Below are 54771 nucleotides of genomic sequence, written 5' to 3' on the forward strand. Positions count from 1 at the left end.
GCTTTATCTGCGGTGCGGTGGCTGGCATGGCCGGTCTTGCCAGCCACTCGATGGCGGCGCCGGGGCTGTTCACCAGCGTGCAGTTCTTCGACCCGGCCAACCCGATGACCATCGTCTGGGTGTTTGGCGTGATGGGGCTGGCGGTGGTGCTGTCGTTTGTACTGACCCTGCTGTTAGGGTTTGAGGATATCCCGGTAGAAGACGAAGCCGAAAAAGCGCGCGCCCTGCAAACCGCACCGGTACAGAACAAAGCAGCAGAAGCATAAACTGAAAGCGAGGTAAGAATGTCTGTTTTTCCACAAGGATTTTTATGGGGCGGCGCGCTTGCCGCCAACCAGAGTGAAGGTGCTTACCGTGAAGGCGGCAAAGGACTGACGACGGTCGACATGATCCCCCACGGCGCGAATCGTCTGGCGGTAAAGGTCGGCAAGGAAAAACGGTTTTCGTTGCGGGACGACGAATTCTACCCGAGCCACGAGGCGATTGATTTTTACCATCGCTACAAAGAAGACATTGCCCTGATGGCGGAGATGGGCTTTACGGTGTTCCGCACCTCGATTGCCTGGAGCCGCCTCTACCCGAACGGCGACGAACCGCTGCCGAATCAGGAAGGCATTGCCTTCTACCGCGCGGTGTTCGAGGAGTGCAAAAAGTACAACATCGAGCCGCTGGTCACGCTCTGCCATTTCGACGTGCCGATGCACCTGGTGACGGAGTACGGCTCCTGGCGCAACCGTAAGATGGTCGATTTCTTTGCCCGCTACGCCCGCACCTGCTTTGAAGAATTTAACGGGCTGGTGAAATACTGGCTGACCTTCAATGAAATCAACATCATGCTGCACAGCCCGTTCTCCGGCGCGGGGCTGGTGTTTGAGGAAGGGGAAAACGAGGATCAGGTGAAATACCAGGCCGCGCATCACGAGCTGGTGGCGAGCGCGCTGGCGACCAAAATCGCCCACGAGGTGAACCCGGAAAACCAGGTCGGCTGTATGCTGGCGGGCGGCAATTTTTACCCTTACTCCTGCAAGCCGGAAGACGTGTGGATGGCGCTGGAGAAAGACCGCGAGAACCTGTTCTTTATCGACGTGCAGGCGCGCGGCAGCTATCCGGCCTACTCCGCCCGCGTGTTCCGCGAAAAAGGCGTGGTGATTGTGAAAGATCCCGGCGACGACGAACTGCTAAAAAACACCGTCGACTTTGTCTCGTTCAGCTATTACGCCTCGCGCTGCGCGTCGGCGGACATGAACGCGGGCAACACCAGCGCGGCGAACATCGTGAAGTCCCTGCGTAACCCGCACATTCAGGTGAGCGAATGGGGCTGGGGCATTGATCCGCTCGGCCTGCGCATCACCATGAACATGATGTACGACCGCTACCAGAAGCCGCTGTTCCTGGTGGAAAACGGCCTCGGGGCGAAGGACGTTATTGATGAAAACGGCGAGATCAACGACGACTACCGCATCAGCTACCTGCGCGAGCATATCCGCGCGATGGGCGACGCGATTGAGGACGGCGTACCGCTGATGGGCTACACCACCTGGGGCTGTATCGACCTGGTGTCGGCCTCAACGGGGGAGATGAGCAAGCGCTACGGGTTTGTGTACGTCGACCGGGACGACGCCGGGAACGGCACGCTGGACCGCAAGCGCAAGAAGTCGTTCTGGTGGTATAAGAAGGTGATTGCGAGTAACGGAAAGGATCTGGAGTAGCCTGTTTTGCCGGGTGGCGGCTTCGCCTTACCCGGCCTACAAACTACTCGGTGCGGTTTTCACCCTCTCCCCTATGGGGAGAGGGCCGGGGTGAGGGGTTCAAACCCACCATTTCCAATCCACCCGTCAAGCCGGGAATACACCACCTCCACCGCCGCTTTCACTGGCGGCGTCATCGGATAATAAAACCCGACAATGTCCGGCTGGATCCCAAGAAACAGCACCTCGCCCACGTCGTCTTTAATCTGATCCACCAGATAGTTCAGCGGCATATTGTGGGTGGTCATCATAAACATCTCGGCGATGTCGTCGGGATCAATCAGGCGGATCTCACCGGGGTTCAGCCCCATATCAGTGGCATCGACGATTAACAGCCTGTCCGGATGCAGTTCTCGAATGGCGACCACGTCATTTTCCGGGGCGCTGCCGCCGTCAATCACCACCCAGTTGCCCGGTGGGTTTGCGTCACACATCTCTGCCAGCAGCGGGCCCGCGCCGTCGTCGCCCATCATGCTGTTGCCGACACACAGTAAAACGTCAGTCACGTAATCTCCTCACCATCAGGTAGATGGCGCTCTCCTGATGAATATCGTGCAGCATGCCGAGCAGCGTTTTGCTCCACGCCTGCTGCGCCGGGGTTTGCCTGCTCAGCGCCGCGTCAAAGGCGTTGGCGAGCATCGTGATGTGGTTGGCGTCGATAACGATCTCGCCGTACTTCGGCACGCCCTCCATTTTGCGCCGCGCCGTGCTGCCCTCTTCCAGCGTGGCGATCCACGCCAGATACTCGGGCCACGGGCAGCTTAGCGCCGTTTCAAGGCAGTCGATCACCCCGAGGTGGTGCCCAATCGCCAGGCTGTAATAGACCACCTGCTGCGCCGCATCCGGCGTGGCGTCGTTCTCATCAATAAACTTACGGCTCAGCTGGCTGAACACCACCGTTTCACTCATCGAATACGCGCCTCATCCACAATGCTGTTCAGGTTCGCCACGATCTCATTGAGACGCGGATCGTTTTCCGCCTCCAGCCAGCGCGCCACCTGATGGTCGCCCTGGCTCAGCAGGCGCAGGTAATCGTCGGCAATCTGGCGACCATAGCGATAGCCCGCCAGTTTCCGCGCCGTGCGGTCCACCTTCACCCGCAGGGGCTGCACCATGTCCGGGTGCAGAATGGCCGCAGGCTGTTTGTCGATCTCGCCCGGCTCGCGGGCGTGGATCTTCTGCTCCAGCAGGCCGAGCGCCATCGCAAAGCCGTACAGCGTCGCGGCGGGCGTCGGCGGGCAGCCCGGGATATAGACGTCCACCGGCACGATTTTGTCGGTGCCGCCCCAGACGCAGTAAAGATCGTGGAAGATGCCGCCGCTGTTGCCGCAGGCGCCGTAGGAGATGCAGATTTTCGGGTCCGGCGCCGACTGCCAGGCGCGCAGCGCGGGCGATCGCATGGCGCGGGTGACCGCCCCGGTAAACAGCAGGATGTCCGCATGGCGCGGGGACGGCACCACTTTGATGCCGAAGCGCTCGGCGTCAAACAGCGGCGACAGGGTAGCGAAGATCTCAATTTCGCAGCCGTTGCAGCCACCGCAGTCCACGCGGTAGACGTAGGCCGAGCGTTTGATTTTTTTCAGCAGCGATGCCTTCATGCTGGCGATGGACTCCTCCACCGTTAGCGGCACCGGAATGCCGTTAGCGTCGCGCGGGCCGAGTAAGTTTTCCATCAGCTGGCCTCTCTCATATGACGGGTTAAATCGATGCGGTCAGACGGCAGCAGGCACTTCTGACGCTTGCACTCCGGGCAGGTTTCGAAGCTTTCACGATGATGCTCCGCGCGCACGTCGCCGTTGTGCTTCAGCAGCGCAATGGCGTAGTCGATCTCTTTTTGCACGGCGAATGGACGCTTGCAGACGCGGCAGCTGCACAACGCAAAGCGCGACTGCTGGAGAAAATCCTCTTTCTTCCACACCGCCAGCTCGTACTCTGGCGAAAGACGAATGGCGACCGTCGGGCAGACCTCCTCGCAGCGGCCGCAGAAGATGCAGCGCCCGAGGTTAAACTGCCAGGCCAGCTCGCCGGTTTTGAGGTCCGTTTCCACCGTTAAGGCATTCGACGGGCAGGCGTTGACGCAGGCCGCGCAGCCGATGCACTGCTGCGGGTTGTGCTCCGGCTTGCCGCGAAAGTTTTTATCCACCGGGATCGGCTCCAGCGGATAGCTGCTGGTCTGCGCGCCGGTTTTGATCACTTTTTTGATAAAGGTAAACATGGCGAGTCCTTATTTCAGCGGCGAGTTCTTACGCTCGATGCTGTAGCGCTCAAGCTCTTTGTATGGCACCACCTGGCTTTTCTTCTTGCGCACGTCCACCACGGTCATGCGGTCGGTGCAGGAGTAGCACGGGTCAAGGCTGCCGATGATCAGCGGCGCGTCAGAGACGGTATTACCGCGCAGCATATAGCGCAGGGTTGGCCAGTTGGCGTAGGTCGCCGCGCGGCAGCGCCAGCGGTAGAGCTTCTGGTTGTCGCCGGTCATGCTCCAGTGGATGTCATCCCCGCGCGGCGCTTCGGCAAAGCCGAGGGCAAAGCGGTTTGGAATGTAGGTGAAGCCCTCCACCATCAGTGGGCCGCCGGGTAGGTTATCGAGACCGAAGTCAATCATGTTCAGGGCGGTGAACACCTCGTTGATGCGCACCTTGAGGCGGGAGATGACGTCGCAGCCCTGCTCGCTGTGCACGGTCATCGGCAGCAGGCCGTAGCCGACGAACGGATGATCGGCGCGGGTATCGCGGGCGTGACCGCTGGCGCGTACCATCGGGCCGACGTTGCTGAAGTCGCGGGCGATTTCAGGATCAAGACGACCGATGCCGACGGTGCGCTGCTCGATGTTTGGCGTGCTGAGCAGCATGTCCACCAGCTCCTGCACGTCCCGGCGCATCTGCTGCGCCAGCTGGCGGGTCTGGATCATGTCGCCCTTCAGCAGGTCGCGGCGGATCCCGCCGATCAGGTTCAGGCCGTAGGTTTTACGCGCCCCGGTGAGAATTTCCGCCATTTTCATCGACGCTTCACGCACGCGGAAGAACTGCATAAACCCGGAGTCAAAGCCGACGAAGTGACACGCCAGGCCGAGGTTGAGCAGGTGCGAGTGCAGGCGCTCCACCTCCAGCAGGATGGCGCGGATCATCTGCGCGCGCTCCGGCACCACGATCCCCATGCCGTTTTCCACCGAGGTGGTGTAGGCGGTGCTGTGGGCGAAGCCGCAGATGCCGCACACGCGATCAGAGAGGAACGTGACTTCGTTGTAGCCCATGCGGGTCTCCGCCAGCTTTTCCATGCCGCGGTGGACGTAGAACAGGCGGTAGTCGGCATCGATGATGTTCTCGCCGTCGACAAACAGGCGGAAGTGGCCCGGTTCGTCGGAGGTCACGTGCAGCGGGCCGATCGGCACCACGTTGTTCTTCTTGCTGCCGAGTTCGTTGATGAACTCGTAGGTTTCGCTGTCGGTGGTCGGCGCCGGACGCTGGCGGTAGTCCATACTGTCTTTGCGCAGCGGATAGAGTTCATCCGGCCAGTCATCCGGCAGCACCAGACGACGCTCGTCCGGCAGGCCAACCGGCACCAGGCCGTACATGTCGCGCACTTCGCGCTCGCCCCAGACGGCGGCAGGCACGCGCGGCGTGACGGACGGGTACTCCGGCTTGTTCGGGTCGACTTCGACGCGCACGGTGATCCAGCACTTCTCGCCCTGCTCCATCGACATCACGTAGTACACCGCATAGTTGCCGCACAGCTGGCGCTCGTCGTTGCCGAACAGTACTGACAGCCAGCCGCCCTGCTGGTAGTAGAGAAACTCCACCACCTCCGGCAGGTAGTTCACCTTAATGGTGACGGTTACCTGGTCTTTGGTTTGCCAGGACTCCTCCAGCACCACGCCCGGGAAAGCCTGATGCAATGCGGCGAGATACTGCTGACCTTTCTTTTCTTCAGACATAAACACTCTCTTTAATCACGCCACCAGCAAGGAGACGAACGCTAAAAATGCAAAACCAAAACCGGCCCAGGTGATGCGTGACGTTTCGACAAAACGCAGGCGCGCCATGCTGTTTTCAAACAGGGCGATGACCAGCACGCCGATAAGCAGCTTGAGGGCGGCAACCACCATGGCCAGCAGCAGGCCGCCCGCAGAGAAGTGCGTCATCTGCCCCCACGGGAAGAAAACGCCGACGAACATCTGCAACACCACCAGCTGCTTGAGGCTGATGCCCCACTTCAGCACCGCAAAGCCGTAGCCGCTGTATTCGGTGAGCGGCCCCTCCTGTAATTCCTGCTCCGCTTCCGCGAGATCGAACGGCAGCTTGCCCATCTCGATAAAGGTGGCGAACGCGCAGGCGCAGAGCGCCAGGACCAGCGGGAGAGAACGTGAAACCGGCCAGTGGTAAACGGTGTCGGTGATAAAACTGATGTGGGTCGAACCTGCAACCTGCGCCGCCACCCACAGCCCCAGCAGCAGAATTGGCTCCACCAGCACGCCGAGCATCGCCTCGCGGCTGGCGCCGATCCCCGTAAACGGGCTGCCGGTGTCCAGGCCCGCAATCGCAAAGAAGAAACGCGCGATGGCGAAGAGGTAGATCAGCGTAATCAGATCGCCCAGCACGGGCAGCGGCGAACCCACCGTCACCACCGGCAGCGCGGTGGCGATGGTCAGCATCACGCCCACCATCACGAACGGCGTCAGGCGGAACACCCAGCCTGCGGCATCCGGCGCGACGCTCTGACGGGAGAGCAGTTTGAAGAGATCGCGGTACTCCTGAAGCACGCCAGGCCCGCGACGGTTGTGCAGCCGGGCGCGCGCCACGCGCGTGATGCCCGACAGCAGCGGCGCGGCGGCAAACAGCACCAGCGCCTGAAGAATTGCCAGTAACAGACTCATGTCAGGCTCCTCGTGAAATGACAATCACCACCAGCACCGCCAGCTCGATCAGCGCCAGACGGCGGAACAGCACGGGCACGGCGGCACCCTGCCAGCCGGGCACCCAGCCCACCGGGTTCAGCCAGTGGCGCAGCTTCAGCACGGCGGCAAAGTTCTCCTTCACCGGCATGGCGAAACCGTGGGCGGTGATAACCATCGACTGCTCGTGTTCGTAGCCGCAGGCCCACGCCGCGCCGCGCGAGCGGGAGGCGAGACGGTCGCGTCTGAAGAACAGCATCAGCACGAACGGCAGCAGCGGCGCGGCAATCAGCAGCAGCGCCATCATCGGCTGGGAGACGACGGTATGTGCCGTCGCCAGCGGCAGCGGAATGGCGTGGCCCAGCAGCGGCAGCAGCCACGGCGCGGCTACCCCGCCCGCGATGCAGCACAGCGCCAGCGCGACCACGCTGGCACACATCAGTACCGGGGCACAGCAGGCGTTTTCCGCTTCGCGGGTGCGCGGTGCGCCGAGGAAGGTGACGCCATAGACTTTCGCCATGCACATCACCGCCAGCGCGCCGGTGATTGCCAGGCCCACCGCCAGCAGCGGGCCGAGTAAACGTCCGATAAACGCCTCACTCTGGCCGAGCGCAAAGAAAGACTGGTAAATCACCCACTCTCCGGCAAAGCCGTTCAGCGGCGGCAGCGCGGCCATCGCCATCAGCCCGACCAGCATCGCCAGCGAAATGACGGGCATTTTTTTGCCGATGCCGCCGAGCTTTTCGATATCCCGATGACCGGTGCGGAACCAGACGCTGCCCGCCCCGAGGAACAGGGTGCTTTTAAACAGGCTGTGGTTGATGAGGTGATACAGACCGCCGATAAACCCGGCAGCAATCAGCGCCGGTTGATTGAGCGCCAGCCCGGTGACGCCCGCGCCCATACCGAGCAGGATGATCCCGATGTTTTCCAGGGTGTGGTAGGCCAGCAGGCGCTGAATATTGTGCTCCATCAGGGCGTACAGACCGCCGACAAATGCGGTGATCATCCCCGCAATCAGCAGCGCCACGCCCCACCACAGCGGTGGCTGGCCGCCCGTCAGGGTTATCGTCAGAATGCCGAACAGACCGACCTTCATCACCACCGTAGAAAACAGCGCAGCGGCGGGTGCAGAGGCATTCGCATGCGCCTGCGGCACCCAGCCGTGCAGCGGGATAATTCCGGCCAGCAGGCCAAAACCGACTACGCCCAACAGCCAGACGTCATTGCCCAGCATTTGTCCGTTCAGCGCGGCAAAATCCAGCGTGCCGAAACGCTGCCACACCAGCCAGCAGGCCAGCGCCAGCAGCAGCGTGCCGAGGCGTCCAAGCGCAAACCACAGCTTGCCGGAAGCGCTGCATCCGGTCAGGAACACGCCGCACAGGGCCATGATTTCAGCCATCACCACCAGCGCGCCAAGGTTACTGGCGATAACCGTACAGACTGCGGCGGCCATCAGCAGATTGACCAGCAGGCCGTTGGCTCTGGTGTGCGGATGGCGGTGCCAGTCGATATTAAACAGGCTGATAAACAGCCCGCAGAGGCCAAAGGTGACCAGCCAGATGGCGTTCAGCGGCGTAAGCTCAACGGCGTGGTGAATCAGCGGGATAATGGTGTCGACGGACTGGCCGTCGATCAGGACAACGCCGCCCGCTGCCAGCGTCATCAGGCTGCCGACCGCCCCGCCGATACCGGCGATCCAGCCGCTCAGCGTTTTATTAAAGGAGACCATCGGCGCCAGGACAGCGGCGGCGGCAAACCAGGCCACGCCGCTGGTCATCATAGCAATCGCGTTCATTTCGCCCCCTCGTTAAGCGCCCGCAGCAGCGAAAGATCGCCGACGTCGGTATTAATGGTCAGCTCGCGCTTGCGTTTGCTGGTGCGGGCAATGTCGCGGATGTTGACCAGGACCAGCGCCCGGGTCGGACAGGTCCGCACGCAGGCCGGACCCTGTTCATCGAAGCTGCACAGGTCGCACTTCACCGCGATAGCGCGGATGCCGGGCACCCAGTCCAGCAGCGTGCTCACGCGTGCCGGAGCGGGCGGCGCAGGCGGCGCTTTCGGGGTATTGGCATTCGCCGGAATATGCAGCGGACGGCTACCGGAAAACTCAATGGCACCGAACGGACAGGCGATGCCGCACAGCTTGCAGCTCACGCACAGGCTTTCATTCAGCTGTACCGCGCCGTCAACGCGGGTGATGGCATTGACAGGACAGACGCCCGCGCACGGGGCATCTTCACAGTGGTGGCAGAGCTGCGGAGCAGACTCTTTCTCATTACGCATGACGCGCAGGCGCGGCATGGACTGTAGCCCGTGCAGACGATGCGTTTCCGAGCACGCCGCCTCACAGGTTCGACAGCCAATACAGACCGTCGAGTCAGCAATTACAAAACGGTTCACCGGGTCATCCTCTGGTGATGGTCATTTTTGACGAAAAAAACTGTCTTATCGACACTTCTCGACACTCGCTTTTCAGGCCACGTTCGCGGAGGATTTTCCGTCGATCAGCTGTTTCAGGTTGACTGGCCGATCGTGCTCAACGGCGGCGTAGAGGCCGTGGTAAACCGGCGCGATTTTCTCCAAATAGTGCTCCAGCACCTGCTGGCGATCGCGGTTGCTGACGTGACCGTCCACCATGCCGTCCGCCATCAGCTGCGCCCGGGCGATACAGTGTCTGTCGCCCTCTTTCGTCTCGACGTAGTACTCAATCGTGTGGCTGTTGAAGGTCTCCGCCAGGGTGACGTAAATCGTAAAGTGACCAAACAGAACAAAACGCATATCCCCCTGTGCCGCACAGCTCATGGCGTGGTGCAGATGGGCCTTCGACAGCGTGATCCCCTGGATCAGTGAGTTGCAGTACAGGTGCCATTGCTCCTGAAGCTGCTGATGACGTTGCGCGATGTAATCCGCTTTTTCGCTAATTTCCCAAATAGTCATAAAAGGTATCCGGTTAATGGAGTTAGCGGCTGTTAAGCAGATTTCGTGCCAGTTTTTAATACGTTGATTTCAATGACTTTTATCGAGATTCGCACTGTCACCACCGCGGTGTCGACGTGTCATTTCGACAGCATTGACATCGTCACGCCGTAACACAAATCAATCTGGCACCGTTATTGCATTTACTGGCGCAAATCATTGAGGAGGCGTCATGCACGAAATCACCCTCTGCCAGCGGGCACTGGAACTTATCGAACAGCAGGCGGTGCAAAACCACGCGAAGCGCGTGACCGGCGTCTGGCTGAAGGTCGGAGCGTTTTCCTGTGTTGAAACCAGCGCCCTGCATTTCTGTTTTGAGCTGGTGTGCCGCGGCACGCTGGCGGAAGGCTGCGCGCTGCATATCGAGGAGCAGCAGGCGGAGTGCTGGTGCGGGCAGTGTCAGGAGTACGTCACGCTGCTGTCATCGAAGGTGCAGCGCTGTCCACAGTGCCAGAGCGCAGGGCTGCGCATCGTGGCAGATGACGGTATGCAGATCCAACGCCTCGAAATCGAGAAGGAGTAAAGTATGTGTAGTACCTGCGGTTGCGCCGAAGGCAACCTGTATATAGAAGGGGATGAACACCGTCCCCACTCCGCGTTTCGTTCCGCGCCCTTTTCCCCTGCCCCGCGTCCCGCGGCGGCCCTGACCGGCATCACCTTTGCGCCGCAGCGTTCCGACGCGGGCGACCTGCATTACGGTCACGGCGAAGCGGGTACCCACGCGCCGGGCATCAGCCAGCGCCAGATGCTGGAGGTGGAGATCAACGTGCTGGACAAAAATAACCAGCTCGCCGCCCGCAACCGCGCCCGCTTTGCCGCGCGCAAACAGCTGGTGCTGAACCTGGTTTCCAGCCCCGGCTCCGGCAAAACCACCCTGCTGACCGAAACGCTCAAACGGCTGAATAAACGCGTCTCCTGCGCCGTTATCGAAGGGGACCAGCAAACCGTTAACGACGCGGCGCGCATCCGCGAAACCGGTACGCCCGCGATTCAGGTCAATACCGGAAAAGGCTGCCACCTGGACGCGCAGATGATCGCCGACGCCGCTCCGCGTCTGCCGCTGGCGGATAACGGTATCCTGTTTATTGAAAACGTCGGCAACCTGGTGTGCCCGGCAAGCTTCGACCTCGGCGAACGGCATAAAGTGGCGGTGCTCTCCGTCACCGAAGGGGAAGACAAGCCGCTGAAGTACCCGCATATGTTTGCCGCCGCCTCCCTCATGCTGCTGAACAAGGTCGACCTGCTGCCGTACCTGAATTTCGACGTGGATAAGTGCCTGGCTTACGCCCGGGAAGTGAACCCGGACATTGAGATCCTGCTGGTGTCCGCCACGCGCGGCGACGGGATGGACGGCTGGCTGAACTGGCTGGAGAGCGAACGATGTGCATAGGCGTCCCCGGACAAATTCATTCCCTCGACGGTAATCAGGCCAAAGTGGAGGTCTGTGGCATCCTGCGAGATGTCGATCTGACGCTGGTGGGCAGCCAGGATGAGACCGGCGCATCACGCCTCGGCCAGTGGGTGCTGGTCCACGTGGGGTTTGCCATGAGCGTAATTAATGAGGAGGAAGCCCGCGACACGCTGGACGCGCTACAGAATATGTTTGACGTCGAGCCGGACGTGGGTGCGCTCCTGTACGGCGAGGAGCGATAACCCATGCGTTACGTTGATGAATTTCGCGCACCTGAGCAGGTGTTACAGCTTATCGATTGCCTGAAAACCCGCGCGTCGCTGCTGGACTACACGCCAGAAAAACCGCTGCGGATCATGGAGGTGTGCGGCGGACACACCCACGCCATCTTTAAATTTGGCCTCGACCAGCTGCTGCCGGAGAACATCGAGTTTATCCACGGCCCCGGCTGCCCGGTGTGCGTGCTGCCGATGGGGCGTATCGACAGCTGTCTCGACATCGCCAGCCGCCCCGGTGTGATTTTTTGCACCTTTGGCGACGCCATGCGCGTGCCGGGGAAAAATGGCTCGCTGCTCCAGGCGAAGGCGCGCGGCGCGGACGTGCGGATCGTCTACTCGCCGATGGATGCCCTGACGCTGGCGATGGATAACCCTGAGCGCAAGGTCGTCTTTTTCGGGCTGGGTTTTGAGACCACCATGCCCGCCACCGCCATCACGCTCCAGCAGGCGAAAGCCCGCAACGTCACTAACTTTTACTTTTTCTGCCAGCACATCACCCTTATTCCCACGCTGCGCAGCCTGCTTGAAGCGCCGGATAACGGTATCGATGCGTTTCTGGCGCCAGGCCACGTCAGCATGGTGATTGGCACAGAAGCCTACGGTTTTATCGCTGAACAGTACAATCGTCCGTTAGTGGTGGCTGGTTTCGAGCCACTTGATCTACTGCAAGGCGTGGTCATGCTGGTTGAGCAGAAAATAGCGGCCCTGAGTACGGTGGAAAATCAGTATCGCCGCGTGGTGCCCGATGCAGGAAACAGACGGGCACAGCAGGCAATCGCCGACGTGTTTAGCGTCGAAGGCGACAGCGAGTGGCGCGGACTGGGGCTGATTACCGGATCCGGCGTACACCTGACGCCCGCGTATCGCGCGTTCGACGCCGAAGCGCATTTCCGCCCGCAGCCGCAACAGGTGTGCGACGATCCCCGCGCCCGCTGTGGCGACGTACTCACCGGCAAATGTAAACCTCATCACTGCCCGTTATTTGGCAACGCCTGTAACCCGCAAACCGCGTTTGGCGCGCTGATGGTCTCTTCCGAAGGGGCATGCGCCGCGTGGTATCAATATCGCAACCAGGAGTGTGAAGCATGAACACGGTGGAAATGGCGCACGGAAGCGGTGGACAGGCGATGCAGCAGCTGATTAACCGGCTGTTCATGGACGCCTTTGATAACCCCTGGCTCGCCGAGCAGGAGGATCAGGCGCGCATCGCGCTCTCAACGCTCACCGCACACGGCGACAGGCTGGCCTTCTCCACCGACAGCTATGTGATTGACCCGCTGTTCTTCCCGGGCGGCGATATCGGCAAGCTCGCCGTCTGCGGCACGGCAAACGACGTGGCCGTCAGCGGTGCCCTTCCGCGCTACCTCTCCTGCGGGTTTATCCTTGAAGAAGGTCTACCGATGGAGACCCTCACGGCGGTGGTCAACAGCATGGCGCACACCGCCCGCGAGGCGGGGATCGCCATCGTGACCGGGGATACCAAGGTGGTACAGCGCGGCGCGGCGGATAAGCTTTTCATCAACACCGCTGGCATGGGGGCGATCCCCGCCGACATTCACTGGGGGGCGCAGCAGCTTTGCGCAGGCGACGTGCTGATTGTCAGCGGCATGCTGGGCTGCCACGGCGCGACTATTCTTAACCTGCGCGAAGGCTTAGGGCTGGATGGCGAGCTTCGCAGCGACTGCGCGGTACTCACGCCGCTGATCCAGACGCTGCGCGACATGCCGGGCGTAAAAGCCCTGCGCGATGCCACGCGAGGCGGCGTGAATGCCGTGGTACACGAATTTGCCGCAAGCAGCGGCTGCGGGATTGAGCTGACCGAGCGCGGCCTGCCCGTTAAGCCTGCCGTACGCGGGCTGTGCGAACTCTTAGGGCTGGACCCGCTTAACTTTGCCAACGAGGGCAAGCTGGTGATCGGCGTGGAACGGTCGGCGGCGGAAGCCGTACTTGCACAGTTAAGAGCGCATCCCTTAGGGAAAGACGCGGCCATCATCGGCGACGTGGTTGAGCGCAAAGGGGTGCGCCTGACCGGGCTTTACGGCGTGAAGCGCACGCTGGATCTGCCGCACGCTGAACCGTTACCCCGAATTTGCTAGGCCGCGCCAAAAGCGGTCAGCGCTGAATTTCTCTTTTTGCCAGTTTCTATTGGAAAGCAATAATGCCGTATACACCGATGAGCGATCTTGGACAGCAGGGCCTGTTTGACATCACGCGCACACTTTTACAACAGCCCGACCTGGGTGCGCTAAGCGATACCCTGACGCGGCTGGTCAGGCAATCAGCGCTGGCGGACAGCGCCGCCATTGTGCTCTGGCATAGCGCAACCCACCGCGCGAGCTATTTCTCAACGCGTGATAACGGCAAAATCTTCGAATATGAGGATGAAACGTTTCTGGCCCACGGGCCGGTGCGGCGTATTCTCTCCCGCCCGGAAGCGCTGCACTGCAATTATGACCAGTTTCGCCAGGCCTGGCCGAAGCTGGCAGAGAGCAACCTTTACCGCCCGTTCGGCCACTACAGCATGCTGCCGCTGGCGGTGGAAGGGCAAATTTTTGGCGGCTGCGAGTTTATCCGCGATACCGACCAGCCCTGGAGCGAGGCGGAGTACGAACGCCTGCACACCTTTACCCAGATTGTGGCCGTTGTCGCGGAGCAGATCCAAAGCCGCGTCACCAATAACGTGGATTACGACCTGCTGAGCCGCGAGCGCGATAACTTCCGCATTCTGGTCGCCATCACCAACGCCGTGCTCTCCCGCCTCGATATGGATGAGCTGGTCAGCGAAGTGTCAAAAGAGATCCACCACTATTTTAAAATCGACGCCATCAGCATTGCGTTACGCGGCAACCGGAGAGGCAAGCTGAACATCTACTCTACCCACTACCTCGATGAAGCTAACCCGGCGCACGAGCAGAGTGAAGTGGACGAGGCCGGAACGCTGTCCGAGCGGGTATTCAAAAGCAAAGAGATCCTGCTGCTGAATCTCAGCGAACAGGATCCGGTAGCCCCCTACGAACGCATGCTGTTCAACACCTGGGGCAACAAGATCCAGACCCTGTGCCTGCTGCCGCTGATGTCCGGCAACACCATGCTCGGCGTGCTTAAACTGGCGCAGTGCGATGAAGCCGTATTTACCACCGCCAACCTGAAGCTGCTGCGCCAGATCGCCGAGCGTATCTCCATTGCGCTGGATAACGCCCTCGCCTATCAGGAGATCCATCGCCTGAAGGAGCGGCTGGTGGACGAAAACCTGGCGCTGACCGAACAGCTCAACAACGTGGACAGCGAGTTTGGCGAAATCATCGGACGCAGCGATGCCATGTACAGCGTCCTCAAGCAGGTGGAAATGGTGGCGCAGAGCGACAGCACGGTGCTGATCCTCGGTGAAACCGGCACCGGAAAAGAGCTGATTGCCCGCGCCATTCACAACCTGAGCAACCGCAACAGCCGCCGGATGGTGAAGATGAACTGCGCGGCGATGCCTGCGGGCTTGCTGGAAAGCGACCTGTTCGGCCACGAGCGCGGCGCCTTTACCGGCGCCAGCAGCCAGCGGCTGGGCCGTTTTGAACTGGCGGATAAAAGCTCGTTGTTCCTCGACGAAGTGGGCGATATGCCGCTGGAGCTACAGCCTAAACTGCTGCGCGTTTTGCAGGAGCAGGAATTTGAGCGCCTCGGCAGCAACAAGCTAATCCAGACTGACGTGCGTCTGATTGCCGCCACCAACCGCGATCTGAAAAAAATGGTCGCCGACCGCGAGTTTCGCAGCGATCTTTACTATCGCCTGAACGTCTTCCCGATCTGCCTGCCGCCGCTGCGCGAGCGCCCGGAAGATATTCCGCTGCTGGTGAAAGCTTTTACCGCGAAGATTGCCCGCCGGATGGGGCGGAATATCGACAGTATTCCTGCCGAAACGCTACGCACCCTCTCGGCGATGGAGTGGCCGGGGAACGTACGCGAGCTGGAAAACGTCATTGAGCGCGCGGTCCTGCTGACGCGCGGGAACGTGCTCCAGCTCTCCCTGCCAGAGGTTGCTCTCCCTGAAACACCCGTGGCCGCAACCGCGCTTGCGAAAGAGGGAGAAGATGAATATCAGCGCATTATGCGCGTGCTGAAGGAGACCAACGGCGTGGTCGCCGGGCCTAAGGGCGCAGCCCAGCGGCTGGGGCTGAAACGCACCACCCTGCTCTCACGCATGAAGCGTCTGGGAATCGATAAAGAGAGCCTGCTTTAACCCGTCATTCCGGCGCCTTTCATGGCGCCGCTTTTCATTACTCTGCGTAATTGTCCCACATTGACACAATATATTTTCCTCTGTATAAAATTCCGCCTTAATAATGCGTTTCATTTGCATCAAAATAATTTTAATGAAGGGTAGCGTTTAATGAAAAAGGTTCTCTGCGCGTTAGGCCTGGCGGTGGCATCAATGAGTACAGCTCTGGCTACCACGTATCCGCTCACGATAGAAAATTGCGGATATAAAGAGACGTTCACCAAAGCGCCGGAACGCGTCGTGGCCCTGGGTCAGAATACCGTCGAGATCCTGCTTCTGCTGGGTCTGGAAGATAAGGTGAAAGCCAGCGCCTTCTGGCCGACCAAAGTATTGCCGCAGCTGGCTGAGCAGAATGCAAAAATCAAAACCCTGACCGTCGAAATTCCGACGCTTGAATCCATCCTTGCGCAAAACCCTGATTTTGTTCCTGCACAGCTGCCGCTGCTGCTCGGACCGGAAAGTAAGGTCGCAAAACGCGAAGACCTGGCCACCGTTGGCGTAAACAGCTATTTATCCCCGGGCATGTGCGCCACCAAAAAAGCCGCAGGGGACATGTACGGCAGCCGCCAGGCGCTGTGGGACATGATCTACCTTTATAAAGAGATTGAAGATTTCGCGAAGATTTTCAACGTGGAAGCGCGCGGTCAGGCCGTTATCGCCGGTTTCAAAAAACGTGAAGCCGACCTGCGCCAGGAATTTGGCAAAAACAAAAAAGACCTCTCCTTTGTGTTCTGGTTCTCAAGCTCCTCGCCGTCGGCTGATGCCTATGTCGGCGGCAAAAACAGCGCCTCCGGCTTTATTGCTAACGTGCTGGGTGGTCATAACGCCATTACCTCAGAATCCGAATGGCCGACCGTGGGCTGGGAAAGCATTATTGCCGCAAATCCGGACGTGATTGTGGTCTCCAGCCTGGATCGTAACCGCTGGGCGCTGGATAACGCGGAAGAAAAAATCAAATTTATCAAAAGCGACCCTGCCGTCAGCCAGCTTGATGCTGTCAAAAAAGGCCATATCGTCGTGATGGACGGCCAGGCCATGAACCCGACCATCCGTACGCTTTACGGTGCTGAGCAGGTCGGTGAACAGCTCAGAAAACTGGGACTGAACTGATGACGGCAGCCGTACTTCAGGCCCGACAGGGCCTGTTTCTGACCACCTCTGCTCTGCTTGCCGTCGTCCTGCTGTTTCTTGTGATAGCCCTCGGCGTGAGCGTCGGTGAGCTGTCGATTCCGCTCTCCAACGTCTTTTACGCCATTGGTAATAAGCTGGGGCTGACCGACGTTCCGCTCAACCGTATCTATGAAAGCGTTATCTGGGACTTTCGTCTCAGCCGCGCGCTGGTGGCGGCCTGCTGCGGGGCCGGGTTAGCCATCTGCGGCGCCGTGCTGCAAAGCCTTTTGAAGAACGCGCTGGCGGAACCTTACGTGCTCGGCGTATCGGCGGGTGCCTCAACCGGGGCGGTGTCGGTCGTCGTCCTGGGCATCGGCACCGGCGCGGTGTCGCTCTCTGCGGGCGCGTTTGCCGGCGCTTTTGCGGCGTTTGCCTTCGTCGCCTTCCTGACCAACGGCGCACGCGGCGGCAATGAACGCACGATCCTGGCGGGCGTGGCGGCCTCTCAGCTGTTTAACGCCATTACCGCCTATACCATCAGCACCTCTGCCAGCGCACAACAGGCGCGTGACGTGATGTTCTGGCTGCTGGGCAGCTTTAGCGGCGTGCGCTGGCCAGAATTCCAGCTGGCGCTGGTTGTGGTGCTGGCGGGCCTTGCCGTCTGTCTTTACTATTCCCGGGCGCTGGACGCCTTTACCTTTGGTGATGACGCCGCCGCCTCGTTGGGCATTGCCGTACCCTGGGTGCGTCTTGCCTTGTTCACCACCACCGCGCTGATCACCGCGACCATCGTCAGTATGGCGGGGTCTATTGGTTTTGTCGGACTGGTGGTGCCGCACGTCATGCGTTTCCTGTTCGGGCCGCTACACCGTACGCTGCTGATAGCCAGCGCGCTGGCGGGGGCGATCCTGATGGTGCTGGCCGACATCGCCTCGCGGATGCTGATTGCCCCGCAAAGCCTGCCGGTTGGCGTCGTTACCGCACTGGTGGGCGTGCCGTTCTTCGCCGTGATTATCTACCGCTCAAGGAATAAGTGATGAGCATCTGCGCCGACAATATCACCTGGAAGGTAGGCAAAAAAGTCATCGTCAATAACGTGTCGCTCAAGGTGGCGCGGGGTGAAACGGTGGGTCTGCTCGGCCCTAACGGCTGCGGTAAATCTTCGCTGTTGCGCATTCTGGCGGGTCTGCGCCGCCCGGATGCCGGGTGCGTAACGCTGGACGGAAAGGACATTGCCCGTATTGCCAAAAAGCAGCTGGCGCGCCGCGTGGCGTTTGTGGAACAGCACGGGATGACCGACGCCAATATGCGGGTGCGCGACGTCGTGAAACTGGGGCGTATTCCGCACCATTCTCCCTTCTCGAACTGGAGCGCGCAGGATGACGAAACCGTCACCGCCGCCCTGCAACGCGTGGATATGCTGGATCGCAGCGAACAAGGCTGGCAGAGCTTATCCGGCGGCGAACGTCAGCGGGTACATATCGCCCGCGCGCTGGCGCAAACGCCCACCGAGATCCTGCTGGATGAACCGACCAACCATCTGGACATTCATCATCAAATGCAGCTGATGCAGCTTATCAGTGAGCTGCCAGTGACCAGCATCGTCGCCATCCACGATCTTAACCACGCGTCCATGTTCTGCGATTCGCTGATTGTGATGCAGCAAGGGCAGATTGTGGCGACCGGAACGCCGCAGGAAATCTTATCCGAGGCGTTACTCTGGGATGTGTTCAGAGTGAAAACCAGAATCGAGATCTCGCCGTACCACGGCAAAAAGCACATCCATTTCATCGTGTAAGGGTGAGTTAAAACGATGCCTCTTCGCCCTGCCGCCACCCTCTGGCCGCCCGTTCTGCTGGGCAGCCAGTTTGTGTTTAATATCGGCTTTTACGCAGTCGTCCCCTTCCTGGCGATCTTCTTACGTGACGATATGCTGCTCTCCGGCGGGCTGATTGGGCTGGTGCTGGGGCTGCGCACTTTTTCCCAGCAGGGGATGTTTATTGTCGGCGGCGCGCTTTCAGACCGGTTTGGCGCGAAGAGCGTGATCCTTAGCGGCTGTATTGTCCGTGTGGCGGGTTATCTGCTGCTGGCCTTTGGGCAATCTCTGTGGCCCATTATTCTGGGGGCCTGTCTGACGGGCGTCGGCGGTGCGCTGTTCTCACCATCGATAGAAGCCCTGCTGGCCAAAGCGGGAACGCAAAGCGAGGCGAAAGGTAAACGCAGCCGCGCGGAGTGGTTTGCGCTGTTCGCGGTGTGCGGTGAACTCGGCGCCGTACTCGGCCCGGTGATGGGCGCCCTGCTGACGGGGCTGGGTTTTCGTCAGGTTGCGCTCGCTGGTGCCGGGATATTTATCGTTGCGCTCATCGTGCTCTTTTTCTGCCTGCCTGCGGCGCATCACAGCACGAAGCCGCTGAAAATTCTGCCCTGGTGGACGACGTTTCGTCAGCCGCGTTTCGTCGCCTTTATCATTGCCTACAGTTCATGGCTGTTAAGCTATAACCAGCTTTATCTGGCGCTGCCGGTGGAGATCCAGCGTGCCGGGGGTAACGAAAAAGACCTGGGGCCGCTGTTTATGCTGGCCTCGGTGCTGATTATTGTTCTGCAATTGCCTCTCGCCCGTTTCGCCCGAAAGGTTGGCGCGGTGAGGATCTTACCAGTGGGCTTTTTGCTGCTCTCCGCCGCGTTTGCCAGCGTGGCGCTCTTTGCCGCGACAGCGCCGCCGGAGGGCTGGCTGCGCCTGCTGCCCTCTGCAAGCCTTGTTACGCTTTTAACGCTCGGACAGATGCTGCTGGTGCCGTCAGCAAAAGATTTGATCCCACTTTTTGCCGAGGAGTCAACGCTTGGGGCACACTATGGCGCGCTCTCAACCGCTGGCGGCGTCGCGGTACTGGCGGGGAATTTAGCGTTAGGGAGCCTGCTGGACAAGGCGCTGGTGCCCTCAACGCAAGCCATTTACCCCTGGCTGTTGCTGGCGGTATTTCCGCTGTGCAGCGCCGTCGCCCTGAGCGTGATTTGTCGCCCACTGCGGCGTTGAGTCGATTATTTTTTGGGCCGATACTTTTCCGGTAATTCCGGAACCGGACGGCGATCGTCGATCAGATGACGGATGGTCAGAATCGGATGACGCCATAACATACGTGGCCCTGCCCAGCGCATCACCTGCTTCATCTCTTCCCGTCTGGCGGGCTGATAGCAGTGCACCGGGCACTGTTTGCAGGCGGGTTTTTCCTCACCAAACACGCATTTATCCAGCCGCTTATCGGCATACGCATTAAGCGCCGGATAGTGCCCCTCTTCTTTTATGGCTTGCGGACACCTGTTTTCGTACAGGGCGATCATTCTGGCGATCGTCTTTTTTTCTCGTGAAATACGTTTACCGGACATAACGTCGTCCCCAACAATAAAGTGCATTTATAATACCTTTTTATCTGCACATTTTCAGTCATTGCATTCCGTTTTCTGAAGCGTCCTTCCAGAATTACCCCTCCTCCCCCTGCGTTTTACTGGTATTTTATACAGGCATAAATAACCACCTTTGACCGCATTCACCGGAGCGCTTATGCAAGAGATCGCAATCGCCAAACCCTATCGTCACTTGAAAGTGGGTTACTTCAGAAAACGTCATGAAGACCGTAAAACGAAGATCCCAAAACGGTACAGCGTACACGCTGCGCTGAGCCTGAAAGGTGACTGGCTTGAAAAAGCGGGATTTACCACCAACTCGCAGGTTCGGGTGGGCGTCGAGCACGGGAAAATCATCATTGAATTAATGGCGGAAGATGCCTCGTAAAGTCGTGACTTTTTTCTGCGCCGCACCTTTTTTTCATGCGACAATAGTAGGAACAATCGGCCATTGAGCCGCTCAAAGCGTAATATTTTCAAAGAAATGGATATCATAACTCCATGAGCACAATCGACAATTTCGACGCACATACGCCGATGATGCAGCAGTATCTGAAGCTGAAGGCACAGCATCCGGAAATTCTGCTGTTTTACCGTATGGGCGATTTTTACGAGCTTTTTTATGACGATGCGAAACGTGCATCTCAGCTGCTCGACATTTCCCTGACGAAACGTGGCGCGTCGGCAGGTGAGCCAATCCCGATGGCGGGCATCCCGCATCACGCGGTTGAAAACTATCTGGCGAAGCTGGTGAACCAGGGCGAGTCTGTCGCCATCTGCGAACAAATTGGCGACCCGGCAACGTCAAAAGGCCCCGTTGAGCGCAAGGTCGTGCGTATCGTCACTCCGGGCACCATCAGCGATGAAGCCCTGCTTCAGGAGCGTCAGGATAACCTGCTGGCGGCAATCTGGCAGGACGGTAAAGGGTTTGGCTACGCCACGCTGGATATCAGCTCCGGTCGTTTTCGCCTGAGCGAACCGGCTGACCGTGAAACCATGGCGGCTGAACTACAGCGCACCAATCCGGCAGAACTGCTTTATGCAGAGGATTTCGCCGAGATGGCGTTGATCGAAGGTCGCCGCGGCCTGCGTCGTCGCCCACTGTGGGAGTTCGAAATTGATACCGCGCGCCAGCAGCTCAACCTGCAATTTGGCACGCGCGATTTGATTGGCTTTGGTGTGGAAAATGCCCCGCGTGGGCTGTGTGCCGCAGGCTGTCTCTTGCAGTACGTTAAGGATACGCAGCGAACCGCCCTGCCCCATATCCGTTCCATTACCATGGAGCGTCAGCAGGACAGCATCATCATGGATGCCGCCACGCGCCGCAACCTGGAGATCACTCAGAACCTCGCGGGCGGCATTGAAAACACGCTGGCGTCGGTTCTCGACAGTACGGTTACCCCTATGGGCAGCCGTATGCTCAAACGCTGGCTGCATATGCCGATCCGCAACACCGACACGCTGATCGGCCGCCAGCAAACCATTGCCGCATTGCAGGATCGTTACACCGAATTGCAGCCGGTGCTGCGTCAGGTGGGCGATCTTGAGCGTATTCTTGCGCGCCTGGCATTGCGCACCGCGCGTCCACGCGATCTCGCCCGTATGCGTCACGCTTTCCAGCAGTTGCCGGAACTGCGCGCACAGCTGGGAGAGATCGACAGCGCGCCGGTGCAAAAGCTGCGCGAAACCATGGGCGAGTTTACCGAGCTTCGCGAACTGCTGGAACGCGCCATCATTGATGCGCCGCCTGTTCTGGTGCGCGATGGCGGGGTTATTGCTCCGGGTTACAACGAAGAGCTGGACGAATGGCGTGCGCTGGCCGATGGCGCGACGGATTATCTTGATAAGCTGGAAATCCGCGAGCGTGAACGTCTGGGGCTAGACACCCTGAAAGTCGGCTACAACGCGGTACACGGTTACTATATTCAGATCAGCCGTGGGCAGAGCCATCTGGCCCCGATTCACTACGTTCGCCGCCAGACGCTGAAAAATGCCGAGCGCTACATTATTCCCGAACTGAAAGAGTACGAGGACAAAGTGCTCACGTCGAAGGGTAAAGCGCTGGCGCTGGAGAAGCAGCTGTATGACGAGCTGTTCGACATCCTGATGCCGCACCTGGCTGACCTGCAACTGAGCGCCGCTGCGCTGGCCGAACTGGATGTCCTGGTTAACCTGGCCGAGCGTGCCGATACGCTGAACTACACCTGTCCAGCCTTTACTGACAAACCCGGCATTCGCATTACCGAAGGCCGCCACCCGGTGGTTGAGCAGGTGCTGAACGAGCCGTTTATTGCCAACCCGCTGAACCTGTCACCGCAGCGAAGAATGCTGATCATTACCGGCCCCAATATGGGCGGTAAAAGTACCTATATGCGCCAGACAGCCCTTATCGCGCTGCTCGCTTATATCGGTAGCTACGTTCCGGCGCAGAAGGTTGAGATTGGTCCTGTCGATCGTATCTTTACCCGTGTGGGTGCGGCGGACGATCTGGCAAGCGGTCGCTCTACCTTTATGGTCGAGATGACCGAAACCGCCAACATTCTGCATAACGCGACAGAAAACAGCCTGGTGTTGATGGACGAAGTAGGACGCGGCACCTCCACCTATGACGGCCTGTCTCTGGCCTGGGCGTGTGCGGAAAGCCTGGCGAATAAAATCAAGGCGCTGACGCTGTTCGCGACGCACTATTTCGAACTGACACAGCTGCCAGAAAAAATGGAAGGTGTGGCTAACGTCCACCTTGATGCGCTTGAGCACGGCGACACCATCGCCTTTATGCACACGGTGCAGGACGGCGCGGCAAGCAAGAGTTATGGTCTGGCCGTCGCCGCGCTGGCGGGCGTGCCGAAAGAGGTGATCAAACGCGCGCGTCAGAAATTGCGTGAGCTGGAAAGCTTGTCACCGAATGCGGCTGCTACGCAGATAGATGGTACGCAGATGTCACTGCTGGCGGCCCCGGAGGAGACCTCTCCAGCCGTGGAAGCGCTGGAAAATCTCGACCCGGATTCACTAACGCCGCGTCAGGCGCTGGAGTGGATTTACCGGTTGAAGAGTCTGGTTTAGTTCTCTGCGGTCTTTTTTGCCGGGTGGCGGCTTCGCCTTACCCGGCCTACAAAACCCGTAGGCCCGGTAAGCGTAGCGCCACCGGGCTTTTTTTACAGCAGCGGCGGGATTGTTGGCACCTGCGGCGCCTCATCAATATCCTTCTGCGTCATGCGGAAGGCTTCCGGGTAATGCTCGCGGCTGGTACGGCGTAGCGGTTCGGTATCGCGCCAGTTATACAGACAGTGCTGGCACTGATATACCGTCCAGACACCTTTCACCGGTGATGTTGCCATTACTTCAATATGTTCATCGGCACAACGTGGACAAATCATTTTTTCCTCCTTATTGACGTGCCGCCAGCATCGCGGTCAGTTTTTCGGCCCAGGCTTTGGTTTCAGGGAGATCCTGTACCGGCTGGCTGTAGTGACCACGGTTGTCCGGGGCAACAGGGGTGGTGGCATCAATGATCAGCTTGTCGGTGATCCCCGCCGGGCTGGAGCCAGGGTCAAGTTCCAGCACAGACATATTCGGTAGCTGCACCAGATCGCCCGCCGGATTAACCTTCGATGAAAGCGCCCACATGACCTGCGGCAGGTTAAACGGATCGACATCTTCATCCACCATAATCACCATCTTCACGTAACCCAGACCGTGCGGCGTAGTCATGGCACGTAGCCCGACCGCACGGGCAAAACCGCCGTAACGCTTTTTAGTGGAGATAATTGCCAGCAGACCGTGGGTGTACATGGCGTTTACCGCCTGCACTTCCGGGAATTCCGCCTTCAGTTGCTGATAGAGCGGCACGCAGGTGGCGGGTCCCATCAGATAATCAATCTCGGTCCACGGCATCCCCAGGTAGAGAGATTCGAAAATGGGTTTGGTGCGGTAAGAGACTTTATCAATGCGCACAACGGTCATGTTGCGCCCGCCGGAGTAGTGTCCGGTAAACTCACCGAATGGCCCTTCAATTTCACGTTTCCGGCCTTCAATCACCCCTTCCAGGATCACTTCCGACCCCCATGGCACATCAAAACCGGTCAGCGGAGCCGTCGCAATCGGATACGGGCTTTCGCGTAGCGCGCCAGCCATCTCATACTCGGATTGATCGTATTTCAGCGGCGTGGCGCCCATCAGGGTGATGATCGGATCGTTACCCAGCGTAATGGCAATGGGCAGGTCTTCGCCACGCTCTTCTGCCTTATGCAGATGCAGCGCAATATCATGCATCGGCACCGGTTGCAGGCCGAGCTTACGCTTGCCCTTCACTTCCATACGGTAAATGCCGACGTTCTGCTTGCCAAAGTGATCCGGATCGAGCGGATCGCGGGAAACAACGCACGCTTTATCGAGATAAAAGCCCCCGTCACCGTCGTTCAGGCGAAACAGCGGCAGAATGTCGAACAGGTTGATATCTTCCCCGTCCACCGCGTTCTGCGCCCAGGCAGGATTGGCACGACGCTCTGGCGTGACGGGGAATTTGTCCCAGCGACGAATAAACTCGTCGATCTGTTTTTTCACCGGAGTATTCGCTGGCAGCCCCATCGAAATGGCGTGGTTTTGCCACGAGCCGATGGTGTTCATCACCACTCGGGCATCGGTGAAGCCGCGAATATTATCGAACCACAGCGCAGGCGCGCCATCGCCAATGCGCCCGGTAGCGTTGGCGGCGGCCGCTAAATCCGGCTCCGCGTTTACCTCTTCCTCAATTTTCAGCAGCTGCCCTTGCTCATCGAGCGCCTGCAAGAAGCTTCTCAAATCATCAAATGCCATCTTTACTCTCCTGTGAAAAATGTTTCGCTGCCTGCAAACCTTCCCAGCGTCGGGCTTTTTTATGTTCCAGACCAAACTGGTCGAGAACGCGGGTCACGATATGCTGGGTAATGTCATCGGCGGTTTGCGGGTGGTTGTAGTACGCAGGCATAGGCGGCACCATCGCCACGCCCATGCGGGAAAGGGCAAGCATGTTCTCAAGATGAATGGTGCTGAGCGGCGTCTCGCGGGGAACCAGCACCAGCTTGCGTCCCTCTTTCAGCACCACGTCTGCCGCACGCCCTACCAGCCCTTCGGCGTAGCCCGCGCGGATCCCCGCCAGCGTTTTCATGCTGCACGGGATGACGATCATGCCGTCGGTGCGAAACGAGCCGGAGGAGATAGTGGCAGCCTGATCGGCCGGACTGTGGACGACATCCGCCAGTGCGGCAACGTCATGCGCAGTGAAGGGCGTTTCCAGCTCAATCGTGGTTTTTGCCCACTTCGACATCACCAGATGCGTTTCCACCTCCGGCATTTCCCGCAGCGCCTGCAACAACGCCACGCCTAATGGCGCACCCGTCGCGCCCGTCATTCCCACAATCAATCTCATTCAGCACCTCAATTAGTTTGTTCGTATACGAACATATTAAATAAACTACGCCTGTATCCTGTTGCTGGCAAGATCGTTCGTATGCGATCACACTATTCGCTAAAAAACTCTCGCGTTAAAATTCAGCCCGAGAGCGGCTATCATAGAGGGAGTATTTATCCGTCGGAGTGTCCATGGAGTTAAGACAAGAAGCTTTCCACCTGCTACGTCAGCTTTTTCAACAGCATACCGCCCAGTGGCAGCACGCACTGCCCGAACTGACCAAGCCACAATATGCGGTGATGCGGTCAATTGCTGAAATTCCTGGCATTGAGCAGGTTGCACTGACTGAAGTCGCGGTGAGCACCAAAGCGACGCTGGCAGAAATGCTGAGCCGTATGGAAGCACGCGGCCTGGTCAGGCGCGAGCACGATCCGGCAGACAAGCGCCGTCGTTTTGTCTTTCTGACGTCCGAAGGTGAGGCCCTGCTTGAGCGCAGTAAACCGATTGGAAATGAGGTGGATGAGGCGTTTTTAGGGCGCCTTAACGGCGCGGAACGAGAGCAATTTTCAGCGCTCATTAAAAAGATGATGCAGGGTTAAGTCACCCTGACGCGCATAAAATCAATAAATGTTCGCACTTTCGCGGGCACATGCCGGGCATCGGGATAAACGGCATAGATGCCCTGCTGAGCAAACGTGTACGCCGGTAACAGCGAGACCAGTTCCCCCGCATCCAGTGCGTTACGTACCAGCCACTCCGGCAGCAGCGCCACCCCACATCCCGCGAGGGCAAAAGCCATCAGCGCCTGGGCGCTGTCTGCATACAGGCGCGGCGCTTTCTTGATCTCAAAGGAAACCGGATGCCGATCAACACCTCTCACCTGCCAGCGCAGCGGCGACGTTAAACGCTCGTGAATGATCCAGTCCGCTTCCGCCAGCTGCTCCAGCGAGTCAACCGGATGGTTTGCCAGCCAGCCTGGCGTTGCCACGGGCAGGATGGTGAAGGAGGTCATCAACGCGGCGTGGTAGCGCGAATCGGCAAGCGTGCCGAGCCGGATAGCGACATCGAAGCGCTCGGCGATAAGATCGGCATGCAAAGAGGACGAGACATGCCGCACGCGGAGGTCCGGGTGCAGCTGGCTAAATTCAGCCAGCAAAGGCACCACCACCTGCGAGCCATATTCGGGTGTGGTGGTGATCCGCAGTTCCCCCGTCAGCCCGGCGTGGTTGGCGCGAACATCATCCTGCAATCGCTCTGCATCCCGTAACAGCATCACGCTTCGTTGATGAAAGAGCTTCCCCGCCTCGGTCAGCGTCAGGCGTCGGGTGGTTCGCAGCAACAGGGTGACGCCCAGCTCCTCTTCAAGCTGACGAATATGAAAGCTGACCACCGCTTTTGTCAGCCCCATAGCCTCCGCCGCGGCGGTGAAACTGCCGGTGTCCGCTACGGCGATAAACATCTCCGTACGCTGTAAATTAAGCATCGCTTGCCTGGTTAACTGTCAAAATAATGTTGACAGTATATCGTGGTTTGTCGCGTTTATCCGTAACGCGCGGGCCGATACGATACGCCACCTCACCGGAGGAACTTCTATGACGTATCGCAGCAAAATCGCCGTCGTCTTTCTGCTCGGCTTTTTCCTTGATTTGATAAACATGTTTATTGCCAGCGTCGCCTTTCCGGCGATGGCTCGCGCTTTCAATACCACACCTTCCGCGCTTGCCTGGGTAAGTAACGGATACATTGCCGGACTGACGTTAGTCATCCCTTTCAGCAGTATCCTGACGCGCCGCATCGGGCCGAAGCGCGTTATCCTGCTGTCACTGCTTCTCTTTAGCGCGGCCTCCGTTGCGGCGGGTCTCTCATCTTCGCTGGAAAGTCTGATTGCCTGGCGAGTCGTGCAGGGTGCTGGAGGGGGTTTATTGATCCCGGTTGGTCAGGCGCTGACCTGGCAACAGTTTAAGCCTCATGAGCGGGCCAGACTCTCCTCGGCGGTGATGCTGGTCGCACTGCTTGCCCCCGCCTGCTCACCGGCGGTGGGCGGCATGCTGGTTCAGGCATTCAGCTGGCGCTGGATATTTTTTGCCACCCTGCCCGTCGCCATTGTCACTTTTGCTTTGGCCTATGCGTGGCTTAAAACAGAACCGTCACCGATAAACACCACCAGGACAGTAAACCTGTCTTTGCTGACGGATCCGCTGTTGCGCTTATCCATGCTTATCTATGTGTGCGTACCCGGTATCTTTATCGGCGTGAACGTAACGGGCATGTATTACCTCCAGAGCGAGGCCAATATGACGCCCGCCGCAACGGGCATGCTTATGCTGCCATGGTCTGTGGCTTCGTTTTTGGCTATCACCGCGACAGGACGCTTTTTCAACCGTATCGGCCCCCGGCCGCTGGTGGTCATCGGTTGCCTTTTGCAGGCGACGGGCATTTTGCTTTTAATTAACGTCGGCCCGGCAATGCTGTTACCTGCCGTTGCGTTTGCGCTGATGGGCGCGGGGGGAAGCCTTTGCAGCAGTACGGCTCAGAGCAGCGCGTTTTTGACGATGCGACCGGAAGATATGCCTGATGCCAGCGCGCTATGGAATCTGAATCGTCAGTTGAGCTTTTTTGCGGGCGCTCTGCTGCTGGCGCAGGCGCTGAGCTTCATGCAGGATTATCTCGCGCCGCTGGCCGCCTGGCACTGGATGTTTGTTTTTGCCGCCGTCATCACCCTACTGCCCGTACTATACGTCTACCGTCTTAACAACACGCAGTTACTTGCGCAACTGCAACAGGAGCAAGCATGACCCATTTCGAACAAGAGATCCTCGACATTCACGTCGCCCTTGAAAACTGGTTAGGTGCAGGCGAAGGCGATCAGGACGCCCTGCTCGCCCGTTTCCGTCCGGATTTTCTGATGATTCCACCGAGTGGCAACCCTTTAGATCATCACGCGCTTGCCCACTTTTTATATGCGCAGCGGGGAACCCGACCCGGGCTAAGGATCGGTATTGATGCGTTAACAACGCTTCAGACATGGGACAACGGCGCGGTGCTCCATTACCGGGAGACGCAAACCCGGCCAGGCCAGCCCGTCAACGTGCGCTGGTCAACCGCGCTGCTTAATCAGGAAGGGGATAACATCACCTGGCGTTTGCTGCACGAAACGGCGCAGCCGTAAGGCATAAAAAAGGCCCGTCTCACGACGGGCCTTTTCTGACGAATGGTTGCTTACTCGCGGAACAGCGCTTCGATATTCAGACCTTGCCCTTGCAGGATTTCACGCAGGCGGCGCAGTCCTTCAACCTGAATCTGACGAACACGTTCACGGGTCAGGCCAATCTCACGGCCGACATCTTCCAGTGTCGCAGCTTCATACCCCAGTAAACCGAAACGACGTGCCAGCACTTCACGCTGTTTGGCGTTCAGTTCGAACAGCCATTTGACGATGCTCTGTTTCATGTCATCGTCCTGCGTGGTGTCTTCCGGGCCGTTGTCTTTTTCATCGGCCAAGATGTCCAGCAGCGCTTTTTCGGAGTCGCCACCCAGCGGGGTGTCAACCGAGGTAATGCGCTCGTTGAGACGCAGCATACGGCTTACGTCATCAACCGGTTTGTCGAGTTGCTCTGCAATCTCTTCCGCACTTGGCTCGTGGTCCAGCTTATGGGACAACTCGCGCGCAGTACGCAGATAAACATTCAACTCTTTGACGATGTGAATCGGCAGTCGAATCGTACGGGTCTGGTTCATAATAGCCCGTTCGATGGTCTGACGAATCCACCAGGTCGCGTAGGTTGAGAAACGGAACCCGCGTTCCGGGTCAAACTTCTCAACTGCGCGGATGAGACCTAAGTTACCCTCTTCAATCAGATCCAGCAGAGCCAGACCACGATTGCCGTAACGGCGGGCAATTTTCACGACCAGTCGCAGGTTACTTTCGATCATGCGACGACGCGAGGCAACATCACCACGCAAAGCACGACGTGCGAAATAGACTTCTTCTTCGGCCGTTAGCAGTGGGGAGTAACCAATCTCCCCAAGGTAAAGCTGAGTCGCGTCCAGCACACGCTGTGTGGCACCCTGCGATAACAGCTCTTCTTCAGCCAAATCGTTATCACTGGGTTCCTCTTCTACTAAGGCTTTTTCGTCAAAAGCCTCTGCTCCGTTCTCATCAAATTCCGCGTCTTCATTTAAATCATGAACTTTCAGCGTATTCTGACTCATAAGGTGGCTCCTACCCGTGATCCCTGGACGAGACACCCTGGCTGGCATGCCCCGTCAATTTATCGCTGCGGTAAATATTGCAGCGGGTTTACGGATTTCCCCTTGTAACGAATTTCAAAATGCAAGCGTGTAGAACTGGTTCCGGTGCTACCCATGGTAGCGATTTTTTGCCCCGCCTTAACTTCTTGTTGTTCCCGGACCAGCATAGTGTCGTTATGGGCGTAGGCACTCAGGTAATCATCATTATGTTTGATGATAATAAGATTACCGTAACCGCGCAGTGCGTTACCGGCATAGACAACGCGTCCGTCTGCGGTCGCGATGATTGCCTGTCCTTTACTGCCTGCGATATCGATCCCTTTGTTACCCCCCTCAGAGGTGGCGAAGTTCTCGATAATCTTGCCGTCAGTTGGCCAGCGCCAGGTGGTGATTGACGAGCTGGCATTCTGACTGCTTGCAGTCGGTACAGTAGAGCTAACCACAGGTGCCGTAGTCGGTGCTGTGACAACAGTCGCAGTACCTTTATTATTCGGCAACATTTTGTTAGCACTCTGATCACCTGAATCCTCAGAATACGTAATTACAGGTTGTGAAGCAACCACCGTGGTGGTTTTTTGTGCAGGGGTAACGCTGTTATTTTGCGCAGTTACGTCGGCAGCCGAAACGGTGTTGCCTGGCGTAAGCGGTGTCCCCGTCGCGTTGCCAACCTGAAGCGTTTGTCCAACTTCCAGAGCATACGGGGCCTGGACGTTGTTTCGCTGTGCCAGATCGCGGAAATCGTTCCCGGTGATCCAGGCAATGTAGAACAGCGTATCGCCGCGCTTCACGGTATAGGTGCTGCCGCCGGTATAGCTACCTTTCGGAATGTTCCCATACTTACGGTTATACACTATGCGGCCATTTTCGGTCTGAACAGGCTGATCCACTGGCTGAATCTGCGTAGGCTGCGTAACTGGACGCTGGACCGGCTGGATCTGCGGAGTTTGCTGCGCCGTTGAGGTGCCCATTTTAGGCGGAGGGGTGATCAACATTCCGCTGGACGTGTTACCCGAGCCGCTGGTTCCATTGACGGAACTGACAGGCGCTGGCGCGTTATTCGAATTTGTACAGCCAGCCAGCCAGAGCGAAACCAGTGATAATGCCGCAACACGGCTGATGGTGAATTTTGGGCTTCCCGCGCTCATTTATCCCCCAGGAATGTGTTAACTACCAGTGACTTAAAAATAACCGTGATGGCACGAACCTATCGCGCCACACCATACGCTGAATTTGCCTTAATAACCCTGGAAAAATCCGAGTCTCAGGCCAGCTCGCCCTTAACCAGGGGCACAAAGCGTACGGCTTCCACGGTATCGATAATAAACTCGCCGCCGCGCCGACGAACGCGCTTTAAAAGCTGCTGCTCATCCCCGACGGGCAAAACAAGAATGCCCCCCTCATCCAGCTGCGAGAGAAGTGCAGCGGGGATTTCAGGAGGCGCTGCCGTGACAATGATGGCGTCAAACGGGGCGCGAGCCTGCCAACCCTGCCATCCATCGCCGTGGCGTGTCGATACATTATGTAAATCAAGCTGTTTCAGGCGACGGCGCGCCTGCCACTGCAAGCCTTTAATCCGTTCCACGGAACAGACATGGTGCACAAGGTGGGCCAGGATCGCGGTTTGATACCCTGAACCGGTGCCAATTTCCAGTACGCGGGAGTCTGGCGTTAACTCCAGAAGCTCCGTCATACGCGCCACCATGTAGGGCTGCGAAATCGTCTGGCCTTGCCCGATGGGCAGCGCCACGTTTTCCCACGCTTTGTGTTCAAACGCCTCGTCTACAAATTTGTCACGCGGGACCTGAGCAAGCGCCTCAAGCACGTGCTCGTCGCGGATCCCCTGTGCGCGAAGTTGTTCCAGAAGAGTTTGTACACGTTTGCTTACCATTGCGCGTTCACTCCGACCCGATCTAACCAGTCCGACACCACATCATGCGCGCTATAAGCGGTTAAATCTACGTGCAACGGCGTAACGGAAACGTATCCTTCATCCACCGCCGCGAAGTCGGTATCTGGCCCGGCATCGCATTTGTCTCCCGGCGGACCGATCCAGTACAGGGTATTGCCGCGCGGATCCTGCTGGGGAATAACCTGATCGGCTGGATGGCGACTGCCGCAGCGCGTCACGCGGATCCCTTTAATCTCGTCCAGCGGGAGATCCGGCACGTTGATGTTGAGGATACGTCCGGTACGCAGCGGCTCTCGGCCAAGCGCACGGAGAAGGGAGCAGGTCACCGCGGCGGCAGTGTCATAGTGCGTGTGGCCGTTTAACGAGACCGCCAGCGCCGGAAACCCCAGGTGACGCCCTTCCATTGCCGCGGCCACGGTCCCGGAATAAATCACATCATCGCCAAGATTGGGTCCGGCATTGATGCCAGAGACCACAACATCTGGCCGCGGGCGCATCAGCGCATTCACGCCCAGAAACACGCAGTCGGTCGGCGTCCCCATCTGTACGGCAATATCGCCATTTTCGAAGGTAAAGGTGCGAAGTGAAGACTCCAGCGTCAATGAGTTAGACGCGCCACTGCGGTTACGATCGGGAGCCACGACCTGCACATCCGCAAACTCACGGAGGTGTTTCGCCAGCGTCTGAATACCTGGCGCATGGATCCCGTCATCGTTACTCAGCAATATTCGCATAATCACCCGACGTGTTGATAAGTTCCCTGACAACACTGGTGGCAAAGCTACCTGCCGGCAGCCAGAAGCGTAACTCGACGGTTACGTCATCCCACCAGTTCCAGCTCAACTGTTGCGGGTAGAGGAGCATCGCCCGGCGTGCCGCCTCGACCTTTTCCCGCACCAGCAAGGATTGTAATTCTGGCGCATCCGCCACCGCCGACTGCTCAGCGGCCAGCGCCTCGCCCTGGGTTCCCCAGTCGCCTGAGCCCGGCAAGGCGGCGGTAATCATCAGCGCTTTAGCGTCCACGCGCGACTGGGCATCGGCCATCTCTTCGGCCGTTGCCACAAACCAGCTTCCGCGTCCCGCTAATTGTAGCGCATCGCCGACAACAACTTGATTCGCGTCCGGTTTTTTCAGCCGTTCGCTCACCATCTGATTAAACAACGCACTGCGGGCCGCCGACAACCAAAAACTGCGTTTATTCCTGTCGCGCACCGGTGCATCGCTTTGCGCCCAGCGCAGCGCGCCCAGCAGGTTGCTGCCACCAATGCCAAAGCGCTGTGCGCCAAAGTAGTTCGGTACGCCGCGTTCACAGACAGCGTTCAGGCGTTTTTCAACGTCTTCACGGTTGGTTACTTCACGCAGCACCAGCGTGAAATGGTTGCCTTTTAAGGCGCCCAGTCGCAATTTGCGCTTGTGGCGGGCGTACTCCAGTACCTTACAGCCCTCAAGCTCAAATTTGCTTAAATCAGGCATCGCATTGCCGGGCACGCGGGCGCAAAGCCACTGTTCGGTCACGGCATGTTTATCTTTCTGCCCGGCAAAGCTCACTTCGCGGGCGTGAATTTTGAGGGATTTTGCCAGCGCGTCCGCCACGAAGCGGGTGTTGCAGCCGTTTTTCAGAATGCGCACCAGGATGTGCTCGCCTTCGCCGTCCGGCTCAAACCCGAGATCTTCTACCACCACAAAATCTTCAGGGTTGGCCTTCAGCAGGCCATTGCCCTGCGGTTTTCCGTGCAGGTATGTCAGGTTGTCAAAGTCCGTCATTTGGCCGCCTTCACCAGCAGCGCCACGGCCTCACAAGCAATGCCTTCGCCACGGCCCGTAAAGCCCAGCTTCTCCGTGGTGGTGGCTTTGACGTTGACGTCGTCCATGTGGCAGCCCAGATCTTCAGCGATAAACACGCGCATCTGTGGAATGTGCGGCAGCATCTTTGGCGCCTGAGCAATGATCGTCACATCAACGTTGCCGAGGGTGTAGCCTTTGGCCTGAATACGACGCCAGGCTTCGCGCAGCAGTTCGCGGCTGTCCGCGCCCTTAAAAGCAGGATCGGTGTCCGGGAACAGTTTGCCGATGTCGCCCAGCGCGGCGGCACCCAGCAGCGCGTCGGTCAGCGCATGCAGCGCCACGTCGCCATCAGAATGCGCCAGCAGACCTTTTTCGTAAGGAATACGCACGCCGCCAATGATAATTGGGCCTTCTCCGCCAAAGGCGTGTACATCAAAACCGTGTCCAATACGCATTATGCCTTCTCCTGAGGGGTCGTACGGGTAAGATAAAATTCCGCGAGCTGTAAGTCTTCCGGGCGCGTCACTTTTATATTATCAGCGCGCCCTTCAACAAGCGTTGGGTGGAAACCGCAATACTCCAGCGCCGAGGCTTCGTCCGTAATGGTGGCACCTTCTTTAAGCGCTCGCGTTAAGCAGTCGTGGAGCAGTTCGCGGGGGAAAAATTGTGGCGTCAGCGCGTGCCATAAATCCACGCGCTCAACGGTGTGCGCAATCGCCGGTTTACCCGGTTCGGCACGCTTCATGGTGTCACGCACCGGCGCGGCCAGAATACCGCCCACTTTACTGGTTTCACTCAGGGCCAGCAGACGCGACAGATCGTCGTGATGCAGGCAGGGGCGCGCGGCATCGTGCACCAGCACCCACTGCGCGTGCCCGGCAGCCTGAATGCCCGCCAGGACAGAGTCGGCCCGCTCGGCGCCGCCGTCAACAACGGTAATCTGAGGATGATTTGCCAGCGGAAGCTGCGCAAAACGCGCATCGCCGGGGCTGATGGCAATGACAACGCGTTTCACCCGGGCATGTGCCAGCAGCGCTGCCACGGCGTGCTCGAGGATCGTTTTATCACCAATTGAGAGGTACTGCTTGGGACATTCTGTCTGCATGCGCCGGCCAAAACCTGCGGCCGGCACCACGGCACAGACGTCCGAAAAAGTTGCTGCCATGTCGTAATCCTGGGCCTGATTATCGATTGTTTTGTGCGGAGCCCTGATTGCGTTTAGACGCATCCGGTACCAGACGATAAAACGTTTCGCCCGGCTTAGTCATACTGAGTTCATTGCGTGCGCGCTCCTCAATCGCCTCCTGGCCGCCATTGAGGTCATCAATTTCAGCAAAAAGTTGATCGTTACGCGCTTTAAGTTTGGCGTTTGTCGCCTGCTGTGCCGCGACGTCATCGCTCACCCGGCTGTAGTCGTGTAGTCCGTTTTTGCCGAACCACAGCGAATATTGCAGCCAGACCAGCAAAGCCAGCAACAGCAGCGTTAGTTTACCCATCCTGCCCCCTGAAAAAACGGCATCATCATCCCATAACTTTCCGCTGGACTCTACTGCGGGGTTTTAATTATGCCGCAAGTTAGCCCATCAGCCATAAAAACAGCAGGCCAAAGATGACCACCACGGTGGCAATAGTGATGAGCGTACTATACAGGAGCTTGCCGTTGAAAAGAGAGTGCAGCGCCACGCCCACAACTACCGCAACGGGCATCAGCGCCAGGAAGAAAGGCCAGGTGTAGAGAAAGAAAAAGAGGGTGTTCCCCCCGTAGATCAAAAACGGGATACCCAGCGCCAGTAACCACGACACGAAGCCGACAATCGCCCCAGGGAAGGACCAGGTCGTCTCGTCGTCGGTCGTTAACGGTTCCGACCCGGTGGTAATCATGTAGTTTTCACTGTTGCGCATAGCTAATCCTGTGACCGTGACTCATCGCTCGGGAAGACAGGTCCCGAACGATACCGTCTCAGGATCTGATAATATCGTCCCGTCTCAGCAGGTCTAATAATTGGCTTACTAAATTTGTTACCAATTGTTGACCCTCCAGATGAATCTCAGGGGATTCAGGCGCTTCGTAAACCGAGTCGATGCCGGTGAAGTTTCGCAGCTCTCCCGCGCGGGCTTTTTTGTACAGCCCTTTCGGATCGCGCGCTTCGCAGATTGCCAGCGGCGTATCCACAAACACTTCAATAAAGCGATCCTGGCCCACGCGCTCGCGCACCATATGACGCTCGGCGCGGTGCGGTGAGATAAATGCCGTCAGCACCACCAGCCCGGCATCCGCCATCAGGCTGGCGACTTCGCCCACCCGACGAATGTTCTCTTTGCGGTCGTCGTCGCTGAACCCCAAATCACTGCACAGACCGTGACGCACGTTGTCGCCGTCCAGCAGGTAGGTGCTCACCCCCTGCTGATGCAGCGCCTCTTCCAGCGCGCCTGCCACCGTGGATTTACCGGAGCCAGACAGCCCGGTAAACCACAGTACAACCCCACGGTGACCGTGGAGCTGTTCGCGCTGGGCGACGGTGACCGGATGAGGATGCCAGACGACGTTCTCATCATGGGCGGCCATCACTTGCCTCCCAGCAGATCGCGAGCGCCCCAGTGCGGGAAGTGCTTACGCACCAGCGCGTTCAGCTCCAGCTCGAAGGCGCTGAACTCAGACGTCACGCTCGCCTGTGCGTTAGGCTCGCGCACCATGCCAGCACCGACGGTGACGTTGGTCAGGCGGTCGATAAAGATCAGCCCGCCCGTCACCGGATTCTGCTGATACGGATCCAGCACCAGCGGCTCGTCGAAGGTCAGATCCACCAGGCCAATACCGTTCAGCGGCAGCTCGCTCACGTCACGGTGGGTCAGGTTGTTAATGTCCACCTGGAACTGAATGCCGTCCACGCGGGCGCGGGTTTTCTTGCCCGCAATTTTAATGTCATAGCTCTGGCCTGCGGTCAGCGGCTGTTCCGCCATCCATACCACGTCCACGGACGCGCCCTGCACCGCCGCCAGCGTCTCCTGCGCATCGACCAGCAGGTCGCCGCGGCTGATATCAATTTCGTCTTTCAGTACCAGGGTTACCGCTTCACCCGCCCCGGCTTCGTCCAGATCGCCATCAAAGGTGACGATACGGGCAATGGCCGATTCCACACCGGACGGCAGCACCTTCACGCGCTGGCCCACCTTCACCGCGCCGGACGCAAGGGTGCCTGAGAAGCCGCGGAAATCGAGGTTCGGACGGTTCACGTACTGCACCGGGAAGCGCATCGGTTGAGTATCGACCACGCGCTGAATTTCAACGGTTTCCAGCACTTCCAGCAGCGTTGGACCGCTGTACCACGGCATGTTCGCGCTCTGAGAGGCGACGTTATCCCCTTCCAGCGCCGAAAGCGGCACGAAGCGAATATCGAGGTTGCCCGGCAGCTGTTCAGCAAAGGTCAGGTAGCTCTGGCGGATCTCGTCGAACCGCGCTTCGCTGTAGTCCACCAGATCCATTTTGTTCACCGCCACCACCAGGTGTTTGATCCCCAGTAGCGTAGAGATAAAGCTGTGACGTCGAGTCTGATCCAGCACGCCTTTACGGGCGTCGATCAGCAGGATCGCCAGGTCACAGGTGGACGCGCCGGTCGCCATGTTACGGGTGTACTGCTCGTGCCCCGGGGTGTCGGCGATAATAAACTTGCGCTTCTCGGTGGAGAAGTAGCGATAGGCGACGTCAATGGTAATGCCCTGCTCACGCTCCGCCTGCAAGCCGTCCACCAGCAGCGCCAGGTCGAGTTTTTCGCCCTGGGTGCCGTGGCGTTTACTGTCGTTGTGCAGGGAAGAGAGCTGATCTTCGTAAATCTGGCGCGTGTCGTGCAGCAGACGACCAATCAGGGTGCTTTTCCCGTCATCCACGCTGCCGCAGGTCAGGAAACGCAGCAGACTTTTGTACTGTTGGGCGTGCAGATAAGCTTCTACGCCGCCTTCATCGGCAATTTGTTGGGCAATAGTCGTATTCATGGCGGCTCCTTAGAAATAACCCTGACGTTTCTTCAGCTCCATGGAGCCTGCCTGGTCGCGGTCAATCACGCGGCCCTGTCGCTCACTGGTGGTCGACACCAGCATCTCCTCGATGATCTCCGGCAGCGTCTGCGCACTGGATTCCACCGCGCCGGTCAACGGCCAGCAGCCGAGAGTACGGAAACGGACCATCTGTTTTTTGATCACTTCGCCCGGCTGTAAATCAATGCGATCGTCGTCGATCATCATCAGCATGCCGTCGCGCTCCAGCACCGGGCGCTCTGCCGCCAGATACAGCGGAACGATCTCAATATTTTCCAGATAGATGTACTGCCAGATATCCAGCTCGGTCCAGTTGGAGAGCGGGAAGACGCGAATGCTTTCGCCTTTGTTGATCTGGCCGTTGTAGTTGTGCCATAGCTCCGGGCGCTGGTTTTTCGGGTCCCAGCGGTGGAAGCGGTCGCGGAAGGAGTAGATACGCTCTTTCGCACGGGATTTCTCCTCGTCACGGCGCGCGCCGCCGAAGGCCGCATCAAAACCGTATTTATTCAGCGCCTGCTTCAGCCCTTCGGTTTTCATGATGTCGGTGTGTTTGGCGCTGCCGTGCACGAACGGGTTGATGCCCATCGCCACCCCTTCCGGGTTTTTGTGCACCAGCAGCTCGCAGCCGTAGGCTTTGGCGGTACGGTCGCGGAATTCGTACATCTCGCGGAATTTCCAGCCGGTATCCACATGCAGCAGCGGGAACGGCAGCGTACCCGGATAAAACGCTTTACGCGCCAGATGCAGCATGACGCTGGAATCTTTACCGATGGAGTACATCATCACCGGGTTAGAAAACTCGGCGGCCACTTCGCGGATGATGTGGATACTTTCCGCTTCGAGCTGCCGCAGGTGAGTAAGTCGTTTTTGGTCCATAACCGTTCCTTAAGCCAAATTTATAACAGAAGCGCCGAAGCCTTCTGTGTCGGTTGTGTGTTGGAACCAGGCGAGCGTGCTGTGCAGCTGCACCACTTCTCCCACCACGATCAGGGCGGGCATCGGGGCGTCTTTCGCCAGGGTTGCAAGGTCTTGTAAGGTGCCGATGGCGACATGCTGATCGACGCGTGTCCCGCGGGAGATCACCGCGACCGGCGTCGTTGCATCGCGACCGTGCTGAATAAGCTGTTCGCTGATATCCGCCGCTTTCATCGTGCCCATATAAATCGCCAGCGTTTGTCGGCTCTGGGCGAGATGTGACCAGTCAAACGGCGTGCTGTCGGCTTTATAGTGCCCGGTCACAAAGGTCACGCTCTGGGCAAAATCGCGATGGGTCAGCGGAATACCCGCGTAGGCCGTGACGGCAGACGCCGCCGTAATGCCAGGAACCACCTGGAACGGGACGCCCGCTTCGGCTGCCGCCTGCAACTCTTCGCCACCGCGACCGAAAATAAACGGGTCGCCCCCTTTCAGGCGCACCACGGTCTTGCCCGCTTTCGCGGCGGCAATCAGCATCTGGTTGGTATCGTGCTGCGGCACGGAGTGCTCACCGGCACGTTTGCCGACGCAGATCTGCTCCGCGTCACGGCGGATCAGCTCGCGGATACCGTCAGTCACCAGGTGGTCGTAGAACACCACGTCCGCATCCTGAAGCACCTGAAGGCCACGCAGCGTCAGCAGCCCGGCATCGCCCGGCCCGGCGCCGACGAGAATGATCTCCCCGCTCGTACTGCCGGGGTTATCCAGTTCGTCTTCGAGAATTTTTTGCGCCGCCGTCTCGTTACCGGCCTGCATCAGGCTGGCAAAGCGGCCCCGAAACACACGCTCCCAGAAGCGACGACGTTCCGTCACGCTGGTCAGACGCGTTTTCAGGTGGTTGCGCCAGTAGCTGGCCTTCTCCGCCATGCGTCCGAGGCTGGTCGGCAGCAGCGCTTCGATTTTTTCTCTCAGCACGCGCGCCAGCACCGGGGCGGTGCCGCCGGAGGAGATCGCCACCAGCAGCGGCGAGCGGTCGACAATCGACGGGAAGATAAATGAGCACAGCGGCTGGTCGTCTACCACGTTCACCAGACGGTGACGGGCCTGGGCTGCCCCGGAGATGCGGCGGTTGAGCGCCCGATCTTCAGTTGCCGCAATCACCAGCACCACGCTGTCGATCTGTGACTCTTCAAAATCCGCCTCTGCAACAACCTGCACCCGCGCCCCGGCGCGTTGCAGGAACGCGATTTTGCGATCGGCAATTTCACCTGTCCCGACAACCAGTACCGGTCGGTCTTTTAAGGCGGCAAAAAGGGGGAGATAGTCCACAGGCAACAACTCGCTAACAACAAGGAATAAAGGGACTATAGGGGGCGGCTTAGATCGAATGAAATTACGAATTGGAATGAGTAGTTACTCAATGGAATAACGCCGTGGAAAAGCAAATATCAAAAAGTGCTTAACACGCGAAATTTCGGGCATTTAAGAGCAATTCAAATTGTGTCTACCCGATCACAGTTTCATACTATGCGGGTTAAAATTTTGCTCTGTTTTTAAGGACTCCCTATGTTTTCCGCAATGCGCCACCGATTCGTTGCCCTGGCGCTCGGCGTTTGCTTTATCCTTCCGGCTCAGGCAAAAAATCAAACTTACGGCGAAATAGCCAGTATGCAGGCGCGGCATATTGCTACGGTCTTTCCGGGCCGCATGACCGGAACCCCAGCCGAGATGCTCTCGGCAGACTATATTCGTCAGCAGTTTGCGGATATGGGCTATAAGAGTGACATTCGCGCTTTCCATAGCCGCTACATCTATACCTCACGCAATAAAACGCAGAACTGGCATAACATAACCGGCAGCACGGTTATTGCGGCGCACGAAGGAAAGGCGGCCGAGCAAATTATTATTATGGCGCACCTTGATACCTACACGCCGATGAGCGACGCCGATGTCGATAATAACCTCGGCGGGCTGACGCTTCAGGGGCTGGATGACAATGCGGCGGGGCTGGGCGTGATGCTTGAGCTGGCCGAACGCCTGAAAAATATTCCCACGAAATACAGCATTCGCTTTGTCGCGACCAGCGGCGAAGAAGAAGGAAAACTCGGCGCTGAGAATCTCCTTAAACGCATGAGCGCTGAGGAGAAGAAAAATACGTTGCTGGTGATCAACCTCGATAATCTGATCGTGGGAGATAAGCTCTATTTTAATAGCGGACAGAGCACGCCGAGCAGCGTACGTAAACTCACCCGCGACCGCGCGCTGGCGCTTGCCCGTACGCATGGCGTCTATGCCGCGACAAATCCGGGCGGTAACCCGGATTATCCAAAAGGCACAGGCTGCTGTAATGACGGTGAAGTGTTTGATAAGGCGGGCATTCCGGTGCTGTACGTCGAGGCGACGAACTGGACGCTGGGCAAAAAAGATGGCTATCAACAGCGCAGCAAATCGAAAGCATTCCCGGACGGAACCAGCTGGCATGATGTGCGGCTGGATAATCAGCAGCACATTGATAAAGCGCTGCCGCAGCGGATTGAGCACCGCAGCCGGGATGTCGTGAAAGTGATGCTGCCGCTGGTGAAGGAGCTGGCGAAAGCGGGGAAAGCGTAGTGCGTTATTTTTCCCCGCCCCCTCACCCCTGCCCTCTCCCCAAAGGGGCGAGGGGGAAAAGACAGCTCCGTGCGATCCCCTCTCCCCTTTGGGGAGAGGGTTAGGGTGAGGGGCAGTAAGATGTTATCCTTCGTGCAATCCGCACTCGCGCTTCAGCCCAAAGAATCGCGTCTCTTCTTCCGCCATTCCCGGTTCCCATTTGCGCGTGGTGTGGGTATCCCCCACTGACAGATAGCCCTGATCCCACAGCGGATGGTACTTCAGGCCGTGTTTTTGCAGGTACTGGTACACCGTCCGGTTATCCCAGTCGATGATCGGCAGCACTTTGAACACACCGCGCTGCACCGCCAGCACCGGTAGCGTGGCGCGGCTGCCCGACTGCTCGCGGCGCAGACCGGCAAACCACGTCTGGGCGTTCAGCTCTTTCAGCGCCCGGTTCATCGGCTCGACCTTGTTGATCGCATTGTATTTCTCAATGCCCTCAACGCCCTGCACCCACAGCTTGCCGTAACGTGCCTCCTGCCAGGCCGCGCTCTCCGTTGCCCGGTAGACTTTCAGGTTCAGCCTGAGCTTGTCCGTCAGCTCGTCAATAAACTGGTAGGTTTCCGGGAACAGGTAGCCGGTATCGGTGAGGATCACCGGAATGTCCGGACGGATCTGATTCACCAGATGCAGGCTGACCGCCGCCTGAATACCAAAGCTGGACGAGAGCACATAGTCTCCCGGCAGGTTTTCCAGCGCCCACGCCACGCGCCCTTCGGCGTCGAGCTTTTCCAGTTGGGCATTGGTTTCTGCCAGGGCCAGAATGCGTTCGACTTTTGGCAGGTCATTCAGGGCATTTAGATCGAGTACGGACATAATTACCTCTCGTGGTTATTCCCAGAAATCCCTTGCGGGATCGAGCACCGGGCGAATGATGCCTGCACGTACCGTAAAGTCGCCGAAACCTTCACCCGCTTCGCGCTCTTTCGCCCAACGCCCGATAAGCACGTCGAGGGAATCGAGAATTTCCGGCTCGGTGATGTTCTCGCGGAACATACGCGGAATGCGCGTCCCGATACGGTTCCCCCCCAGGTGCAGGTTATAGCGCCCCGGCGCTTTTCCTACCAGACCGAGTTCGGCCAGCATCGCGCGGCCACAGCCGTTCGGGCAGCCCGTCACGCGCATAACAATATGCTCGTCCGGAATGCCGTGTTTTTCCAGAATCGCTTCCACTTTGTCCGTAAATGACGGCAGGAAACGCTCGGCTTCGGCCATTGCCAGCGGGCAGGTCGGGAACGACACGCAGGCCATCGAGTTTTCACGCTGCGGTTTGACCGCATCCATCAACCCGTGCTCGCGCGCCAGCTCTTCAATTCTTGCCTTATCGCTTTCCGGCACGCTGGCGACGATCAGGTTCTGGTTGGCGGTAATACGGAACTCGCCTTTGTGGATCTTCGCAATTTCCAGCAGACCGGTTTTCAGCGGGCGGCCCGGATAATCCAGAATACGACCGTTTTCAATAAACAGCGTCAAGTGCCAGTTATTGTCGATGCCTTTCACCCAGCCAATGCGATCGCCGCGACCGGTGAACTCGTAAGGGCGGATCGGCTCAAACTTGATCCCCGCGCGACGCTCCACTTCTTCTTTGAACGTCTCGACGCCCACGCGCTCCAGGGTGTATTTGGTTTTCGCGTTTTTACGGTCGGTACGGTTACCCCAGTCGCGCTGGGTAGTAACCACCGCCTCAGCCACGGCCAGCGTGTGCTCCAGCGGCAGGAAGCCGAACTCGCTCGCGGTGCGGGCGTAGGTTTTCTTGTTACCGTGCTCAATGGACAAACCGCCGCCCACCAGCAGGTTAAAGCCGACCAGCTTGCCGTTTTCGGCAATCGCCACGAAGTTCATGTCGTTAGCGTGCAGATCGATATCGTTCTGCGGCGGGATCACCACCGTGGTTTTGAACTTACGCGGCAGGTAGGTCTGGCCGAGGATCGGCTCTTCGTCGGTAGTGGCGACTTTCTCCTGATCGAGCCAGATCTCCGCATAGGCGCGGGTGCGCGGCAGCAGGTGCTCGGAGATCTTCTTCGCCCACTCATACGCTTCCGCGTGCAGCTCGGACTCATACGGGTTCGAGGTGCAGAGCACGTTACGGTTCATGTCGTTGGCGGTTGCCAGCGCGTCCAGACCCACCGAGTGCAGCATCTGGTGCACTGGCTTGACGTTCTTCTTCAGAATGCCGTGGAACTGGAAGGTCTGACGGTTAGTCAGACGAATGCTGCCGTAAATCGTGTTGTCATGGGCAAACTTGTCGATCGCCTGCCACTGTTTGGTGGTTATGATGCCACCCGGCAGGCGGCAGCGCAGCAGCATCGCATGACGCGGCTCCAGCTTCTGTTCGGCACGTTCGGCGCGGATATCGCGGTCGTCCTGCTGGTACATACCGTGGAAACGGATCAGCAGGAAGTTGTCGCCTTTGAAACCGCCGGTCAGGCCGTCATTTAAATCTTCGGCAATGGTACCGCGCAGGTAGTTGCTCTCTACCTTCATGCGCTCGGCGTCAGACAGTTTGCCTTCGACCACCAGTGGGCCAGGATGTTTTTCGCTCATTAGTAGACATCTCGCTGATAACGGCGCTCTACGCGCAGCTCACTTAAAAATTCATCCGCCGTTTCGGCATCCATACCGCCGAATTCGGCAATCACTTCCAGCAGTGCCTGCTCAACGTCTTTCGCCATGCGATTGGCGTCGCCGCAGACATAAATGTGGGCGCCGTCATTGATCCAGCGCCACAGCTCTGCGCCCTGTTCGCGCAGTTTGTCTTGTACGTATACTTTTTCTTTCTGATCGCGGGACCAGGCCAGATCGATGCGGGTCAGCACGCCCTCTTTGACGTAGCGCTGCCATTCAACCTGGTAGAGGAAATCCTCGGTAAAGTGCGGGTTGCCGAAGAACAGCCAGTTTTTACCCGGCGCATCGTCTGCCGCGCGCTGCTGCATAAAGGCGCGGAACGGCGCAATGCCGGTGCCCGGACCAATCATGATCACCGGTGTTTCCGGGTTCGCCGGCAGGCGGAAGTTGTCGTTGTGCTCGATAAAGACGCGCACTTCGCCCTCTTCCTCCACGCGATCCGCCAGGAAACTTGATGCCCCACCCGCGCGGGCGCGGCCTTCGATGTCGTAACGCACCACACCCACGGTAATGTGGACTTCGCTTTCCACTTCCGCCTGTGAGGAGGCGATGGAGTACAGGCGCGGCGTCAGCGGACGCAGCAGGCCAATCAGCGCGTCGGCATCCAGCTGTGCCGGAGAGAAACGCACCATATCGACAATCGGCGTCGTCGCGGCGTAATGCTGTAACGTTGCCTTATCCCCCACCAGCGGCAGGAGGGATTCACTGCGCGTTAAGGTGGCGTAGTTTTCAACGATGTTGGCGGTGTTCACCGTCAGTTCGAAATGCCACTGGAGCGCTTCAGAAAGCGGCAGCGTTTTGCCTTCCACCTGGACCGGCTCGGTGCCTTTCAGCCACAGCAGCTCGACCAGCTCTTTCACCAGCGCCGGATCGTTCTGATACCAGACGCCGAGCGCATCACCAGGCTGGTAACGCAGGCCGGAGTCACCGAGATCGATTTCGATATGGCGTACGTCTTTTTCCGAATCACGGCCCGTGATTTTCTGGTTTACCGACAGGCTCGCCGTCAGTGGCGCCTCTTTCGTGTAGGGGCTGGTGTGGATTTCATTGACGGTGCCCGCTGCGGTAACGGCGGCCTGCGCTGGCGTCTCTTTCGGGACGCGGGCTTTCAGCACCTCAACGATACGTGCCCGCCATTCGGCGGCGGCAGCCTGGTATTCCACGTCAGCGTCCACGCGATCCAGCAGACGCTCCGCGCCCAGCTCCGCCAGCTTGCTGTCGAAGTCTTTACCGGACTGGCAGAAAAATTCATAGGACGTATCACCGAGGCCGAACACGGCAAAGGCGGTGCCCTCCAGCTTTGGCGCTTTTTTCGAGAACAGGAATTTATGCAGCGCGACGGCTTCTTCCGCAGGCTCACCTTCCCCCTGCGTTGACGCCACCACCACCAGCAGTTTTTCTGACGCGATCTGTTTGAATTTATAATCCCCGGCGTTGACCAGGTTGACGTTCAGCTTCGCGGCGAGCAGGTCATCACGCAGCGCTTCGGCCACACGCCGGGCATTACCCGTTTGCGAAGCGGAGATAAGCGTAATGGCAGGAATCTCAACGGCCGTTGGCGATGCGCCAGCCACAGCACCCGGCTGCTGGTTCAGCATTCCCCAGAAATAGCCGGAGACCCAGGCAAGCTGGGTGGGTGAAAAATCGGAAGTCGCGGCCTGTAGGCGCGCCAGTTGCTCCGGGTTCAGGGGAAGCAAATTTGAAGGTGGGGCCTGTGTTGTCATGCGTCGTTATGTTCCAGTAGCAAAGCGGACTTTAAGCGAATAAATCCAAACTGAAGATAAGGTTAACGGCGGGGATAATAACAATTAAAGAAGGGATGGAAATAATAAATAACCAAATGGACTAACCTGTTTTAGTTATCGTTCTTAACGATAAAAACGATTAAATAACCATTTGAAATAAAACAACAAAAGCCGATAAACACCATGAATACGGGGCGGTGACCGTTCAGAGCCGTTTTAGTTAATGATAAAAATTGTGCTTTCCGGTACTATGCGGCGGTTTTTTCCGCATTCCTGAGAGCTATGATGTCCACCACACTGTTTAAAGATTTCACCTTCGAAGCCGCACACCACCTTCCACACGTTCCTGCCGGGCACAAATGTGGCCGCCTGCATGGACACTCGTTTATGGTGCGTCTTGAAATCACGGGTGAAGTCGATCCCCATACGGGCTGGATCATGGACTTTGCCGAACTGAAGGCCGCGTTTAAGCCGACCTACGATCGTCTCGATCACTACTATCTGAATGATATTCCGGGCCTTGAAAACCCGACCAGCGAAGTGCTGGCGAAATGGATTTGGGATCAGATGAAACCGCTTGTGCCGCTGCTGAGCGCGGTGATGATCAAAGAGACCTGTACGGCAGGCTGCGTCTACCGCGGGGAGTGAATCTCCTCCGTTTCGGCCTCACGAGGCACGAGCGGCGTAAACTCATAAAGCACCAGCGCATTACTCTCCAGTGATTCAGTCAGTTGCCAGCCGTCATAAAGGCGTTCATCGCGTACGGAAAGCGTTGGACGCGCTTTATGCGCAATCCAGCGCCACATCTCTTCATCAGGGCCGCTTTCGCTGCCGACCCCTTCAAGCAACGGATAGAGCGCGCCGTTGTGCTGATCAAACAGATGGCATTTAATGCGCCATTTACCGCGCATTCCCTTCAGGTGTAAATGATACTGCTGGCGAAAACGCTGGATGAATGCTTCTTCACTGGAAAGGAGCGGATTAAAAACCACCACATTGCGCAGCAACAACTGGTAGCCATTGAGATGGCGCGTAAGCAGGACACGCTTATCATTGACCAGCACCTCGCCCCGCAGACGTTGCCAGAGCCAGAGCACCCAATAAACCGGACGCGGAAGACCATGGTTATACTGTAGCGCAAGGCTTGAGGTATCGATGGCGTTGTTCGCACGGGCTTCTCCCTGAAGGCCCGAATTGAGCCAGAACCCCGCCAGCCAGACCTGCTCCGAAAGCCCGAGCAGGTTCTGCATCAGTAGCGCCCCACGAAAAAACCAGCCGTTTGTCGCCCGTGTGTTCCCGGTGAGGGTATTCCAGGAGAGAAGCCAGACGGGAAGCGAACATTTACGCAGGCGAAGGGCAGCGAGGATCTGGCGGACCTTCATTATCGGATAATTTTCCGTTGAGGAGAGAGGAGTTGCCTCCATCTGCGCGGGATCGAGAAGTTCATTGGCATCGGCAGAACAGGCAAGAAAATCGGCCTGCATCAGGATGGCTGAACTGAACAGGGTATCCTCGCTTACGCCCGCGCTGACGGGGGCGAATCGGTGCCATAAACCAAACTTTGCCTGCGGAAGATAAGTTCGTATTGCCTTTTGCTGCGCCAGCCAGACCTGCTCCCGGGTCTCCTCACTCGCCTGTGTTGACCAGTGCATGACGAAGTGCCAGCCCGCGGTGATCTCTGGCGAAAAATGATTAACTGACTGTTGTAAAAAGCGGGTAAGAAGATCGCGGCGGGTCGTTACGCCGGTGTGCAGTAGCACCGTCCACTGCTTTTTTGCCAGCCAGGTGAAAAGCTGATGCAGATTGTACCAGCAGGCGTAGCCCGCCATCTGCGGATCATCCCACCCGGCGGCAAACAGACGACTGCTGAGAAAAGGTTCGGCGATATCAATTCCCTCAATGGGAATGGCCTCGTTTATCGCCTCCAGATGATGACGAACGTCCTCGCGCAGCAAATCGTCTAGCTCACGCAGGGTAATGACCACCCGCATACGGCGCAGCGAGGAAGAGAGAGGATTAAGCTGCTCAAGATCCAGTTTCTGCTCCTGCTGCGGGTGAACGATGAGCGGCGAGGCGTCCCAGCCGCGCGCCACCGGTTCATTGAGCAGGCTAAACAGCTTATCCACGGCGACCGGGAAGCGCTGCTCACGCCTGTCCGTCCGAACACGTGCGGCCTCCGGGTGCTGGCGTCGGGTCTTACGAAACTCACCCGGAGACATATTGTGAACACGCCTGAACTGGTCGCTCATCATGCGGGTGCTGGCGAAACCCTGCTCAAGCGCAATCTGGTGCAGCGGTCGATTCGTCAGCCGTAGAGCGTCGGCCGCCTTTTCCAGCCGCAGGTGAGTGATGTACTGCATGAAACTGATCCCCACCTCCTTTCGAAAGAGACGTGAGAGCCAGGCTTCAGAGACATATTCACTCGCGGCAATTTCCGCAAGCGTAATACGGCGGGAATAACTGGCATTGATCCGCTCTATCACCCGGGCGATGCGTTTGCTGTGCGCGGAGGAAAGCTCCCGGGACAGCATACGGGCGGGCTGTTGAAAGCGGCTGGTGAGCAACAGCAAAATCTCGCTCAACCCGCGGTACGCCTCCAGCCGGTAGCGGTGCGGGTCGTTGATGAGGGTGACCACAAGAAGCTGGCGCAGCAGATCGCGAAGCGCATCACATTGGGGCCAGACGCCTCCGGCTTCTGCCGGTACAGCATAATCATGGGCAAAAAAATCATTGCAGAGCTGGACGACCCAGCGCCCGGAAAGGGTGACGCGCAGGGTGACATTTGCCGTTTCGCTCGTGAACTGCCAGCGCCGATGACGGTTTATGATGGCAAGGGAATTGGCCTCCAGGAGGTCACGTCCCACATCGGTGTTCAGCTCTGCCCGCCCTTCCAGCACCCACAGCAACGTTAGCGTATCGCCTTCATCCTCCACGCAGTGGCGAATGTCCTGAATCTCTATCCAAAATTCATCTCCCCGTTGCGCCATCTTACCCCTCACCAAAGACAAATAATGACCTGCTCTTTTTTGTCATAACTGAATTGTATGAAAAACAATCAAAACAAAGCCGTCGATTTACAACAAAAAAGTGCATTTTCAGGCGGTACGATCGTCATAGACTCGAAATTATCACTGTTTGGCATGAAAAGGATAACAAAAATGACACATCCAGTTCTCGAAGCCCTGCGTGGCAACGAAGCACAGTTCACTGAATTACGTCGCTATTTTCATCAGCATCCAGAAATTGGTTTTGAGGAGCACAACACCAGCGATCGCGTTGCGGCGCTGCTCCAGGAATGGGGATATGAAGTCCATCGCGGGCTGGCGAAAACCGGTGTGGTCGGCACGCTGAAGGTGGGTAACGGAGATAAGCGCCTGGGCCTGCGCGCCGATATGGATGCGCTGCCAATGCAGGAAAACAACGGCAAGGCGTGGAGCAGTACCGTTGAGGGTAAATTCCACGGCTGCGGTCATGACGGTCATACCACCATGCTCCTGTACGCTGCGGAATACCTGGCACGCACCCGCAATTTTAACGGCACGCTACACCTGATTTTTCAGCCCGCGGAGGAACTTCTGTATGGCGGACGCGTGATGCTCGAGGACGGTTTGTTTGACCTGTTCCCCTGCGACCACATTTTTGGCCTGCACAATATGCCGTCACAACCCGTCGGAAAAATTGGTCTGCGCGATGGCGCCATGATGGCCTCTTCCGACACTCTTCATATTGAGGTTAACGGCGTGGGGGGGCACGGTGCGGTGCCAGAACATACCGTTGACGCCACCCTGGTTGCCTGCCATATCACTCTCGCTTTGCAGTCCATTGTTTCGCGCAATATCACCCCTTTTCAGCCTGCCGTCGTTACCGTAGGCAGCATTCAGGCTGGACATGCCCCCAACATTATCAACGACAAAGTATTGATGAAACTTACCGTGCGTACGCTGGATGAAAACGTGCGGCAAACCGTGCTACAGCGCATCCATGATATCGCCGTTGCACAGGCGGAAAGCTTCAATGCGACGGCCACCATCCGTCACATTAATGGCAGCCCGGTGCTGAAAAACAATCCGCAAGCCAATGAGATGGTGCGCAGCGTCGCCATCGATCTGTTCGGTCAGGATGCCGTGGCGGAGGTGAATGCGTTTATGGGCAGCGAGGACTTTGCTTTCATGCTCGAGAAAAACCCAAATGGATGTTATTTCACCCTTGGCGCCGGCGATGAGCCTGACCGCTGCATGGTACATAACCCGGGTTACGACTTTAACGACACTATTCTCCTCAACGGCGCGGCGCTGTGGGCCGCACTGACCGAACACTATCTGCGCTGATTCGCACCTTCCCGGGAGGGCTGCATTATGAGTACCGTTTCCCTGACAGGCGCATCCGCCTACGCCGGTAACGATCGGCTGCTGGCGGGTATCGTCATGAGCGTTCTGACATTCTGGCTGTTTGCCCAGTCGGTTATCAACGTGGTTCCGGCCATGCAGAATAGCCTCGATATTGCCCTCGAAACCCTTACGCTGGCCGTCAGCCTGAGCGCGTTATTCAGCGGCTGCTTTGTCGTTGCCTGCGGTGGGTTTGCCGATAAGTTTGGGCGTATGCGCCTGACCATGATTGGTCTGATCCTGAGCATTATTGGGAGCGGTCTGCTGTTCATTTCATGGGAGCCCGTCCTGTTTCTGTTGGGAAGAGCGATACAGGGGCTATCGGCGGCCTGCATCATGCCCGCTACGCTGGCGCTGATTAAGACCTGGTATGAAGGTAAAGCACGCCAGCGCGCAATCAGCTTCTGGGTTATCGGTTCATGGGGTGGAAGTGGCCTTAGCTCGTTTGTAGGAGGCGCCATTGCCACCACGCTGGGCTGGCGCTGGATTTTTGCTTTGTCGATGGTGGTAGCTCTGGCCGCGCTATTGCTTATCCGCGCCACGCCAGAAAGCCGCAGCCCTGATGCGTGTAGACACAAACTGGATATCAGCGGCCTGGTGAGTTTTGTCCTTATGCTGGTGCTGTTCAATCTGTTTATCAGCAAAGGACACAGCTGGGGCTGGAGCAGTAGCTTATCGCTTCTGGTACTGTGTGGAGCCGTGATTGCACTGATGTGCTTTGTCATGACCGGGCGACGGAAAGGCGATGCGGCGTTGATTGATTTTGCCCTGTTTAAAAACCGGGCCTACAGCGCCTCGGTATTCTCAAATTTCCTGCTCAACGGCTGCATTGGCACCATGATGATCGCCAGCATCTGGTTGCAGCAAGGGCATCATCTGTCACCGCTACAGACCGGCATGATGACCCTGGGGTATCTGGTTACCGTACTGGCGATGATCCGGGTGGGTGAAAAACTGCTTCAGCGCTATGGCGCCAGGCTGCCAATGATGACCGGCCCGCTGCTGACCGCAACAGGAATCACGCTGATTTCATGTACCTTTTTAAGCAAAGAGGTCTACATCGTTACCGTTTTTCTCAGCAATATTTTATTCGGGCTGGGACTCGGATGCTACGCTACCCCGGCAACGGACACGGCGGTAATGAACGCACCTGAAAACAAAGTGGGAGTGGCTTCAGGGATCTATAAGATGGGCAGTTCCCTGGGCGGCGCCATGGGTATTGCGGTCACCGCATCGCTGTACGCGCTATGGCTGCCGATGGGAACGGCCAGTGCCGCGCAGTATGCCTTACTTTTCAACAGCGCGATTTGCCTTGGGTCGGCAGTCGTGACCTGGGCTTTACTGCCAAAAACAAAAGCCCCGCGATAAGCGGGGCCACGAAAGCATCAGGCAATGTTCAGATATTTGTGCGTCTGCATCGACAGGCGCCAGTTGCGGGCGATACAGGTTTCAATGCACAGACGGGTCGCATCGTCTTTCTGGCTGATAGGCTGTAGGGCGATCACGCGCTGCTTTTCGTCCGTCAGCGTCGCCAGCAGTTCGTCCAGCGCTTCGATGTCACGCACGCGCCCCACCGGATGTTTGATCTCATCAGCACGCTCAAGCGCCTGCGACAGCACGTCATAACCGCCGCGCATATTCACTTTTGGTGAAACCGTTACCCATGTTGAATGTGAGCAGCGCACTTCATGAGTACCGCTGGTTTCGATCTGACAGCTATAGCCGTTCTTTTCAAGCAGTTCGGTGAGCGGCATCAGATCGTGAATGCAGGGTTCCCCGCCGGTGATCACCACGTGCCGTGCCGTCCAGCCCTGACGACCAATAATGGCAAGCAGATCTTCCGCGCTGCCCGCGCCCCATTTATCGCTCTCTTTGGTTTTCGCCAGAATGCTGAACAGCGACACTTCCCGATCTGCGAGCTTATCCCACGTATGTTTGGTATCACACCAGGCGCAGCCAACCGGGCATCCCTGTAGACGAATAAAGATAGCGGGAACGCCGGTAAAGTAACCCTCGCCTTGCAGGGTCTGGAACATCTCGTTAATCGGGTACTGCATAGTCAACTCTGTTAAGGGGATAAACGATAAGTATCGCAGATCCCCGTCAGATGATCATGCTCCATCGGTGCTTTGCGCGCCAATTGCCGCCATAAACCGTTGCGTAATTTGCAGCGGTCGGGTGATCGCCCCGCCGACAACAACCGTATGCGCCCCCAGCGCCAGACACCTTGCCGCGCGTTCAGGCGTATCCACGTTGCCTTCGGCAATCACGGGGATCGTGACGGCGGACAGCACCTCTTTCAAAAACGCGCAGTCATTTTCCGGTAGCGAATGGTCCGCGGTCTCCGCCGTATAACCGTAAAGCGTGGTTCCGACGCAATCAAACCCCAGCGCCTGTGCGGTCACGGCCTCCTGCACGGTGGCAATATCCGCCATCAGCAGTAGCGAAGGGTAACGGGCGCGGATCTGCGCGATCAGTGTTGCCAGCGATCCGCCGCCGGGACGTTTTCGGGCGGTCGCATCCAGCGCAACGATGTCCGGGGCGACCGCCATCAGCTCATCCACTTCTTTAAGCGTCGCGGTGATAAACACCTCGCTATCCGGGTAGTCCCGTTTGATGATGCCGATTACCGGCAGTGAGACCTGCCCTTTGATGGCCTCGATATCCACCACGCTATTGGCGCGGATCGCGGCGGCACCGCCCTGGGCCGCCGCCAGCGCCATTCGCGACATAATAAACGGGCTGTGCAGCGGTTCGTTTTCCAGCGCCTGGCAGGAGACGACCAGTTTTCCTTTCAGGTTATCCAGTACAGTTTTCATTACGATAAGATCTCTTCCACTTCGTTTTTGATAATGGTGACGTGCGGGCCATAGATGACCTGGACACCGTTGCCGCGGACGATAACGCCGCGCGCACCGGTCGCTTTCAGTGCTGCTTCATTGACTTTGCTACCGTCTTTCACCGTGACGCGAAGGCGCGTGGCGCAGCAGTCAACGTCATCCAGATTGTCTTTTCCTCCCAGCCCGGCGATCACCGCCGCGGCGCGCTCGCTTTGCGGCAGGGTAGCCTCGTCAGCCACCGCCTCCTTTTCACGGCCCGGCGTGGCAAAATCAAAACGTTTAATCAGATAACGGAAAGTACAGTAGTAAAGGAAGAACCACGGTACGCCCACCAGCGGGACGAACATCCAGTGAGTTTTCGCCTCCCCCTGCAAAATGCCGAACAGCACGAAATCAATAAACCCGCCGGAGAAGGTTTGTCCGATGGTGATGTTCAGAATGTGCGCGAGCATGAACGCCAGCCCGTCAAACAGCGCATGAATGACGTACAGCACCGGGGCAATAAACAGGAATGAGAACTCGACAGGCTCAGTAATCCCGGTCAGGAAAGAAGTTAACGCCGCAGAAAGCAGCAGCCCGGCGACGCGCTTCTTGTTCTCCGGCCTGGCCGTGTGGTACATCGCAAGGCAGGCGCCCAGCAGGCCAAACATCATCGTAATAAAGCGCCCGGACATGAAGCGCGACGTGCCCTCATAGAAATGCTGTGTGTTCGGGTCGGCGAGCTGGGCGAAGAAGATCCGCTGCGTGCCCTCAACCAGGTGACCGTTGACAATTTCACTGCCGCCAAGCGCGGTGGTCCAGAACGGAAGATAGAAGATGTGGTGCAGACCAAACGGGCCAAGCATGCGCAGGATGAAGCCGTACAGCAACGTACCCAGATAGCCGGTGGCATCCACCAGCCCGCCCAGGCCAAAAATCAGCTTCTGAAAATGCGGCCAGACCACGGTCATCAGCGCGCCGACAAGTATCGCCGCCAGCGAGCTGATAATGGGAACAAAGCGTGAACCGCCAAAGAAGCCCAGGAATTGTGGCAGCGCAATTTTATTAAACCGATGATGCAGTGCGCAGGTCACCAGCCCAATAACGACTCCACCAAACACGCCCGTTTCAAGCGTCTGAATACCCAGCGTCATGCCCTGCCCGACAGCGCCCGGGTTCTCATGCGCCAGCTTTCCGGTCAGGATCAGTAGCGCATTGATAGTGGCATTCATCACCAGATAAGCGAGTAACGCCGCCAGCCCTGCCGTGCCTTTATCATTTTTTGCCAGCCCAACGGCGACCCCAACGGCAAACAGTACCGACAGGTTTGCAAACACAATCGAGCCAGCACTGCTCATAATGGTAAAGATGGCCTGTAACCAGCCAACATTTAAAAATGGATACGCGGTAAGCGTATTCGGATTCGATAGTGCCCCGCCGATCCCCAGCAACAGACCTGCTGCGGGCAGTATGGCGATGGGTAACATAAAGGATTTGCCAAAGCGCTGGGCTTTTTCAAACCATCCGCCGGAAGACGCTCCGCTGAACATTTGCATCATTTTTTTATCCCCCTGGTTGTTGATGAAAATTTTTATCACATATAATTTTATTTGTGAAAATTATCACCAATAACCAGGACGCCGATCATACTTTTTCGAAATGACTGGCATCTCTCCCCCGCTTTCCGCCACACTAGCTGGCAGAGAAACGCATTAAGGATCTAGCATGTCGGACCATGAAAACCTGCTGCTGAAGCTACGCCAGGAGGCTTCCGGGTACAGCCCAACGCAACAAAAACTGGGGGAGTTTGTCCTCAACGATCCTGGCAGGGTGCTCTACCTGACGATCACCGAGCTGGCGCGTGAAAGCCACACCAGCGAAGCCAGCGTCACACGCCTTTGCCGCACGCTGGGCTGTAAGGGATATAACGAATTTAAAATGGCGCTTGCGCTGGATATTCAGCAGGGTTTGCCAGAGCGTCAGGCAGGAGATGCGATAGATAACGTGGTGGATGAGTCTGTCCAGGCGCTGCAAGATACCGCTAAACTCCTCGACCGGGCCCAGCTTGAACAGGCGACACTGGCCCTTCATCAGGCGCAGTCAGTGCAAATTTACGGGGTGGCGGCCAGCGCGATTCTGGGGGAGTATTTGCATTATAAGCTGCTGCGACTCGGC

At 58.0% G+C, this 54771-nt stretch carries 57 protein-coding genes (2 of these 57 running past the window's edge); 23 read left to right on the top strand and 34 right to left on the bottom strand.

What is annotated here, in order from left to right:
• Together ascF and ACOTX7_RS05990 are read left to right on the top strand one after the other, a co-directional pair.
• Positions 1 to 266: the 3' portion of a PTS cellobiose/arbutin/salicin transporter subunit IIBC gene (gene ascF / locus ACOTX7_RS05985; protein ID WP_006811731.1), read on the top strand. It extends 1186 nt beyond the left edge of the window; 266 of the gene's 1452 nt are visible here — the last part of the coding sequence; its start codon lies beyond the left edge, outside the window; it ends in the stop codon at positions 264 to 266.
• Positions 267 to 284: 18 nt separating this feature from the next.
• Complete coding sequence (locus tag ACOTX7_RS05990; protein WP_221813571.1) at positions 285 to 1709, top strand: 6-phospho-beta-glucosidase; 1425 nt, start codon at positions 285 to 287, stop codon at positions 1707 to 1709.
• 71 nt (positions 1710 to 1780) lie between these two features.
• Here the strand turns inward: ACOTX7_RS05990 and hycI are convergent, their stop codons facing one another.
• The 9 genes from hycI to hycA form a co-directional block, all read right to left on the bottom strand.
• Complete coding sequence (gene hycI / locus ACOTX7_RS05995) at positions 1781 to 2254, bottom strand: hydrogenase maturation peptidase HycI (RefSeq protein WP_006811733.1); 474 nt, start codon at positions 2252 to 2254, stop codon at positions 1781 to 1783.
• Entirely contained in the window at positions 2247 to 2657 is a 411-nt protein-coding gene (locus ACOTX7_RS06000) for a formate hydrogenlyase maturation HycH family protein (RefSeq protein WP_006811734.1), read from the bottom strand. The genes hycI and ACOTX7_RS06000 overlap by 8 nt, the downstream gene beginning before the upstream one ends.
• A complete protein-coding gene (locus tag ACOTX7_RS06005) occupies positions 2654 to 3421 on the bottom strand; it encodes an NADH-quinone oxidoreductase subunit B family protein (RefSeq protein ID WP_221256379.1) in 768 nt (255 codons plus the stop codon). The genes ACOTX7_RS06000 and ACOTX7_RS06005 overlap by 4 nt, the downstream gene beginning before the upstream one ends.
• Positions 3421 to 3963: a formate hydrogenlyase complex iron-sulfur subunit gene (locus ACOTX7_RS06010; protein WP_221256380.1), complete on the bottom strand. Its 543-nt coding sequence runs from the start codon at positions 3961 to 3963 to the stop codon at positions 3421 to 3423. The genes ACOTX7_RS06005 and ACOTX7_RS06010 overlap by 1 nt, the downstream gene beginning before the upstream one ends.
• Before the next feature lie 9 nt (positions 3964 to 3972).
• Positions 3973 to 5682, bottom strand: coding sequence for an NADH-quinone oxidoreductase subunit C (hycE, locus tag ACOTX7_RS06015; protein WP_221256381.1), 1710 nt, complete (start codon positions 5680 to 5682; stop codon positions 3973 to 3975).
• A 15-nt stretch (positions 5683 to 5697) separates the two neighbouring features.
• Positions 5698 to 6621: a respiratory chain complex I subunit 1 family protein gene (locus ACOTX7_RS06020; protein ID WP_221256382.1), complete on the bottom strand. Its 924-nt coding sequence runs from the start codon at positions 6619 to 6621 to the stop codon at positions 5698 to 5700.
• A gap of 1 nt (position 6622) precedes the next feature.
• Positions 6623 to 8437, bottom strand: coding sequence for a formate hydrogenlyase subunit 3 (gene hycC / locus ACOTX7_RS06025; protein WP_221256383.1), 1815 nt, complete (start codon positions 8435 to 8437; stop codon positions 6623 to 6625).
• Positions 8434 to 9042 (bottom strand): 4Fe-4S dicluster domain-containing protein, encoded by a 609-nt coding sequence (locus ACOTX7_RS06030; RefSeq protein ID WP_205921554.1) that lies wholly within the window; start codon positions 9040 to 9042, stop codon positions 8434 to 8436. Before ACOTX7_RS06030 ends, hycC begins: the two co-directional genes overlap by 4 nt.
• Before the next feature lie 72 nt (positions 9043 to 9114).
• Positions 9115 to 9579, bottom strand: coding sequence for a formate hydrogenlyase regulator HycA (gene hycA, locus ACOTX7_RS06035; protein WP_047353828.1), 465 nt, complete (start codon positions 9577 to 9579; stop codon positions 9115 to 9117).
• A gap of 211 nt (positions 9580 to 9790) precedes the next feature.
• Between hycA and hypA the strand changes: the two genes are divergently transcribed.
• The 10 genes from hypA to ACOTX7_RS06085 all read left to right on the top strand — a co-directional run bounded on the left by hypA (position 9791) and on the right by ACOTX7_RS06085 (position 19721).
• Complete coding sequence (gene hypA / locus ACOTX7_RS06040) at positions 9791 to 10141, top strand: hydrogenase maturation nickel metallochaperone HypA (protein WP_221256384.1); 351 nt, start codon at positions 9791 to 9793, stop codon at positions 10139 to 10141.
• Positions 10142 to 10144: 3 nt separating this feature from the next.
• On the top strand, positions 10145 to 11008 hold the full coding sequence (gene hypB / locus ACOTX7_RS06045) for a hydrogenase nickel incorporation protein HypB (RefSeq protein ID WP_205921552.1): 864 nt from the start codon (positions 10145 to 10147) through the stop codon (positions 11006 to 11008).
• Positions 10999 to 11271: a HypC/HybG/HupF family hydrogenase formation chaperone gene (locus ACOTX7_RS06050; RefSeq protein ID WP_205921551.1), complete on the top strand. Its 273-nt coding sequence runs from the start codon at positions 10999 to 11001 to the stop codon at positions 11269 to 11271. Before hypB ends, ACOTX7_RS06050 begins: the two co-directional genes overlap by 10 nt.
• 3 nt (positions 11272 to 11274) lie before the next feature.
• On the top strand, positions 11275 to 12396 hold the full coding sequence (gene hypD / locus ACOTX7_RS06055; protein ID WP_221256385.1) for a hydrogenase formation protein HypD: 1122 nt from the start codon (positions 11275 to 11277) through the stop codon (positions 12394 to 12396).
• Positions 12393 to 13403: a hydrogenase expression/formation protein HypE gene (gene hypE / locus ACOTX7_RS06060; RefSeq protein ID WP_221256386.1), complete on the top strand. Its 1011-nt coding sequence runs from the start codon at positions 12393 to 12395 to the stop codon at positions 13401 to 13403. Before hypD ends, hypE begins: the two co-directional genes overlap by 4 nt.
• Positions 13404 to 13465: 62 nt before the next feature.
• Positions 13466 to 15538 (top strand): formate hydrogenlyase transcriptional activator FlhA, encoded by a 2073-nt coding sequence (gene flhA / locus ACOTX7_RS06065; RefSeq protein ID WP_221256387.1) that lies wholly within the window; start codon positions 13466 to 13468, stop codon positions 15536 to 15538.
• A 150-nt stretch (positions 15539 to 15688) separates the two neighbouring features.
• Positions 15689 to 16687, top strand: coding sequence for an ABC transporter substrate-binding protein (locus ACOTX7_RS06070; protein WP_221813570.1), 999 nt, complete (start codon positions 15689 to 15691; stop codon positions 16685 to 16687).
• Complete coding sequence (locus ACOTX7_RS06075) at positions 16687 to 17724, top strand: FecCD family ABC transporter permease (RefSeq protein WP_039274321.1); 1038 nt, start codon at positions 16687 to 16689, stop codon at positions 17722 to 17724. Before ACOTX7_RS06070 ends, ACOTX7_RS06075 begins: the two co-directional genes overlap by 1 nt.
• Entirely contained in the window at positions 17724 to 18485 is a 762-nt protein-coding gene (locus tag ACOTX7_RS06080) for an ABC transporter ATP-binding protein (RefSeq protein ID WP_221813569.1), read from the top strand. The genes ACOTX7_RS06075 and ACOTX7_RS06080 overlap by 1 nt, the downstream gene beginning before the upstream one ends.
• A 15-nt stretch (positions 18486 to 18500) precedes the next feature.
• Positions 18501 to 19721 (top strand): MDR family MFS transporter, encoded by a 1221-nt coding sequence (locus tag ACOTX7_RS06085; RefSeq protein ID WP_221813568.1) that lies wholly within the window; start codon positions 18501 to 18503, stop codon positions 19719 to 19721.
• 5 nt (positions 19722 to 19726) lie between these two features.
• On the opposite strand, the gene ACOTX7_RS06090 is transcribed toward ACOTX7_RS06085, so the two are convergent.
• The gene (locus tag ACOTX7_RS06090; RefSeq protein WP_047353880.1) at positions 19727 to 20071 is read right to left on the bottom strand and encodes a nitrous oxide-stimulated promoter family protein; all 345 of its coding nucleotides are present in this window, start codon (positions 20069 to 20071) and stop codon (positions 19727 to 19729) included.
• 175 nt (positions 20072 to 20246) lie between these two features.
• On the opposite strand from ACOTX7_RS06090, the gene ACOTX7_RS06095 reads away from it, so the two are divergent.
• Positions 20247 to 20477: a SymE family type I addiction module toxin gene (locus ACOTX7_RS06095; protein ID WP_006811753.1), complete on the top strand. Its 231-nt coding sequence runs from the start codon at positions 20247 to 20249 to the stop codon at positions 20475 to 20477.
• 113 nt (positions 20478 to 20590) lie between these two features.
• A complete protein-coding gene (gene mutS / locus ACOTX7_RS06100; protein ID WP_006811754.1) occupies positions 20591 to 23152 on the top strand; it encodes a DNA mismatch repair protein MutS in 2562 nt (853 codons plus the stop codon).
• 92 nt (positions 23153 to 23244) lie between these two features.
• Here the strand turns inward: mutS and ACOTX7_RS06105 are convergent, their stop codons facing one another.
• From ACOTX7_RS06105 to ACOTX7_RS06115, 3 genes are read right to left on the bottom strand one after another with little or no spacing between them, the layout of a single operon-like run.
• Positions 23245 to 23466 (bottom strand): non-oxidative hydroxyarylic acid decarboxylases subunit D, encoded by a 222-nt coding sequence (locus tag ACOTX7_RS06105; protein ID WP_221256388.1) that lies wholly within the window; start codon positions 23464 to 23466, stop codon positions 23245 to 23247.
• Positions 23467 to 23476: 10 nt separating this feature from the next.
• Positions 23477 to 24904 (bottom strand): non-oxidative hydroxyarylic acid decarboxylases subunit C, encoded by a 1428-nt coding sequence (locus ACOTX7_RS06110; protein WP_213828311.1) that lies wholly within the window; start codon positions 24902 to 24904, stop codon positions 23477 to 23479.
• Positions 24894 to 25496, bottom strand: coding sequence for a non-oxidative hydroxyarylic acid decarboxylases subunit B (locus ACOTX7_RS06115; RefSeq protein ID WP_205921544.1), 603 nt, complete (start codon positions 25494 to 25496; stop codon positions 24894 to 24896). Before ACOTX7_RS06115 ends, ACOTX7_RS06110 begins: the two co-directional genes overlap by 11 nt.
• Before the next feature lie 173 nt (positions 25497 to 25669).
• Here ACOTX7_RS06115 and ACOTX7_RS06120 point away from each other — a divergent pair, with 173 nt between their 5' ends.
• A complete protein-coding gene (locus tag ACOTX7_RS06120) occupies positions 25670 to 26077 on the top strand; it encodes a MarR family winged helix-turn-helix transcriptional regulator (RefSeq protein WP_221256389.1) in 408 nt (135 codons plus the stop codon).
• Here the strand turns inward: ACOTX7_RS06120 and ACOTX7_RS06125 are convergent.
• Positions 26074 to 26961: a LysR family transcriptional regulator gene (locus tag ACOTX7_RS06125; RefSeq protein ID WP_214592122.1), complete on the bottom strand. Its 888-nt coding sequence runs from the start codon at positions 26959 to 26961 to the stop codon at positions 26074 to 26076. The genes ACOTX7_RS06120 and ACOTX7_RS06125 overlap by 4 nt on opposite strands.
• A 109-nt stretch (positions 26962 to 27070) precedes the next feature.
• Between ACOTX7_RS06125 and ACOTX7_RS06130 the strand changes: the two genes are divergently transcribed.
• Together ACOTX7_RS06130 and ACOTX7_RS06135 are read left to right on the top strand one after the other, a co-directional pair.
• Positions 27071 to 28273 (top strand): MFS transporter, encoded by a 1203-nt coding sequence (locus tag ACOTX7_RS06130; protein ID WP_221256390.1) that lies wholly within the window; start codon positions 27071 to 27073, stop codon positions 28271 to 28273.
• The gene (locus ACOTX7_RS06135) at positions 28270 to 28647 is read left to right on the top strand and encodes a DUF4440 domain-containing protein (protein WP_221256391.1); all 378 of its coding nucleotides are present in this window, start codon (positions 28270 to 28272) and stop codon (positions 28645 to 28647) included. The genes ACOTX7_RS06130 and ACOTX7_RS06135 overlap by 4 nt, the downstream gene beginning before the upstream one ends.
• 50 nt (positions 28648 to 28697) lie before the next feature.
• Here ACOTX7_RS06135 and rpoS read toward each other — a convergent pair whose 3' ends face one another.
• Complete coding sequence (gene rpoS, locus ACOTX7_RS06140) at positions 28698 to 29690, bottom strand: RNA polymerase sigma factor RpoS (protein ID WP_013098493.1); 993 nt, start codon at positions 29688 to 29690, stop codon at positions 28698 to 28700.
• A 59-nt stretch (positions 29691 to 29749) separates the two neighbouring features.
• Positions 29750 to 30823 carry a murein hydrolase activator NlpD gene (gene nlpD, locus ACOTX7_RS06145; protein WP_260630870.1) on the bottom strand — a complete coding sequence of 358 codons (1074 nt, stop codon included), beginning with the start codon at positions 30821 to 30823 and terminating at the stop codon, positions 29750 to 29752.
• On the opposite strand from nlpD, the gene ACOTX7_RS06150 reads away from it, so the two are divergent.
• Positions 30756 to 30896: a peptidase gene (locus ACOTX7_RS06150; RefSeq protein WP_226865043.1), complete on the top strand. Its 141-nt coding sequence runs from the start codon at positions 30756 to 30758 to the stop codon at positions 30894 to 30896. The genes nlpD and ACOTX7_RS06150 overlap by 68 nt on opposite strands.
• 94 nt (positions 30897 to 30990) lie before the next feature.
• Here the strand turns inward: ACOTX7_RS06150 and ACOTX7_RS06155 are convergent, their stop codons facing one another.
• The 11 genes from ACOTX7_RS06155 to cysG all read right to left on the bottom strand — a co-directional run bounded on the left by ACOTX7_RS06155 (position 30991) and on the right by cysG (position 39699).
• Positions 30991 to 31617: a protein-L-isoaspartate(D-aspartate) O-methyltransferase gene (locus ACOTX7_RS06155; RefSeq protein WP_221256392.1), complete on the bottom strand. Its 627-nt coding sequence runs from the start codon at positions 31615 to 31617 to the stop codon at positions 30991 to 30993.
• Positions 31611 to 32372, bottom strand: coding sequence for a 5'/3'-nucleotidase SurE (gene surE / locus ACOTX7_RS06160; protein WP_006811764.1), 762 nt, complete (start codon positions 32370 to 32372; stop codon positions 31611 to 31613). Before surE ends, ACOTX7_RS06155 begins: the two co-directional genes overlap by 7 nt.
• The gene (gene truD, locus ACOTX7_RS06165; protein WP_221256393.1) at positions 32353 to 33402 is read right to left on the bottom strand and encodes a tRNA pseudouridine(13) synthase TruD; all 1050 of its coding nucleotides are present in this window, start codon (positions 33400 to 33402) and stop codon (positions 32353 to 32355) included. Before truD ends, surE begins: the two co-directional genes overlap by 20 nt.
• Positions 33399 to 33878, bottom strand: coding sequence for a 2-C-methyl-D-erythritol 2,4-cyclodiphosphate synthase (ispF, locus tag ACOTX7_RS06170; protein ID WP_006811766.1), 480 nt, complete (start codon positions 33876 to 33878; stop codon positions 33399 to 33401). The genes truD and ispF overlap by 4 nt, the downstream gene beginning before the upstream one ends.
• Positions 33878 to 34588, bottom strand: coding sequence for a 2-C-methyl-D-erythritol 4-phosphate cytidylyltransferase (gene ispD, locus ACOTX7_RS06175; protein ID WP_205924593.1), 711 nt, complete (start codon positions 34586 to 34588; stop codon positions 33878 to 33880). Before ispD ends, ispF begins: the two co-directional genes overlap by 1 nt.
• A gap of 19 nt (positions 34589 to 34607) precedes the next feature.
• Entirely contained in the window at positions 34608 to 34919 is a 312-nt protein-coding gene (gene ftsB, locus ACOTX7_RS06180) for a cell division protein FtsB (RefSeq protein ID WP_003862095.1), read from the bottom strand.
• A gap of 79 nt (positions 34920 to 34998) precedes the next feature.
• Positions 34999 to 35325, bottom strand: a complete 327-nt coding sequence (locus ACOTX7_RS06185) for a DUF3561 family protein (RefSeq protein WP_006811767.1) — start codon at positions 35323 to 35325, stop codon at positions 34999 to 35001.
• A 58-nt stretch (positions 35326 to 35383) separates the two neighbouring features.
• Positions 35384 to 35989, bottom strand: coding sequence for an adenylyl-sulfate kinase (cysC, locus tag ACOTX7_RS06190; RefSeq protein WP_221256394.1), 606 nt, complete (start codon positions 35987 to 35989; stop codon positions 35384 to 35386).
• Entirely contained in the window at positions 35989 to 37413 is a 1425-nt protein-coding gene (gene cysN, locus ACOTX7_RS06195) for a sulfate adenylyltransferase subunit CysN (protein WP_006811769.1), read from the bottom strand. The genes cysC and cysN overlap by 1 nt, the downstream gene beginning before the upstream one ends.
• Positions 37414 to 37422: 9 nt before the next feature.
• The gene (gene cysD / locus ACOTX7_RS06200) at positions 37423 to 38331 is read right to left on the bottom strand and encodes a sulfate adenylyltransferase subunit CysD (protein WP_006811770.1); all 909 of its coding nucleotides are present in this window, start codon (positions 38329 to 38331) and stop codon (positions 37423 to 37425) included.
• 9 nt (positions 38332 to 38340) lie between these two features.
• The gene (gene cysG / locus ACOTX7_RS06205) at positions 38341 to 39699 is read right to left on the bottom strand and encodes a siroheme synthase CysG (RefSeq protein ID WP_221256395.1); all 1359 of its coding nucleotides are present in this window, start codon (positions 39697 to 39699) and stop codon (positions 38341 to 38343) included.
• Between the two features lie 237 nt (positions 39700 to 39936).
• On the opposite strand from cysG, the gene ACOTX7_RS06210 reads away from it, so the two are divergent.
• Entirely contained in the window at positions 39937 to 40980 is a 1044-nt protein-coding gene (locus tag ACOTX7_RS06210; RefSeq protein ID WP_205924589.1) for an aminopeptidase, read from the top strand.
• 123 nt (positions 40981 to 41103) lie between these two features.
• On the opposite strand, the gene cysH is transcribed toward ACOTX7_RS06210, so the two are convergent.
• From cysH to cysJ, 3 genes are read right to left on the bottom strand one after another with little or no spacing between them, the layout of a single operon-like run.
• On the bottom strand, positions 41104 to 41838 hold the full coding sequence (cysH, locus tag ACOTX7_RS06215; RefSeq protein ID WP_221257282.1) for a phosphoadenosine phosphosulfate reductase: 735 nt from the start codon (positions 41836 to 41838) through the stop codon (positions 41104 to 41106).
• 15 nt (positions 41839 to 41853) lie between these two features.
• On the bottom strand, positions 41854 to 43566 hold the full coding sequence (gene cysI, locus ACOTX7_RS06220) for an assimilatory sulfite reductase (NADPH) hemoprotein subunit (RefSeq protein ID WP_221256397.1): 1713 nt from the start codon (positions 43564 to 43566) through the stop codon (positions 41854 to 41856).
• The gene (gene cysJ, locus ACOTX7_RS06225; protein ID WP_221256398.1) at positions 43566 to 45371 is read right to left on the bottom strand and encodes an NADPH-dependent assimilatory sulfite reductase flavoprotein subunit; all 1806 of its coding nucleotides are present in this window, start codon (positions 45369 to 45371) and stop codon (positions 43566 to 43568) included. The genes cysI and cysJ overlap by 1 nt, the downstream gene beginning before the upstream one ends.
• Positions 45372 to 45674: 303 nt before the next feature.
• Here cysJ and queD point away from each other — a divergent pair, with 303 nt between their 5' ends.
• The gene (gene queD, locus ACOTX7_RS06230) at positions 45675 to 46040 is read left to right on the top strand and encodes a 6-carboxytetrahydropterin synthase QueD (RefSeq protein WP_006811776.1); all 366 of its coding nucleotides are present in this window, start codon (positions 45675 to 45677) and stop codon (positions 46038 to 46040) included.
• On the opposite strand, the gene ACOTX7_RS06235 is transcribed toward queD, so the two are convergent.
• Complete coding sequence (locus ACOTX7_RS06235) at positions 46025 to 48379, bottom strand: helix-turn-helix domain-containing protein (RefSeq protein ID WP_221256400.1); 2355 nt, start codon at positions 48377 to 48379, stop codon at positions 46025 to 46027. The two genes, queD and ACOTX7_RS06235, sit on opposite strands and share 16 nt — an antisense overlap.
• A gap of 171 nt (positions 48380 to 48550) precedes the next feature.
• Between ACOTX7_RS06235 and ACOTX7_RS06240 the strand changes: the two genes are divergently transcribed.
• Together ACOTX7_RS06240 and ACOTX7_RS06245 are read left to right on the top strand one after the other, a co-directional pair.
• A complete protein-coding gene (locus ACOTX7_RS06240; protein ID WP_047353850.1) occupies positions 48551 to 49720 on the top strand; it encodes a M20 aminoacylase family protein in 1170 nt (389 codons plus the stop codon).
• 27 nt (positions 49721 to 49747) lie between these two features.
• Complete coding sequence (locus ACOTX7_RS06245; protein WP_221256401.1) at positions 49748 to 51145, top strand: MFS transporter; 1398 nt, start codon at positions 49748 to 49750, stop codon at positions 51143 to 51145.
• A 17-nt stretch (positions 51146 to 51162) separates the two neighbouring features.
• Here the strand turns inward: ACOTX7_RS06245 and queE are convergent, their stop codons facing one another.
• The 3 genes from queE to ACOTX7_RS06260 are packed head-to-tail and all read right to left on the bottom strand — an operon-like array spanning position 51163 to position 54155.
• Complete coding sequence (queE, locus tag ACOTX7_RS06250; RefSeq protein ID WP_006811780.1) at positions 51163 to 51834, bottom strand: 7-carboxy-7-deazaguanine synthase QueE; 672 nt, start codon at positions 51832 to 51834, stop codon at positions 51163 to 51165.
• Positions 51835 to 51888: 54 nt separating this feature from the next.
• Positions 51889 to 52596, bottom strand: coding sequence for an N-acetylmannosamine-6-phosphate 2-epimerase (locus ACOTX7_RS06255; RefSeq protein WP_221813567.1), 708 nt, complete (start codon positions 52594 to 52596; stop codon positions 51889 to 51891).
• Positions 52596 to 54155 carry a maltose/glucose-specific PTS transporter subunit IIC gene (locus ACOTX7_RS06260; RefSeq protein WP_125358498.1) on the bottom strand — a complete coding sequence of 520 codons (1560 nt, stop codon included), beginning with the start codon at positions 54153 to 54155 and terminating at the stop codon, positions 52596 to 52598. Before ACOTX7_RS06260 ends, ACOTX7_RS06255 begins: the two co-directional genes overlap by 1 nt.
• A gap of 166 nt (positions 54156 to 54321) precedes the next feature.
• Here ACOTX7_RS06260 and ACOTX7_RS06265 point away from each other — a divergent pair, with 166 nt between their 5' ends.
• Positions 54322 to 54771, top strand: the 5' portion of a protein-coding gene (locus ACOTX7_RS06265) for a MurR/RpiR family transcriptional regulator (RefSeq protein ID WP_221256403.1). The gene runs 375 nt beyond the window's last position; 450 of the gene's 825 nt are visible here — the first part of the coding sequence; its start codon is at positions 54322 to 54324; the stop codon falls past the right edge of the window.

This window comes from Enterobacter cloacae complex sp. IR5418 (assembly GCF_049238105.1).
GTDB lineage: Bacteria > Pseudomonadota > Gammaproteobacteria > Enterobacterales > Enterobacteriaceae > Enterobacter > Enterobacter hormaechei.

What these genes read in the sequence shown, in the direction of transcription:
- hypB (WP_205921552.1), top strand. Translation starts at nt 10,145, where the DNA reads ATGTGTAGTACCTGCGGTTGCGCCGAAGGCAACCTGTATATAGAAGGG.
- ACOTX7_RS06210 (WP_205924589.1), top strand. Translation starts at nt 39,937, where the DNA reads ATGTTTTCCGCAATGCGCCACCGATTCGTTGCCCTGGCGCTCGGCGTT.
- cysD (WP_006811770.1), bottom strand. Translation starts at nt 38,331, where the DNA reads ATGGACCAAAAACGACTTACTCACCTGCGGCAGCTCGAAGCGGAAAGT.
- ACOTX7_RS06185 (WP_006811767.1), bottom strand. Translation starts at nt 35,325, where the DNA reads ATGCGCAACAGTGAAAACTACATGATTACCACCGGGTCGGAACCGTTA.
- ACOTX7_RS06000 (WP_006811734.1), bottom strand. Translation starts at nt 2,657, where the DNA reads ATGAGTGAAACGGTGGTGTTCAGCCAGCTGAGCCGTAAGTTTATTGAT.
- mutS (WP_006811754.1), top strand. Translation starts at nt 20,591, where the DNA reads ATGAGCACAATCGACAATTTCGACGCACATACGCCGATGATGCAGCAG.
- ACOTX7_RS06135 (WP_221256391.1), top strand. Translation starts at nt 28,270, where the DNA reads ATGACCCATTTCGAACAAGAGATCCTCGACATTCACGTCGCCCTTGAA.
- flhA (WP_221256387.1), top strand. Translation starts at nt 13,466, where the DNA reads ATGCCGTATACACCGATGAGCGATCTTGGACAGCAGGGCCTGTTTGAC.
- queD (WP_006811776.1), top strand. Translation starts at nt 45,675, where the DNA reads ATGATGTCCACCACACTGTTTAAAGATTTCACCTTCGAAGCCGCACAC.
- ACOTX7_RS06125 (WP_214592122.1), bottom strand. Translation starts at nt 26,961, where the DNA reads ATGCTTAATTTACAGCGTACGGAGATGTTTATCGCCGTAGCGGACACC.
- ACOTX7_RS06090 (WP_047353880.1), bottom strand. Translation starts at nt 20,071, where the DNA reads ATGTCCGGTAAACGTATTTCACGAGAAAAAAAGACGATCGCCAGAATG.
- ACOTX7_RS06235 (WP_221256400.1), bottom strand. Translation starts at nt 48,379, where the DNA reads ATGGCGCAACGGGGAGATGAATTTTGGATAGAGATTCAGGACATTCGC.
- rpoS (WP_013098493.1), bottom strand. Translation starts at nt 29,690, where the DNA reads ATGAGTCAGAATACGCTGAAAGTTCATGATTTAAATGAAGACGCGGAA.
- ACOTX7_RS06070 (WP_221813570.1), top strand. Translation starts at nt 15,689, where the DNA reads ATGAAAAAGGTTCTCTGCGCGTTAGGCCTGGCGGTGGCATCAATGAGT.
- queE (WP_006811780.1), bottom strand. Translation starts at nt 51,834, where the DNA reads ATGCAGTACCCGATTAACGAGATGTTCCAGACCCTGCAAGGCGAGGGT.
- ACOTX7_RS05990 (WP_221813571.1), top strand. Translation starts at nt 285, where the DNA reads ATGTCTGTTTTTCCACAAGGATTTTTATGGGGCGGCGCGCTTGCCGCC.
- ACOTX7_RS06115 (WP_205921544.1), bottom strand. Translation starts at nt 25,496, where the DNA reads ATGAGATTGATTGTGGGAATGACGGGCGCGACGGGTGCGCCATTAGGC.
- cysJ (WP_221256398.1), bottom strand. Translation starts at nt 45,371, where the DNA reads ATGACAACACAGGCCCCACCTTCAAATTTGCTTCCCCTGAACCCGGAG.
- hycA (WP_047353828.1), bottom strand. Translation starts at nt 9,579, where the DNA reads ATGACTATTTGGGAAATTAGCGAAAAAGCGGATTACATCGCGCAACGT.
- hypD (WP_221256385.1), top strand. Translation starts at nt 11,275, where the DNA reads ATGCGTTACGTTGATGAATTTCGCGCACCTGAGCAGGTGTTACAGCTT.
- ACOTX7_RS06020 (WP_221256382.1), bottom strand. Translation starts at nt 6,621, where the DNA reads ATGAGTCTGTTACTGGCAATTCTTCAGGCGCTGGTGCTGTTTGCCGCC.
- cysN (WP_006811769.1), bottom strand. Translation starts at nt 37,413, where the DNA reads ATGAATACGACTATTGCCCAACAAATTGCCGATGAAGGCGGCGTAGAA.
- ACOTX7_RS06010 (WP_221256380.1), bottom strand. Translation starts at nt 3,963, where the DNA reads ATGTTTACCTTTATCAAAAAAGTGATCAAAACCGGCGCGCAGACCAGC.
- hypA (WP_221256384.1), top strand. Translation starts at nt 9,791, where the DNA reads ATGCACGAAATCACCCTCTGCCAGCGGGCACTGGAACTTATCGAACAG.
- ACOTX7_RS06255 (WP_221813567.1), bottom strand. Translation starts at nt 52,596, where the DNA reads ATGAAAACTGTACTGGATAACCTGAAAGGAAAACTGGTCGTCTCCTGC.
- ACOTX7_RS06095 (WP_006811753.1), top strand. Translation starts at nt 20,247, where the DNA reads ATGCAAGAGATCGCAATCGCCAAACCCTATCGTCACTTGAAAGTGGGT.
- ACOTX7_RS06155 (WP_221256392.1), bottom strand. Translation starts at nt 31,617, where the DNA reads ATGGTAAGCAAACGTGTACAAACTCTTCTGGAACAACTTCGCGCACAG.
- hycE (WP_221256381.1), bottom strand. Translation starts at nt 5,682, where the DNA reads ATGTCTGAAGAAAAGAAAGGTCAGCAGTATCTCGCCGCATTGCATCAG.
- ACOTX7_RS06120 (WP_221256389.1), top strand. Translation starts at nt 25,670, where the DNA reads ATGGAGTTAAGACAAGAAGCTTTCCACCTGCTACGTCAGCTTTTTCAA.
- ftsB (WP_003862095.1), bottom strand. Translation starts at nt 34,919, where the DNA reads ATGGGTAAACTAACGCTGCTGTTGCTGGCTTTGCTGGTCTGGCTGCAA.
- ACOTX7_RS06105 (WP_221256388.1), bottom strand. Translation starts at nt 23,466, where the DNA reads ATGATTTGTCCACGTTGTGCCGATGAACATATTGAAGTAATGGCAACA.
- ACOTX7_RS06110 (WP_213828311.1), bottom strand. Translation starts at nt 24,904, where the DNA reads ATGGCATTTGATGATTTGAGAAGCTTCTTGCAGGCGCTCGATGAGCAA.
- ispF (WP_006811766.1), bottom strand. Translation starts at nt 33,878, where the DNA reads ATGCGTATTGGACACGGTTTTGATGTACACGCCTTTGGCGGAGAAGGC.
- ACOTX7_RS06260 (WP_125358498.1), bottom strand. Translation starts at nt 54,155, where the DNA reads ATGATGCAAATGTTCAGCGGAGCGTCTTCCGGCGGATGGTTTGAAAAA.
- surE (WP_006811764.1), bottom strand. Translation starts at nt 32,372, where the DNA reads ATGCGAATATTGCTGAGTAACGATGACGGGATCCATGCGCCAGGTATT.
- hypE (WP_221256386.1), top strand. Translation starts at nt 12,393, where the DNA reads ATGAACACGGTGGAAATGGCGCACGGAAGCGGTGGACAGGCGATGCAG.
- ACOTX7_RS06245 (WP_221256401.1), top strand. Translation starts at nt 49,748, where the DNA reads ATGAGTACCGTTTCCCTGACAGGCGCATCCGCCTACGCCGGTAACGAT.
- cysH (WP_221257282.1), bottom strand. Translation starts at nt 41,838, where the DNA reads ATGTCCGTACTCGATCTAAATGCCCTGAATGACCTGCCAAAAGTCGAA.
- cysC (WP_221256394.1), bottom strand. Translation starts at nt 35,989, where the DNA reads ATGGCCGCCCATGATGAGAACGTCGTCTGGCATCCTCATCCGGTCACC.
- ACOTX7_RS06130 (WP_221256390.1), top strand. Translation starts at nt 27,071, where the DNA reads ATGACGTATCGCAGCAAAATCGCCGTCGTCTTTCTGCTCGGCTTTTTC.
- hycC (WP_221256383.1), bottom strand. Translation starts at nt 8,437, where the DNA reads ATGAACGCGATTGCTATGATGACCAGCGGCGTGGCCTGGTTTGCCGCC.
- ACOTX7_RS06240 (WP_047353850.1), top strand. Translation starts at nt 48,551, where the DNA reads ATGACACATCCAGTTCTCGAAGCCCTGCGTGGCAACGAAGCACAGTTC.
- cysI (WP_221256397.1), bottom strand. Translation starts at nt 43,566, where the DNA reads ATGAGCGAAAAACATCCTGGCCCACTGGTGGTCGAAGGCAAACTGTCT.
- ACOTX7_RS06085 (WP_221813568.1), top strand. Translation starts at nt 18,501, where the DNA reads ATGCCTCTTCGCCCTGCCGCCACCCTCTGGCCGCCCGTTCTGCTGGGC.
- ispD (WP_205924593.1), bottom strand. Translation starts at nt 34,588, where the DNA reads ATGGCAGCAACTTTTTCGGACGTCTGTGCCGTGGTGCCGGCCGCAGGT.
- ACOTX7_RS06005 (WP_221256379.1), bottom strand. Translation starts at nt 3,421, where the DNA reads ATGGAAAACTTACTCGGCCCGCGCGACGCTAACGGCATTCCGGTGCCG.
- ACOTX7_RS06050 (WP_205921551.1), top strand. Translation starts at nt 10,999, where the DNA reads ATGTGCATAGGCGTCCCCGGACAAATTCATTCCCTCGACGGTAATCAG.
- ACOTX7_RS06075 (WP_039274321.1), top strand. Translation starts at nt 16,687, where the DNA reads ATGACGGCAGCCGTACTTCAGGCCCGACAGGGCCTGTTTCTGACCACC.
- ACOTX7_RS06080 (WP_221813569.1), top strand. Translation starts at nt 17,724, where the DNA reads ATGAGCATCTGCGCCGACAATATCACCTGGAAGGTAGGCAAAAAAGTC.
- truD (WP_221256393.1), bottom strand. Translation starts at nt 33,402, where the DNA reads ATGACGGACTTTGACAACCTGACATACCTGCACGGAAAACCGCAGGGC.